52 protein-coding genes and 1 pseudogene (1 of these 53 only partly in view) are annotated in these 54,579 nt (G+C 67.6%); 30 read left to right on the forward strand and 23 right to left on the reverse strand.

The annotated features are described in order from the left end of the window. Positions 1 to 116: 116 nt before the first annotated feature. The 5 genes from L0C60_RS07435 to L0C60_RS07455 form a co-directional block, all read right to left on the reverse strand. Complete coding sequence (locus L0C60_RS07435) at positions 117 to 476, reverse strand: prepilin-type N-terminal cleavage/methylation domain-containing protein (RefSeq protein WP_243092638.1); 360 nt, start codon at positions 474 to 476, stop codon at positions 117 to 119. Positions 477 to 708: 232 nt separating this feature from the next. After that, positions 709 to 2,196 (reverse strand): hypothetical protein, encoded by a 1,488-nt coding sequence (locus L0C60_RS07440; RefSeq protein WP_234505610.1) that lies wholly within the window; start codon positions 2,194 to 2,196, stop codon positions 709 to 711. An 11-nt stretch (positions 2,197 to 2,207) separates the two neighbouring features. Further along, positions 2,208 to 2,903 carry a prepilin-type N-terminal cleavage/methylation domain-containing protein gene (locus L0C60_RS07445; RefSeq protein WP_234505613.1) on the reverse strand — a complete coding sequence of 232 codons (696 nt, stop codon included), beginning with the start codon at positions 2,901 to 2,903 and terminating at the stop codon, positions 2,208 to 2,210. After that, the gene (locus tag L0C60_RS07450) at positions 2,900 to 3,280 is read right to left on the reverse strand and encodes a PilV family protein (RefSeq protein ID WP_234505616.1); all 381 of its coding nucleotides are present in this window, start codon (positions 3,278 to 3,280) and stop codon (positions 2,900 to 2,902) included. The genes L0C60_RS07445 and L0C60_RS07450 overlap by 4 nt, the downstream gene beginning before the upstream one ends. Before the next feature lie 446 nt (positions 3,281 to 3,726). Then, a complete protein-coding gene (locus L0C60_RS07455; RefSeq protein ID WP_234505619.1) occupies positions 3,727 to 4,191 on the reverse strand; it encodes a GspH/FimT family protein in 465 nt (154 codons plus the stop codon). A 48-nt stretch (positions 4,192 to 4,239) separates the two neighbouring features. Here L0C60_RS07455 and L0C60_RS07460 point away from each other — a divergent pair, with 48 nt between their 5' ends. Then, complete coding sequence (locus L0C60_RS07460) at positions 4,240 to 5,430, forward strand: thiolase family protein (RefSeq protein WP_234505622.1); 1,191 nt, start codon at positions 4,240 to 4,242, stop codon at positions 5,428 to 5,430. Here L0C60_RS07460 and L0C60_RS07465 read toward each other — a convergent pair. Further along, positions 5,427 to 5,735 (reverse strand): DUF503 domain-containing protein, encoded by a 309-nt coding sequence (locus L0C60_RS07465; RefSeq protein WP_234505625.1) that lies wholly within the window; start codon positions 5,733 to 5,735, stop codon positions 5,427 to 5,429. The two genes, L0C60_RS07460 and L0C60_RS07465, sit on opposite strands and share 4 nt — an antisense overlap. A 16-nt stretch (positions 5,736 to 5,751) precedes the next feature. Continuing rightward, positions 5,752 to 8,214 (reverse strand): BamA/OMP85 family outer membrane protein, encoded by a 2,463-nt coding sequence (locus tag L0C60_RS07470; protein ID WP_234505628.1) that lies wholly within the window; start codon positions 8,212 to 8,214, stop codon positions 5,752 to 5,754. Positions 8,215 to 8,259: 45 nt separating this feature from the next. Between L0C60_RS07470 and L0C60_RS07475 the strand changes: the two genes are divergently transcribed. The 3 genes from L0C60_RS07475 to L0C60_RS07485 are packed head-to-tail and all read left to right on the forward strand — an operon-like array spanning position 8,260 to position 10,181. Further along, on the forward strand, positions 8,260 to 9,087 hold the full coding sequence (locus L0C60_RS07475; RefSeq protein WP_234505631.1) for a purine-nucleoside phosphorylase: 828 nt from the start codon (positions 8,260 to 8,262) through the stop codon (positions 9,085 to 9,087). Next, complete coding sequence (locus L0C60_RS07480) at positions 9,087 to 9,722, forward strand: YggS family pyridoxal phosphate-dependent enzyme (RefSeq protein WP_234505633.1); 636 nt, start codon at positions 9,087 to 9,089, stop codon at positions 9,720 to 9,722. The genes L0C60_RS07475 and L0C60_RS07480 overlap by 1 nt, the downstream gene beginning before the upstream one ends. Before the next feature lie 6 nt (positions 9,723 to 9,728). Then, the gene (locus tag L0C60_RS07485; RefSeq protein WP_234505636.1) at positions 9,729 to 10,181 is read left to right on the forward strand and encodes a DivIVA domain-containing protein; all 453 of its coding nucleotides are present in this window, start codon (positions 9,729 to 9,731) and stop codon (positions 10,179 to 10,181) included. Here L0C60_RS07485 and L0C60_RS07490 read toward each other — a convergent pair. Next, a complete protein-coding gene (locus L0C60_RS07490; protein WP_234505639.1) occupies positions 10,123 to 10,692 on the reverse strand; it encodes a YdcF family protein in 570 nt (189 codons plus the stop codon). The two genes, L0C60_RS07485 and L0C60_RS07490, sit on opposite strands and share 59 nt — an antisense overlap. A gap of 50 nt (positions 10,693 to 10,742) precedes the next feature. On the opposite strand from L0C60_RS07490, the gene hflX reads away from it, so the two are divergent. After that, entirely contained in the window at positions 10,743 to 12,392 is a 1,650-nt protein-coding gene (gene hflX / locus L0C60_RS07495; RefSeq protein WP_234505642.1) for a GTPase HflX, read from the forward strand. On the opposite strand, the pseudogene L0C60_RS07500 reads toward hflX, so the two are convergent. Beyond that, positions 12,380 to 12,648 (reverse strand): annotated as a pseudogene (locus L0C60_RS07500) (acylphosphatase). The gene hflX and the pseudogene L0C60_RS07500 sit on opposite strands and share 13 nt — an antisense overlap. Positions 12,649 to 12,707: 59 nt before the next feature. Between L0C60_RS07500 and L0C60_RS07505 the strand changes: the two are divergent. The 6 genes from L0C60_RS07505 to L0C60_RS07530 are packed head-to-tail and all read left to right on the forward strand — an operon-like array spanning position 12,708 to position 24,905. Beyond that, entirely contained in the window at positions 12,708 to 20,714 is an 8,007-nt protein-coding gene (locus L0C60_RS07505) for a translocation/assembly module TamB domain-containing protein (RefSeq protein WP_243092639.1), read from the forward strand. A 12-nt stretch (positions 20,715 to 20,726) separates the two neighbouring features. After that, positions 20,727 to 21,758, forward strand: a complete 1,032-nt coding sequence (gene tdh, locus L0C60_RS07510; protein WP_243092640.1) for an L-threonine 3-dehydrogenase — start codon at positions 20,727 to 20,729, stop codon at positions 21,756 to 21,758. A 39-nt stretch (positions 21,759 to 21,797) separates the two neighbouring features. After that, the gene (locus L0C60_RS07515) at positions 21,798 to 22,856 is read left to right on the forward strand and encodes a PQQ-dependent sugar dehydrogenase (RefSeq protein WP_234505648.1); all 1,059 of its coding nucleotides are present in this window, start codon (positions 21,798 to 21,800) and stop codon (positions 22,854 to 22,856) included. 9 nt (positions 22,857 to 22,865) lie between these two features. Beyond that, positions 22,866 to 23,858: an S-methyl-5-thioribose-1-phosphate isomerase gene (mtnA, locus tag L0C60_RS07520; RefSeq protein ID WP_243092641.1), complete on the forward strand. Its 993-nt coding sequence runs from the start codon at positions 22,866 to 22,868 to the stop codon at positions 23,856 to 23,858. Further along, the gene (locus tag L0C60_RS07525; protein ID WP_234505653.1) at positions 23,839 to 24,453 is read left to right on the forward strand and encodes a ComF family protein; all 615 of its coding nucleotides are present in this window, start codon (positions 23,839 to 23,841) and stop codon (positions 24,451 to 24,453) included. The genes mtnA and L0C60_RS07525 overlap by 20 nt, the downstream gene beginning before the upstream one ends. 53 nt (positions 24,454 to 24,506) lie before the next feature. Further along, positions 24,507 to 24,905: a DUF4258 domain-containing protein gene (locus tag L0C60_RS07530; RefSeq protein ID WP_039456264.1), complete on the forward strand. Its 399-nt coding sequence runs from the start codon at positions 24,507 to 24,509 to the stop codon at positions 24,903 to 24,905. A gap of 27 nt (positions 24,906 to 24,932) precedes the next feature. On the opposite strand, the gene L0C60_RS07535 is transcribed toward L0C60_RS07530, so the two are convergent. Continuing rightward, positions 24,933 to 25,424: an OmpH family outer membrane protein gene (locus tag L0C60_RS07535; RefSeq protein WP_234505657.1), complete on the reverse strand. Its 492-nt coding sequence runs from the start codon at positions 25,422 to 25,424 to the stop codon at positions 24,933 to 24,935. Positions 25,425 to 25,523: 99 nt separating this feature from the next. Between L0C60_RS07535 and L0C60_RS07540 the strand changes: the two genes are divergently transcribed. Further along, the gene (locus tag L0C60_RS07540; protein ID WP_234505660.1) at positions 25,524 to 25,961 is read left to right on the forward strand and encodes a hypothetical protein; all 438 of its coding nucleotides are present in this window, start codon (positions 25,524 to 25,526) and stop codon (positions 25,959 to 25,961) included. 85 nt (positions 25,962 to 26,046) lie between these two features. After that, positions 26,047 to 26,679: a CBS and ACT domain-containing protein gene (locus tag L0C60_RS07545; RefSeq protein ID WP_234505663.1), complete on the forward strand. Its 633-nt coding sequence runs from the start codon at positions 26,047 to 26,049 to the stop codon at positions 26,677 to 26,679. Here the strand turns inward: L0C60_RS07545 and pheA are convergent. Then, a complete protein-coding gene (pheA, locus tag L0C60_RS07550) occupies positions 26,676 to 27,497 on the reverse strand; it encodes a prephenate dehydratase (RefSeq protein ID WP_234505665.1) in 822 nt (273 codons plus the stop codon). The two genes, L0C60_RS07545 and pheA, sit on opposite strands and share 4 nt — an antisense overlap. A 50-nt stretch (positions 27,498 to 27,547) precedes the next feature. Between pheA and L0C60_RS07555 the strand changes: the two genes are divergently transcribed. From L0C60_RS07555 to L0C60_RS07575, 5 genes are read left to right on the forward strand one after another with little or no spacing between them, the layout of a single operon-like run. Further along, the gene (locus tag L0C60_RS07555) at positions 27,548 to 28,297 is read left to right on the forward strand and encodes a response regulator (protein ID WP_234505668.1); all 750 of its coding nucleotides are present in this window, start codon (positions 27,548 to 27,550) and stop codon (positions 28,295 to 28,297) included. A gap of 3 nt (positions 28,298 to 28,300) precedes the next feature. Next, entirely contained in the window at positions 28,301 to 29,323 is a 1,023-nt protein-coding gene (locus L0C60_RS07560; protein ID WP_243092642.1) for a lipid II:glycine glycyltransferase FemX, read from the forward strand. Between the two features lie 46 nt (positions 29,324 to 29,369). Further along, positions 29,370 to 29,924 (forward strand): hypothetical protein, encoded by a 555-nt coding sequence (locus L0C60_RS07565; protein ID WP_234505675.1) that lies wholly within the window; start codon positions 29,370 to 29,372, stop codon positions 29,922 to 29,924. Then, positions 29,921 to 30,778, forward strand: coding sequence for an LptA/OstA family protein (locus L0C60_RS07570; protein WP_234505678.1), 858 nt, complete (start codon positions 29,921 to 29,923; stop codon positions 30,776 to 30,778). Before L0C60_RS07565 ends, L0C60_RS07570 begins: the two co-directional genes overlap by 4 nt. Then, complete coding sequence (locus tag L0C60_RS07575; protein ID WP_234505681.1) at positions 30,778 to 31,698, forward strand: hypothetical protein; 921 nt, start codon at positions 30,778 to 30,780, stop codon at positions 31,696 to 31,698. Before L0C60_RS07570 ends, L0C60_RS07575 begins: the two co-directional genes overlap by 1 nt. On the opposite strand, the gene L0C60_RS07580 is transcribed toward L0C60_RS07575, so the two are convergent. Beyond that, entirely contained in the window at positions 31,695 to 33,185 is a 1,491-nt protein-coding gene (locus tag L0C60_RS07580; RefSeq protein WP_234505683.1) for an ABC transporter ATP-binding protein, read from the reverse strand. The genes L0C60_RS07575 and L0C60_RS07580 overlap by 4 nt on opposite strands. A gap of 53 nt (positions 33,186 to 33,238) precedes the next feature. Continuing rightward, positions 33,239 to 34,363 carry a BMP family lipoprotein gene (locus L0C60_RS07585; protein WP_234505687.1) on the reverse strand — a complete coding sequence of 375 codons (1,125 nt, stop codon included), beginning with the start codon at positions 34,361 to 34,363 and terminating at the stop codon, positions 33,239 to 33,241. Positions 34,364 to 34,420: 57 nt separating this feature from the next. On the opposite strand from L0C60_RS07585, the gene ligA reads away from it, so the two are divergent. Then, positions 34,421 to 36,445: an NAD-dependent DNA ligase LigA gene (gene ligA / locus L0C60_RS07590; protein ID WP_234505689.1), complete on the forward strand. Its 2,025-nt coding sequence runs from the start codon at positions 34,421 to 34,423 to the stop codon at positions 36,443 to 36,445. Here ligA and thyX read toward each other — a convergent pair. Next, positions 36,442 to 37,245: an FAD-dependent thymidylate synthase gene (gene thyX / locus L0C60_RS07595; protein WP_234505693.1), complete on the reverse strand. Its 804-nt coding sequence runs from the start codon at positions 37,243 to 37,245 to the stop codon at positions 36,442 to 36,444. The genes ligA and thyX overlap by 4 nt on opposite strands. A gap of 180 nt (positions 37,246 to 37,425) precedes the next feature. Between thyX and trpB the strand changes: the two genes are divergently transcribed. The 4 genes from trpB (at position 37,426) to L0C60_RS07615 (ending at position 41,124) form a co-directional block, all read left to right on the forward strand. After that, entirely contained in the window at positions 37,426 to 38,643 is a 1,218-nt protein-coding gene (gene trpB / locus L0C60_RS07600; RefSeq protein ID WP_234505696.1) for a tryptophan synthase subunit beta, read from the forward strand. Continuing rightward, positions 38,640 to 39,419 carry a tryptophan synthase subunit alpha gene (gene trpA / locus L0C60_RS07605; protein ID WP_234505699.1) on the forward strand — a complete coding sequence of 260 codons (780 nt, stop codon included), beginning with the start codon at positions 38,640 to 38,642 and terminating at the stop codon, positions 39,417 to 39,419. The genes trpB and trpA overlap by 4 nt, the downstream gene beginning before the upstream one ends. Before the next feature lie 108 nt (positions 39,420 to 39,527). Beyond that, on the forward strand, positions 39,528 to 40,307 hold the full coding sequence (locus L0C60_RS07610) for an ABC transporter ATP-binding protein (protein ID WP_234505702.1): 780 nt from the start codon (positions 39,528 to 39,530) through the stop codon (positions 40,305 to 40,307). Beyond that, positions 40,297 to 41,124, forward strand: coding sequence for an ABC transporter permease (locus L0C60_RS07615; RefSeq protein ID WP_234505704.1), 828 nt, complete (start codon positions 40,297 to 40,299; stop codon positions 41,122 to 41,124). The genes L0C60_RS07610 and L0C60_RS07615 overlap by 11 nt, the downstream gene beginning before the upstream one ends. On the opposite strand, the gene mqnC is transcribed toward L0C60_RS07615, so the two are convergent. Then, on the reverse strand, positions 41,121 to 42,254 hold the full coding sequence (mqnC, locus tag L0C60_RS07620; protein ID WP_234505707.1) for a cyclic dehypoxanthinyl futalosine synthase: 1,134 nt from the start codon (positions 42,252 to 42,254) through the stop codon (positions 41,121 to 41,123). The genes L0C60_RS07615 and mqnC overlap by 4 nt on opposite strands. Before the next feature lie 64 nt (positions 42,255 to 42,318). On the opposite strand from mqnC, the gene L0C60_RS07625 reads away from it, so the two are divergent. From L0C60_RS07625 to metG, 4 genes are all read left to right on the forward strand, one after another. Further along, positions 42,319 to 42,804 carry an adenosine diphosphatase gene (locus tag L0C60_RS07625; protein ID WP_234505710.1) on the forward strand — a complete coding sequence of 162 codons (486 nt, stop codon included), beginning with the start codon at positions 42,319 to 42,321 and terminating at the stop codon, positions 42,802 to 42,804. Next, complete coding sequence (bcp, locus tag L0C60_RS07630) at positions 42,804 to 43,277, forward strand: thioredoxin-dependent thiol peroxidase (RefSeq protein ID WP_234505713.1); 474 nt, start codon at positions 42,804 to 42,806, stop codon at positions 43,275 to 43,277. Before L0C60_RS07625 ends, bcp begins: the two co-directional genes overlap by 1 nt. Then, positions 43,277 to 43,960, forward strand: coding sequence for a ribose-5-phosphate isomerase RpiA (gene rpiA / locus L0C60_RS07635; RefSeq protein WP_234505716.1), 684 nt, complete (start codon positions 43,277 to 43,279; stop codon positions 43,958 to 43,960). The genes bcp and rpiA overlap by 1 nt, the downstream gene beginning before the upstream one ends. Positions 43,961 to 44,037: 77 nt before the next feature. Next, entirely contained in the window at positions 44,038 to 45,891 is a 1,854-nt protein-coding gene (gene metG, locus L0C60_RS07640) for a methionine--tRNA ligase (protein WP_234505718.1), read from the forward strand. Positions 45,892 to 45,934: 43 nt separating this feature from the next. Here metG and L0C60_RS07645 read toward each other — a convergent pair whose 3' ends face one another. Beyond that, on the reverse strand, positions 45,935 to 47,254 hold the full coding sequence (locus L0C60_RS07645; RefSeq protein WP_234505721.1) for a S41 family peptidase: 1,320 nt from the start codon (positions 47,252 to 47,254) through the stop codon (positions 45,935 to 45,937). Between the two features lie 77 nt (positions 47,255 to 47,331). Here L0C60_RS07645 and ftsE point away from each other — a divergent pair, with 77 nt between their 5' ends. Together ftsE and hpf are read left to right on the forward strand one after the other, a co-directional pair. Beyond that, positions 47,332 to 48,060 carry a cell division ATP-binding protein FtsE gene (gene ftsE, locus L0C60_RS07650; protein ID WP_243092643.1) on the forward strand — a complete coding sequence of 243 codons (729 nt, stop codon included), beginning with the start codon at positions 47,332 to 47,334 and terminating at the stop codon, positions 48,058 to 48,060. Next, complete coding sequence (gene hpf, locus L0C60_RS07655) at positions 48,057 to 48,617, forward strand: ribosome hibernation-promoting factor, HPF/YfiA family (RefSeq protein WP_234505726.1); 561 nt, start codon at positions 48,057 to 48,059, stop codon at positions 48,615 to 48,617. The genes ftsE and hpf overlap by 4 nt, the downstream gene beginning before the upstream one ends. A 24-nt stretch (positions 48,618 to 48,641) precedes the next feature. Here the strand turns inward: hpf and L0C60_RS07660 are convergent, their stop codons facing one another. The 3 genes from L0C60_RS07660 to L0C60_RS07670 are packed head-to-tail and all read right to left on the reverse strand — an operon-like array spanning position 48,642 to position 51,293. Further along, positions 48,642 to 49,904, reverse strand: coding sequence for a murein hydrolase activator EnvC family protein (locus L0C60_RS07660; protein ID WP_234505728.1), 1,263 nt, complete (start codon positions 49,902 to 49,904; stop codon positions 48,642 to 48,644). Between the two features lies 1 nt (position 49,905). Next, on the reverse strand, positions 49,906 to 50,760 hold the full coding sequence (locus tag L0C60_RS07665; RefSeq protein ID WP_234505731.1) for a cell division protein FtsX: 855 nt from the start codon (positions 50,758 to 50,760) through the stop codon (positions 49,906 to 49,908). Between the two features lie 47 nt (positions 50,761 to 50,807). Continuing rightward, entirely contained in the window at positions 50,808 to 51,293 is a 486-nt protein-coding gene (locus tag L0C60_RS07670; RefSeq protein WP_234505736.1) for a peroxiredoxin, read from the reverse strand. Positions 51,294 to 51,396: 103 nt separating this feature from the next. Here L0C60_RS07670 and L0C60_RS07675 point away from each other — a divergent pair, with 103 nt between their 5' ends. Next, complete coding sequence (locus L0C60_RS07675) at positions 51,397 to 51,645, forward strand: hypothetical protein (protein WP_234505739.1); 249 nt, start codon at positions 51,397 to 51,399, stop codon at positions 51,643 to 51,645. Here the strand turns inward: L0C60_RS07675 and L0C60_RS07680 are convergent. The 4 genes in view from L0C60_RS07680 to L0C60_RS07695 are tightly spaced (each overlapping or abutting the next) and all read right to left on the reverse strand, a layout consistent with a single transcriptional unit that may run on beyond the window. Further along, entirely contained in the window at positions 51,642 to 52,574 is a 933-nt protein-coding gene (locus L0C60_RS07680; RefSeq protein WP_234505743.1) for a vWA domain-containing protein, read from the reverse strand. The genes L0C60_RS07675 and L0C60_RS07680 overlap by 4 nt on opposite strands. After that, complete coding sequence (locus tag L0C60_RS07685; protein ID WP_234505745.1) at positions 52,571 to 53,491, reverse strand: vWA domain-containing protein; 921 nt, start codon at positions 53,489 to 53,491, stop codon at positions 52,571 to 52,573. Before L0C60_RS07685 ends, L0C60_RS07680 begins: the two co-directional genes overlap by 4 nt. Next, on the reverse strand, positions 53,458 to 54,327 hold the full coding sequence (locus tag L0C60_RS07690; protein WP_234505748.1) for a DUF58 domain-containing protein: 870 nt from the start codon (positions 54,325 to 54,327) through the stop codon (positions 53,458 to 53,460). Before L0C60_RS07690 ends, L0C60_RS07685 begins: the two co-directional genes overlap by 34 nt. Beyond that, positions 54,287 to 54,579, reverse strand: the end of a protein-coding gene (locus tag L0C60_RS07695) for an AAA family ATPase (RefSeq protein ID WP_243092644.1). The gene runs 745 nt beyond the window's last position; only the last 293 of its 1,038 coding nucleotides appear in the window; its start codon lies off the right edge, out of view — the gene reads right to left on this strand; the stop codon is at positions 54,287 to 54,289. The genes L0C60_RS07690 and L0C60_RS07695 overlap by 41 nt, the downstream gene beginning before the upstream one ends.

Raw genomic sequence — 54,579 nt, forward strand, 5'->3', positions numbered from 1 at the left:
CATAACATCAGTCTCCTGACCCAGAAGATGGCTGGGTAGCAACTTGGGTTATTCTATGGCCTGCAAAAAGGAAAAAGCCTTGGGGCCCCTATGTAAGGGGCCCCAAGTTGGGACGATTACGGTACGTTGAACGTGGTGCCGTTGGAGCTTACTACAGTCACCGTAGGCTCGGTACCACTCCCGGCTACGGTGCAGCTTTGTACTGCGGCACCCGGGTCAGGCACGCTGTACTGGCCTGCTTGGAAGCCACCAGCCTTACAGTCGGTGTCGGTAATGTCGGCTACCGTGCGGCTAGAATCCTCGGCGATAAACGCGTACGCAGCCTTGTAGACGTTTTGCGCGTGGGCTTGGGCTGCCCGGTCGTTGGCCGCCCGCCGTGCCTGGAGCAGGTTGGGGATAAGCACCGCTGCCAGGATGCCGATGATAGCGATGACGATCAGGAGCTCAATCAAGGTGAAGCCTTTAGCGTTCCGCATACTTCTTTCTCCTCCAAGATTTCCGCGCTTTCATCTATCGCGCGGCCATGAGTGCCTGTTGCCGAAAAGCCTTCTTACCGGACCATCTCTCTAACCTTTTTCCTTGTACCTTTAACCCTCCTTTCACCTCCTTTCGCACCCCATTCTTAGGGAGCTTTCCTCCTTTTGTCAACTCCCCCTTTTGGGGGGGACACCTTTAGGGTGGCAGGGGGGTGTGAAAGGGGTGTGAAAGCTAGCGGCGGTAAAGGACCCGGGGCCTGGGGTTGCCGTGGGTTTCAACCTGGGGGAGGTCGGTGTTCTGGGCGCTGGAGCTTTGGATGTAGAACTGTCCTCCGCCGTTGCGGGTGGCACCACCCATGCTAACGGCACCCCCGATGAAGGCCCCTGTGCCGTTAAAGGTGATCTGGCCCCTTGCCCACATAAAAGCATGGGTATCGGCCCGTCCGTTGAAGGTGATGTCCCCCTCGCTCACGATAGCGAGGGCGTGGTCGTTTAGCAGATTAGCTCCGCCGTTAAAGGTGATGCTTTGGCGGGCTGCTAGGGTGCTGTTCCCACGGAAGAGGGCGTTTGCGTTTAGGTTGACGTAGCCTCCAGAGTAAAACTTGCTGTCCGTGGCTTGGACGTCCCCGAGATTTACCCCGCTTCCTGCTGCCACCTTGACCCCTTGCAGGGTGGCGCTTCCGTTCACCTGGAAGGTGCCTCCCACGTAGAAGGTGACCCCGCTTAACGAGGTGCCGCCTGGAAGGGCTACGTTGCCCTGCACGCACACGCGCAGATTAGAGCCGTTTAGGGCGTTCAGGACGAGGCCCAGGAGAGCGTTCACGTCCGTGGGAAGGTTGGTGTGGCCTCGGGCATCAAGGAAAGAGGTGAGTTCATCGCTCCTTCCGGGATCCAGGCTGGAGAAGGTCACGTCGCACCGTCCTCCTGCCACGGCGTCCGGGTAGGGACTCGAGGCCCTCACCCCTAGGGCGGTCTGGGCCAGGTTGTCCACGTCGGGAGGGCTGATGCGGTAAGCCTCCCGCCAACGCACCTGACGCCCCGTGACCGCATCCGTGCACACCAGGTCGGGGTCGCCGGGGGTTTGGTAGACGGGGCAGACCTGGTACTTGGGCGCGTTGCCCTGGCACACGCTCCGGTTGTTCCCCGAGGCGTTGCACTGCGGGTTCCCTACCCTGGCCCCGCCCGTGATGGGGGGAGGGCTGAGTTCGCTAACGTTACGGCAGTTCGCCCCGTTTTCGTCGCACACCCGGACTTGCCCCGTGAGGTTGGCGTACCCCAGGTCGGCGTGGAGCCGGGCGTTCCGGAGGTCCACCCCGCCGTTGATGGTGATGTGACCCCCGGTGATCCAGCCTTGGCCGAAGAGGGGGTGGGTCCTTTGGGCGGGCACCGCCTGGAGGCCCAAGAGGGCCACGGCCTGGTGCCGGGCCATGCCCTGGGTGCCCGTGCTTTCCACCCGGTACTGCCCGTTCCCTTCGGCGGTAAGGGTGGCGGTGTAGCCTGGGCCCCTGAGCTGGACCGTGCCCGTGGGTGCTCCTTGGGCTGCCAGGTGGGCCAAGGCGTGGTCAATCCCGGCTTCCGCCCGCTCCCGGGCCACGGCTTTTTGGGCCAGGTGGCTACCCGTCCGCAGGTTGGCCTCGGCCCACAGGCTCACGGCCAAGGAGAGGAGGAGGACCACGGTCATGGCGGAAAGGACACTGACCAGGGCAATCCCTTTGCGCATACGTACCTCCTTCAACGCACCAGGTTGGGCATGGCTACCACCACGAGCCGCTCCGCCCGGGGGTGGCCGTCCTGGGGAGGGCTATAGCCGGAGAGGAGTAGATCCCGGCCTAGGCCGGGAGCCTTCTCCCAGTCCACTTGGCTTCCCGGGGTGAAGGGCCTTGCCCCCGTGCGCCAGGGGGAGCGGGCGGCCAGGTAGAGAGCTAGGGCTTCCACCTTGGGGTTCGCTCCCCCTTGGGAAAGGGTGACGCTAAGGTTCCCGCTCGCCCAGCTTCCTCCCGAACGGTAGGCCAGCCGGAAGGCCTCCACCCCGTCCATCACGGGCTGGTTGAGGGTGGGGGCGCAGGCCTCGCCGGTGCAGGTTCCCCAGTAAAGGGTCCCATCCCGAAACGCGTACCCCACGGTGCGGACCTTGCCCATGCTCTCGCTGGAGCAATAGATCTCCATGCCGTCGTCGCAGAGGAAGCGGAGGAGGAGGCTACCGGAGAGGACGAGGGGTGTGCCCGTTTCCAGGCGGTAGCCCGCCAGGGAGGCTTCCCGGGCGAGGACCATAGCGGTGAGGGAAAGCTCCTCGCTCAGTAGGGCCAGGGCCCGCTGGGTGCGCTCAAGCCGCAGGGTGCTCTGGGTGGTGGCAAGCATCGCGCTGAGGAGGAGGCCCAGGATGGCAAGGCTTAGGAGGACTTCCAGGAGGGTAAAGGCGCGCCTCATGGCCGATAGACCACCGTTTCCAGGGTCAGGCGGGGGGAGTCCTTGGGGACCTCGAGGACCACCCGGAAAGCGTGGGCTGTTCCGGTGGCCGGGCATTCCAGGGTGCCGTCCGCCTTAGCGGCGCAGGGGGTGTAGGTGCACCGGGCGGTGGCCGTGGTCAGGGAGAGGGTATCCCGGCAGAGGGCCTCTATGTTTCCCGGGTTGGCCCGCATGCTTGCCAGGAGGTTTTCCGCCTCGCGCACCAGGGCCTGGGTCAGCCGACCGCTTTGGGAAGCCCTGAGGCTGGTGACCTGCAGGCCGAGGAAGGCGAGGCTTACCATGGACAACAGGACCACGGCCAAGAGGACCTCCAAAAGGGAGAGCCCTTTAACACCCACCGCCCATCACCTCCCAAACCCTTCCCCCTGGTCTTAGGCAGAGGGATGCTTGGCGCTGCCCCACGTAATGCCGGAGGTTTTGGACCTGTCCATCCATTGACCCTTCCAGGGCATTGACCTGGAGTTCGCCTAAGGCTTCCATGCCTTGGGGAAGAACCCATCTCCGCAGTATGATTTCACCTTGCTCAAGCTCCCAAGCCCCGTTTGACGCCTTGAAGCTTAGGGTCTCCCCGCGGCAGATCGCCTCCGTGCGGCCTTGCTGGATGGCGGTCCGGCCTTCAGCCAAAGTGGCACGAAGCCGGTAGGGAGCGTAAAGAACGGGGTAGACGAGCGATCCCAGGACGGTCAAAATTCCCATGACCGCAAGAAGTTTCAAAAGCGTGAGCCCCCGTATCGCCCTTAGTTTCTTCTGGTCTAGCCCTTTGGGGTATCCCCCAAAAGGGAGGTCAGCAACTGGCGTTTGGGGTTTCCCGCACCCTCCCCCCTATGGACACGCAGAGAAGGACACGTTGGGAACCCATCCACAGGGCTACCCGCACCCCAGTGTGGGGCCGGCCTAGGGCGTTGAAGCGGAGGCCGGGTTGGAAACCCGTGTGGAGCTCTACCCTTGCCCCCAAGCCTGGCCGGAAGCGGGCGAGAAGCGGGTTTCCTTGGCAGGTCCCGTTTCGGTCCAGGTCTAGGCAGGCAAGCAGCCCGTCTCCCTCCGCCACCACCGCCACCATCTCTCCCCGCCGGATGGCCTCCGTTCGCCCCCTTTCCAGGAAAGACCGCAGCTCGGCGAGCAGGAGGCCTTCCCTTTCCCGGAACCACCAAGCCCCTCCTAGGCCCAAGAGGAGGCCCAGAAGGGCCAAGACCACCAGGAGCTCCAGGAGGGTGAGCCCTCGGCATTTTATGGAGCTGAAATTTTTCATGGAACCAATATAGCCCAAGTGGTTCCATCGGGATGGTATGATGACCCCATGCAACCGGTCTACATCGTTTCCGCAGCCCGCACCCCCATCGGCAAGTTCGGGGGAGCGCTCAAGGACGTAAGCCCGGTGGAGCTCGGGGCCCACGCCATGCGGGCGGCCCTGGAGCGGGCCGGGGTGGAGGGGAAGGAGCTGGACCTCTACGTCTTCGGCAACGTGCTCAGGGCGGGGCACGGGCAGCTTCTCCCCAGGCAGGCGGCCCTGAGGGCGGGCATCCCCAAGGAGGTGGACGGCTACCAGGTGGACATGGTCTGCGCCTCGGGGATGATGGCCACCTTGAACGCCTTCCAGTTCCTGCGCACGGGGGAGGCCCGCCTGGCCCTGGCCGGGGGGATGGAGTCCATGAGCCAGGCGGGGTTTTACCTCTCCCACCGGGCGAGGTGGGGGTACAAGTTCCTCCTGGGTTCGCCGGAAAGCCTCCAGGACATCCTCCTCCGGGACGGGCTTTCCGACCCCTTCACCGGCGAGGCCATGGGAGAGCAGGCGGAAAGGCTCGCCCAGGACTACGGGGTGCGCCGGGAGGAGATAGACGAGGCCGCCTACCTCTCCCACAAGCGGGCCGCCGAGGCCACGGAGAAGGGCTTTTTCGCCTGGGAGATCGCCCCCATGGAGCTCCCCGGGAAAAAGGGGAAGGTGGTGGTGGACAAGGACGAGGGCATCCGGCCCGAAACCACCCTGGAGTCCCTGGCCGCCCTAAAGCCCGCCTTCAAGAAGGACGGGGTCCTCACCGCCGGGAATAGCAGCCAGATCTCCGACGGGGCGGCGGCCCTGCTCCTCGCCTCGGAGGAGGCGGTGAAGGCCCACGGCCTAAAGCCCCTGGCCCGCATCCTGGGGGGGGCCTGGGTCGCCGGGGAGCCTTGGCGCTTCCCCGAGGCCCCTGTCCCGGCGGCCAAGCGCCTTTTGGACCGGCTTGGGATGCGGGTGGAGGACTTCGGCCTCTTTGAGAACAACGAGGCCTTCGCCCTGAATAACGTCCTCTTTAGCCGCCTCCTTAAGGTGCCCTACGAGCGGCTCAACGTCTTTGGGGGGGCGGTGGCCCTGGGCCACCCCATCGGGGCGAGCGGGGCCAGGATCCTGGTCACCCTCCTGAACGCCCTGCGGGTGAAGGGGGAGGAGCGGGGGCTTGCCGCCATCTGCCACGGCACCGGGGGGTCCGTGGCCTTCGCCCTGGAGATGGTCTAGAGGAGGCCGTCCAGCTCAAAGGCCTCGAGGCGGTACTCCTCCAAGGCCACCTGGAAGCCCCCGTTTTGCGCCAGGAAGCGGGCGGCTTCCCTTAGGGTTTCCTCCACCCAGGCGGGGTCGTTGCCCAGGACGCTAAAGCCCACTACCTCAAACCCCCAGGCGTCCAGGCCATAAAGCCTGGCGGCGGAAACGGGGAAGCGGGCCTTGAGCCTTTCCAGGGCCGGCTTGATGAGGGCCCGCTTCTCCTTGAGGCTCCGGGCGGGGGTTTCCAGCCGCGCCGTGTATAGACCCAGGTACGCCTTCATGGGCCTCAAGAACAGGTTAGAACATGGGCCCGATGCGGAAGTGCAGGATGCCCGTGGGCTTCTCCGGGCTGAAGGCGTAGTCCAGCCGCAAGGAGGGGAGCAGAACGCCAAAAACATCCAAATCCAGTTGCAGGCCGATGCCCGCTCCCCACTTTAGGCCCTGGGTGTTGTCGGTGAGGCCCGCATCGGCAAAGACGATGCCGTAGAGGTTCGTTCCTCCTTGGGGCGCGAGGTTGAAGTCGTAGCGGTATTCCACCGAGCCTGTGGTGAAGGACAGGCCGCTATACTTGCGCTCGTCGTATCCCCTGAGGAGGAAGGCTTCAGCTCCAGCTCCGGAAAGGTAGAAGCGTTCGCTTTGGGGAGGAGAACCCAACAGCGTGCCCGCCGAGAGGCGGAGGGCCAGGGCGTGGCGCCGGTCTTCCGAAAGGGGGAAGTAGGTTTTCCCCGTGGCCACCAAGGGCACGTAGGCTTGCCGGCCTCCGGTATCCGGGAAAGAGAGGCCGACGCCTGTGGAGAGGTTTAGCTCGTACCCTTGGGTGCGGAAGCGGGGGTTATCCACCAGGATATAGGCAAGGCCTGTGTCCAGGCGGAGGTTCCAAGCGGGTGTGGGCAGGAGGCTTTGGGCGAGGTTGACGTTCTTGTATCCGGTGCCGTCGCAATAGGCAGGGTCGGAAGGGCCGGCAGATGGGTTACAGGGGGCCTTTCCATCGTAGACCTCCAAGGCGTACCTAAGCCTTTGGGCGGCAATACCTAAAGAAACCCGGAGGTTGGGTAGATCTTTGGAGAAGGGCCGAGCAACGCTTAACCCGAAGCCGCTTCGCCTTTCCGTGTACTGCCATCCCGTATCCGTACTGCCATCGTAGAGGATGTTGTTGCCTACGGGGACGGAGTAGGCACTTAGGGAGAGGGAGGTGCGCACCTCTTTGAGGTCCCCTGCGTCCAGGTAAAGCCAGGGGATGGTGTAGCTAGCCGAGAAGGATAGGTTATCCCTGGCATCGTTCTGGATCCAAGAGAGCTCCACCGCCGCCTGGTGGGCTAGGCCGAACAGGTTGATTTCCTTGAAGGTCAGGCTTCCCGACCAGCCCTCTAAGGAGCTCCAGCCGATGGCGGGCTGGAAAAGTCCGGTGCGGGCCTCCTTGAGGCCAAGGACCACGGTGATTTCATCCTCCTTCTCCCCAGGGGAGAGGCGTACGGTGGGAGGCTCGGCGAGGAGCCCCGTGGCCATGAGGCGGGCAATGCCTTGGCGGAGGGCTTGTACGGAGAAGAGGCTTCCCGGCTTGGGAAGCTCCCTCAGGATCACCTCCTCCTGGGTGCGGTGGCCCCCCTGCCACTCCAGGCGGTACCCCCCGATCTTGAGCTCCACCACCTCCAGCTGGAAGGTGCCCTCCTGGAAGCGGTAGCGCACGTCCGCCACCTCGTAGCCCTTTTCCTGGTAGAAGCTGGCGATGCGCCGGGCGTCCTCCTGGGCCAGGGCGGGGGTGTAGACCTCCCCGGGCTTGAGGCGGAGGAGGCCGAGGAGGGTTTCCGTGGGGAAGGCGGTGTTGCCGCTAAGCGCCACCCGCTGGATCACGCCCCCTTCGGGCCCCACCTGGAGCTTGACCACCACCCCTTCCCCTTCCGGCACCAGGCTGAAGTTCACCACCCGGGAAAGCCCCTTGGAGAGGGCCTGCACCCCTTCCAGGAGGGCGCTATAGTTCAGGTAGTCCCCGGGCTTTAGGGGAAAGCCGGAGAGGTCCAGGTCCTCCCCTTCCACCCGTACCACCTTCAGTTCCCGCACCCGCACGCTGAGGACGCCGTTTTCCAGGCGGCTTTCCTGAAGGTCGGGGCCGCTAAAGCGGTAGCCTGCCCGCTCGTAGCGCCCGGCGATACCCCTTAGGGCCTCCTGGTACTTGGCGAAGTCAAAGGGGCCCTTGAGGGGTTCCAGGAGCTTGAGGAGATCGGCCTCGGGCAGGAGGGAAACCCCTTCCAGGCGCACCTCCTTCACCTCGGGGGTTTCCTCCACCCGGAAGGTGAGGAGGATGCCGCTCCCTTGTTCCTTGGTTTCCACCGCCACCTTGGGGGTGAAGGGGAAGCCGTTTTGCCGGTAGGCCTCCGCCAGGGCCTGGGCCGCCTCCTGGGCCCGCAAGGGGTTGTAGATGGCTTCCTTGCCGATGGCGAAGTTCTCCTCCAGGAAGCGGAGGAGGGTTTCTTGGGGGAAGGCCTTTCCCTCCACCTTGACCTCGGCGATGGGGGGGTAGGGGGTGAGGACGACCTTGAGGACGTCCCCCTCGAGGCGCACCGACACGTCCCGGAAGTAGCCCGTGGCCAGGATGGCTTTTCTGGCCGCTTCCAGATCCCCCGGCTCGTCCCCCACGCCAAAGGGCAGGGCGGCCCGGGCCAGGGCCTGGAGGACGGGGTCTCCCCCTTCCACCACCACGTCCTTTAGGGGGGCAGCCAGGGCCAGAAGGCCTAAGAAGGCTAGGGTAAGGAGGCGCTTCATGGCGGAAAGCATACCGGAAAGCGGTGAAGGGGCGGTGAGAGTAAAATGGCGGGGATGGGCGTCTACGAGGAAATCCAGGAGGCGGTTCGCTACATCCGGTCCAAGACGGACTTCACCCCCGAGGTGGGGGTGGTGTTGGGCTCGGGGCTTGGGCCCTTGGCGGAGGAGGTGGAGAAGGTGGCGGAGATCCCCTACGGGGAGATCCCCCACTTCCCCCTTTCCACCGCCCCCGGCCACGCCGGGCGGCTTGTTCTGGGGCACCTCGAGGGCAAGCGGGTGCTGGTCTACCAGGGCCGGGTCCACTACTACGAGGGGTATGGCGCCAGCGAGGTGGTCTTCCCCGTGCGGGTGGGCTTTTTCCTCGGGGCCAAGACCTTCCTCCTCACCTCCGCCGCCGGGGGGCTTAACCCCCGCTTCCGCGCCGGGGGGATTATGCTCCACCTGGACTACATCAACTTCGCCGGGGCAAACCCGCTAAGGGGCCCGAACGACGAGCGCTTAGGCCCCCGTTTCCCGGTGATGTTTGAGGCCTACGACCCCGGGCTGATAGACCTCGCCCGCCGGGTGGCCCGCAAGCAGGACCTCCACCTCTACGAGGGGGTCTATGCCTGGTTCATGGGGCCGAGCTTCGCCAGCCGGGCGGAGCTTAGGATGCTCCGGGAGCTCGGGGCGGACGCCATCGGTATGTCCACGGTGCCCGAGGTGATCGCCCTGAGGCACCTGGGGGCCAGGGTCTTGGGGCTTTCCACCATCACGGACATGGCCGTGCCCGAGCGGGAGCACCACGCCACGGAGGAGGAGGTCTTAAGGGTGGCGGCGGAAACGGGGCCCGTTTTCCGCCGCTATGTGCGGGGCATTTTGGCGGCGCTTTAATGGGGCTTCCCGAGGTTTTGGAGCGCATCGCCGAAGCCTGCCAAAGGGCGGGGCGAAGCCCAGGGGAGGTGCGCCTGGTGGCGGTGACCAAGGGGCGCACCCCGGAGGAGATCCGGGACAAGGTCCTCCGCTACGGGGACTTCCCCTTGGGGGAAAGCCGGGTGCAGGAGGCCCTGAGGAAGATGGAGGTCCTCGAGGCGGAGTGGCACCTCATCGGCCACCTCCAGCGCAACAAGGCCAAGTTCGCCCCCCGGTTTGCCCTCGTCCACTCCCTGGACTCCTTGCGCCTGGCGGAGGCCCTGGAGGGGGTGGGGGCCAAGGAGGGGAAGCGGCTTAAGGTCCTGGTGGAGGTGAACCTGGGCCGGGAGCCGCAGAAACACGGGGTTTTGGAGGAGGAGCTTCCCGAGCTCCTCGCCCGGGTGCGGGAGATGGAGCACCTGGAGCCCCTGGGCCTCATGACCGTGCCCCCCATAGGCCCCGAAAGGGTGGTCCGCCCCATCTTCAAAAGGCTTTCCCAGCTCGCCGACCGCTTCGGCCTTCCCGAGCGCTCCATGGGCATGTCGGACGATTACGTCTGGGCGGTGGAGGAGGGGGCCACCCTGGTGCGGATCGGGCGGGCCCTTTTTGTAGACTAGGGACACATGGACCTAACCCCTTTGGACGTGCGCTACCAGGAGTTCCCCACGAGCCTTCGCGGCTACCAGAAGGAGGCGGTGCGGGGCTACCTGGCCCGGGTGGCGGAGGTGATGGAGGCCCTCATCCAGGAGAACGAGGCCCTCAAGGAGCGGGTGCGGGCCCTGGAGGAGGAAGCTGCCCGGCTCAAGGAGGCGGAAGGGGAGCTGAGGCGGGCGGTGGTGGCGGCGGAGAAGATCGCCCGCGAGCTCAAGGCCCAGGCGGAACGGGAGGCCGAGCTCATCAAGAAGGAGGCCCAGGCGGCCAAGGAGCAGGTCCTAAGGGAGGCGGCGGAGGAGCTTAGGCGCATCCGTGGAGAGATTGAGCAAGCTAGGCGGGAGAAGGCCCTTTTCCTCGCCCAGTTCAAGGGGCTTTTGGAAGGGTATCTGGAGTCCTTGCGGCGGCTGGAAGGGGAGGCTTAAGCCCGCCGGGAAGGGGCCTTAGGCCCAGGTAGAGCCAAAGGCGGTAGAGGGCTTCCCGTACCCAGTAGCCCAAGGGGTAGGGGCCGGGCACGGGGTGGCCCTGGGCCGGTATCCCCAGGAGCCGGGCCAGGAAGAGGGCCCGGGGGAGGTGGGGGGCGTCGGTGACCAGGAGGACGGGGCCCCTTAGGTAAGGCTTAAGGAAGAGGAGGTTCTCGTAGGTGTTTTGGCTTTGCGTTTCGCAGAGGAGGGCCTCCTCGGGCACCCCCCTGGCCTTTAGGTAGCGGCAGCCCACCTCCCCCTCGCTCCACCGGTCCCCCGGGGCTTTCCCCCCGGCCACGGCGATCCGGGGGGCAAGGCCCTTTTGGTAGAGGGAGAGGGCGGCCTGAAGGCGCCGCTCCAGGGCGGGGGAGGGTCTTCCCCCGTACTGGGCTGCCCCCAGGACCACGATCCAGGCGTAGTCCCCTTGGGCGAGGGCGGGGAGGAGGAGGAAGGCGAGCCAAAGCGGGCGCACGGGCCCTACTCTACGCCCAAACGGCCAGGTTTTGCTATACTAAAGGGGCATTGGAGAAGATCTTTGGTAGGACGGAAGGGCTCAAGAAGAGCGAGCTTAAGAAGCTTTCCAACCTGTACCGCCGCCGGGTGCCCCCGGAGCGGGTCATCACCCCCGAACTCGCCCAGGCCTTGGCCCTCCTCTCGGCGGAGGTGGGCCGCCCCCTAAGCCTCCTTCTGGACCGGGAGGGCCGGGTGGTGCGGGTGGGGGTGGGGGACGCCAAGGAGCTTCCCATCCCCGAGGGGGCGAGGGCGGAGCGCAGGCTTTCCGGCTTCCGCCTCCTCCACACCCACCTTTCCCCCGGGGGGCTTTCCCGGCCCGACCTTTCCGTGCTCTTCCTCAACCGGCTGGACAGCATGGCCGCCCTCGAGGTGGCGGAGGGGAGGCCCACCACGCTCCACCTGGCCTTCCTCTCCCCGCCCAAGGCCCTGGAGGAGGACTGGCGCATCCTGCCCCCTAAGCCCTACTTCCAATACCTGGAGTTGGACCACCGCAAGGAGGTGGAGGCCCTGGAGGAGGAGCTCGCCCGCCAGGCCCGGGTGCGGGAACTCCAGGACGGAAGCGGGGAGCGGGCCATCCTGGTGGGGGTGGACCTGGGGGAAGGCCCCGAGGCGGAGGCGGGCCTAAGGGAGCTCGCCGAACTCACCCGCACCGCTGGGGGCGTGCCGGTGAAGAAGGTCCTGGTCTACCGCAAGGCCCTGGACCCGCGCTACCTGGTGGGGCTTGGCAAGCTGGAGGAGCTCAAAAGCCTCGCCTACCACGAGAACGCCTCCACCCTGATCTTCGGCCTGGAGCTTTCCCCCGCCCAGGCCCGGGAGATAGAAAAGGCCACGGGCCTTAAGGTCCTGGACCGCACCCAGCTCATCCTGGACATCTTCGCCCTCCACGCCAAGACCCCCGAGGCCCAGGCCCAGGTGGAGCTGGCCCAGCTCAAGTACCTCCTCCCCCGCCTGGTGGGGAAGGGGAAGGAGCTGAGCCGCCTTGGCGGCGGGATCGGCACCCGGGGCCCCGGGGAGACCAAGCTGGAGGTGGACCGGAGGCGGCTCCAGGAAAGGATCGCCCACCTGAGCCGCAAGCTGGAGGAGTACGCCAAAAGGCGGGAGGAGGCGAGGCGGCAAAGGAAGCGCCGGGGCGTGCCCCTCATCGCCGTGGTGGGCTACACCAACGCCGGGAAGACCACCCTCCTCCAGGCCCTGGCCCGGGGCGGGGAGCCGGGGGAGGACAAGCTCTTCGCCACCCTAAGGCCCCTCACCCGGCGGGGCTTTCTGCCCGGGGTGGGGGAGGTGCTCTTCACGGACACCGTGGGCTTCATCCGGAAGATGCCGGAGGAGCTCCTCACGGCCTTCCGGGCCACCCTCGAGGAGGTGCGGGAGGCGGACCTCTTGGTCCACGTCCTGGACGCTTCCGAGGAAGGGGGCTTGGAGCGGTACCGGGTGGTGGAGGCCCTCCTCGAGGAGCTTGGGGTGGAGGCCCCGCGGGTCCTCGCCCTTTCCAAGGCGGACCGGGCGGCCCCGTACGACGTCTACTACCTCCAGGAGCGGCTTGGGGGGGTGCCGGTTTCCGCCCTGAAGGGCACGGGGCTTCCCGAGCTCAGGGCGGCCTTGGCCGAGGCGCTCCTTCGGGCCGGGGCCAGGCCCCAGGCCTGGGCTCAGTACACGTGAAAGCCCTTTAGCCCGGTCGCCTCGGCCCACTGCACCTCCACCTCGTCCACCCGGGCGAGGCGGGGGCCCTGCTTGAGGTGGTGGAGAAAGGCCCGAAGCTCCTCCTCCGGGCCTTCCGCCACCACCTCCACCCGGCCATCCGGCAGGTTTTCCGCATAGCCGGAAAGGCCTAGCTCCAAGGCCTTCTTCTGAGCGAAGGCCCTGTACCCCACCCCCCTTGCACCCTTCCCTTCACCAAGGCCACCAGGCGCGGCATGAGGGCATTTTACGGGGCCTGCCATGCCGCTTTCATCTCCCTTCCCTATGCTTAAGGAGATGCGGCGGGGGCTTCTCCTCCTTCTCCTGGGGTTTCTCTCCCTCTTGGCCCTCCTCGCCTGGCCCCCCCTCCTCAAGGGGGCGGTGGAGCGGGGCCTGGCCCTGGGGGGCTTCCAGGGGGAGGTGGGGGGGGTGCGGGGGCACCTCCTCCTGGGCCTCACCCTGTGGGGGGTGAGGCTTCAGGGGGAGGGGCTTTCTCTGGAGGCGGAGGAGGTGGGCCTCCGCTACGACCTCCTGGGGCTCTTGCGCCGGGAGCTTCCCCTAAGCCTCCGCCTCCAGGGGGCCCGCCTAAAGCCCACCTGGGAGACTCTCATCCCCGAGCAGCCGGGCCCGCCGCCGGCCCTCAAGGTGGTCCTCCGAAGCCTCGTCCTGGAGGACGCCGAGGTGGAGTTCCCCCAAGGAAAAAGGCTTTTCCTTCCCCCCTTGCGCCTCACCCTCACGGGGGAAAACCCCTACCGCTTCCTGGCGAGGCTTCCCGGGGGGAGCTTCCAGGGGGAGGCGAGGGCCCTTGCCCCGGACCTTTCCGCCTGGGAGGTGCGCTTTGGGGGCGAGGTTTCGGGGCTTTCCTTCTTCTACCCGGGGCTTAAGGGGGGGAGGCTTTCGGGGCTTTTCCGGCTTGGCCCTAGGGGCATGGCGGGGGAGGCCCAGGTGGAGGGCGGGGTGGTGGAGCTCGTGGGCTTCACCCTCACCCGGGTGGCAGGCCCCATCCATCTCCGGGAGGACCAGGTGGAGGCGCGCCTTAGGGGGGTGGGCCTCGAGGGGCCCTTGGAGGCGGAAGCGGAAGTGGACCTGAAGGGGGAGCGCTACCGCTTCCGGCTGGAGGGTAGGCCCAAGCTTCCTGCCTTGGCGCGGCACTTTGGTCTTTCCCTGCCCGTGGAAGGGGAGGGGCGCTTGCGCCTCGAGGGGGAGGGCTGGGCGGAGCTCAAGCTCACGGGCGGCTTCCAGGGGGAAGGGCGGTTCTTGGGGGAGCCCTTCCGCCACTGGGGGCGGCTTGGGTTTGACCGGCTTTTCTCCCTGGAGGTGGAGGCGGAGGGGCGGCTTTTTGACCGCACCTACCGCCTGGGCTTCGCCCTTGAGGGGAACAGGTACCGGGCCACCTACGCCGATGCCCTGGGGAGCCGGCTTGCCCTTGCGGGGGAGGGGGGGCGGCTGCGGGGGGGTGGGGTGGCGGCCTGGCCGAGGCCCCTAGAGGGAAGGGCGGAGGTGGCCTTCGCCCTGGAGGGGAGCCGCTACCGGGTGGGGGTGCGAAGCCCAGGGGTGGCGCTTCCCCTCTTCGCTCCCCTGGACCTCTCCGGGGAGGTGCGGGGGGAGGGGGCGAGGGTTTCCGGGCGGCTTGGGCCTTTGGCCCTTTCGGGAACCTGGGACGACCTTTTCCTGGCCCTCGCCCCTACCCCTTTGGCGGTGGGGGGCATCGAGGGGGAAGGCCGCCTCCAGCGGGGCCGGCTTTCCGCCACCCTCCGCTACGCCTCCCCCTACGCCGCCTTTCCCCTTGGGGTGGCGCAGGAGGCCTCGGGCTTCCGCTTCTTTAGCCCCTACGGGGAAGGGGCGTACCGGAAGGGGGTTTTCTCCTTGCGCCTATGGGGTCTTCCCGTGCGGGCCCTGGACGAGGTGCGGCTTTGGGGGGAGGCGGCGTACCGGGAGGGGGCCCTTTCCGGGAGGCTTCGGGCGGAGGGGCGCTACCTGGAGGCCGCCGCCACCCTTCGCCGTCTGGGGGCGGAGCTTTCGGGAAGGCTTAAGACGCCCCTCGGGGAGCTTCCCTTCGCCGGGGCTTACGACCCCGGGCCGGGCCTTAGGCTCAGGGCCGGGGGGCTCACCCTGGCCTACAAGGAGGCCCTGAGCCTCGAGGGGGAGGCCGCCTTGGGGCCCTTGGCCCTGCGGGCGGACCTGGCCTACCAGGGGGGCTTTAGGGGCTACGCCGAGGTACGGGCCTACGGGGTGGAGGGGAGGCTTCTTGGGGAGGGGAAGCGGCTTGCCCTGCGCCTTAGGGGGTACGTGGAGGGGGAAGGGGAGGTCTACCCTGGCCTTCACGTTGCGGGCAGGCTCCTTCCACCCTTGCCCGAGGGGCTTCGCCTTCCGCCCCTTCCCTTCACCCTGGACCGGGAGGCCTTCCGGGTGGCGGGGGTGGGGGAGGTGGGGCTTCGGGGCCGGTACCCCTTCCGCCTGGACCTCCCCTTCCTTTACCGGGGCGTGGAGGGGCGGCTTTGGGCCCAGGGGGACCTCGAGGGGGGCAGGGTGCGCCTCGTTACCCCCTACGGGGAGGTGGCGGGGGAAGGCCCCTGGAAAGGGCTCCGCCTCCAGGGCCAGGGGGAGGTGCCCTTCCTGGGGGAGGGGAGGCTTTCGGGGAGGGTGGACCTCCTGGCCCTCGCCTACCGGGGGGAGACCTTCTTCCCCAAGGGAGGGCTTACCTTAAGCCTCTCGGGGCGGGGGGCGGATTTCCGGCTTTGGGGGAGGGGCCCGGGGCTTAGGGTCCAGGGGGAGGGGCTTCGCCTCCTCCTCCAGGCGGAAGGCTTGGACCTTTCCCCTTGGGGCCTCCCCCTGAAGGCCACGGGGACCTGGGGAAGCCGGGGGGGAAGGCTTCGCCTGGAAAGCCCCTACGGGGAGGCCCTTCTCCAAGGGGAAGAGATGCTTCGGGCCCGGGTGCGCTTCCTCGGGCCCTACCTGGAGGGAGAGGGGGAGGTTTCCCCCGAAGGCTACCGCCTCGCCCTGGCGGCCCGCTACCGCCAGGGCGGGGTGGAGGTCTTGGGGAAGGCCTCGGGGGAGGGTCCTTGGGAGGCCTTGGCCCTGGAGGTTTCCGGGGAGGCCCGGCTCCCCTACCTGGACCCCTTGCCCTTCCGGGGGCGGGTGTGGCGGGAAGGGCTCTTGCGCTACGCCCTGGAGGGCCCCGTGCGCCTTGAGGGGGAGGGGCTTTCCTACCGGGGAAGCTTCGCTCTTCCCTTCCGGGCCCTGGGCCGGGAGGGGGAGGTGGCGGGGCAGTTCCAGGGGGAGGGGCTTTCCTTGGCCTGGGAGGGGGAGGGGCGGTTTGGGGGGCTTCCCTTCGCCTTCCAGGGCGGGTACGGGAAGGCCTTTGCCCTTGCCTTGCGCTACGCCGGGGGGGAGGTGGCCCTGGAGGGGGACGAGGTGCGCTTCCGCCTGGAGGAGGTGGCTCCCTTGGCGGGGGCCTTGGGGGTGGCCTTGAGCGGGCGGGCGGAAGGGGCGGTGGGCCTGGACGGGCGGGGCGAGGCGGAGGCGGCCCTTTCCTACGGGGGGGAGCCCCTGGCCCTGGCCTACCGGGGGGGGGAGGTTCGCCTTTGGCTTCCCAAGCGGGAGCTAGGCCTCGGTTGGCGGCCTAGGGAGGGAGAGCTGAGGGGCCTTGGGGCCTTGGCGGGCGGGGGGAGGCTGGACCTAAAAGGGGTGGAGGCGGCCTTCCGCTACCCGGGCCTCGTCCTAAGCCTCTCGGGGCCCTTTGGGGCCTTAAGGGTGCAGGGGGTTTACCGGGAGGAGGCCTTGGGGGAGACGGCCTTAGAGGCCACCCTGGACCTTTTGGGGCTTAAGGGGGAAGGGGTTTTGCGCCACGCCTCTCCCTACGCCCAAGGGGAGGTGGCCCTCACCTGGGAGGGCGCCCGCTACCGGGGGGAGGGGCGGCTTAAGAGCCTCCAGTACCTGGTCCAGGAGGGCCCTTTCTGGCTTTCGGGGGAAGGGGGGAGGGTGGAGGCCCTTTGGCAAGCCCCCTTGGCCCTGGAGGCGGCCTATGACGGGGGGCTTGCCTTCTCCTTGCGGGGAAAGGGCGAGGTCATGGGCTTTGCCTTGGAGGCGGATCTGGCCTATGGGGAGGCGGGGTACCAGGGGGCGCTCTTTGCAAGGGGCCAGGGGCTAAGGCTCACCGCCAAAGGGGAGGGCCCCTTGCGCTTCCTCGTGGAGGGGGAAGGGCTTCCGGGAAGCCTCCTGGCCCAGGGGGAGCTAAGGGGCCTAGCCCTTTCCGGGAAGGCCACGTACGCCCTCGAGGCGGGCAAGGCCAAGCTTCGGGCCGAGGCGGGCTTTTGGGGGGAGTTGCCCCGTTTCTCCCTGGAGGGGGAAGGGGCCTTGCAGGGGGAAGGGGCGAGCCTTCCCTTCCGCTTCGCCCAGGAGGGGTTTTCCCTGGCGGGACTTCGCCTGGTTTCGGAGGCGCCCGACTTACGGCTTCGCCTAGAAGAGGAGAGGCTTTCCCTCTGGGCCGACCTGGACCTCACCCCCTTTGGCCTTCCCGCCCGGCTCGAGGCCAAGGGGGAGGGCCCCTGGCAAGGGCCTTTGGCCTTCCGCCTGGAAAGGCCGGAGGGGGCGGTGGCGGGGCGGGCCTGGCTTTCCCCCTTGCGGGCGGAGTTCCAGGGGGAGGCTTACGGGGAGCGCTTTGAGGGGGCGTATGGAGCGGAGGGGCTTTCCCTCCGCTTCCAGGGGCCAAAGGTGGTGGGGGAGGCCCGGTACGGGAAGGCGCTTTCGGGGCTTCTCCAGGCCCGTTACCCCCTTTCCGACGGGGCCCTTTTGGCCGAGGTGGACCTAAAGGCGGGGCGGTTTGCCCTAAAGGGCGAGGGGGCTTTGGGGGGAGAAGGGGAGGGTACCTTCTGCCTGCCCAGGCCCTTGGGGGCGTGCCCGGGCCTCGAGGCCGCCCTCGCCCTGGACCTGGCCTACCGGGGGTTCGCCTTCCGGGGGGCCTACCGCTACCGGGCGGAGGAGGGCTACCTGGGGGCCTGGTCCGGGGAAGGGGTGGCGGAAAGCCCCTACGGCGGGGCGCGCTTCCTGGGGCGGGAAGGGGGCTTTGACCTGGTGGGGGAGGGGCTTCCCCTAAGGGGGAGGCTAGACCTCTTCCCCTTCCGCCTGGCCTACCGCTACGAGGGGCCCCTGCCCAGGGGGCTTGGGGAGCTTTGGGCCGAGGGGACCTACCCCGGGAAGTGGCTTGTGGGGCGGTACGCCTACGGGGAGGTGGGCCTAGGCCTGGAGGGGCTACCCGGCTTCAGGGTGGCCCTTTCCGGGAGGGGGGTGGAGGGGGAGGTGGGGCCAGAGGGGGTAGCCCTTGCCCTTTCCGGCTTCGCCTACGGGCCCTTGCGCCTTTCGGGGGAGGTGAAGGGCCCCTGGCGGCGGGTGGCCCTAAGCCTCCGCCTCGCCGCCTTTGGCCGGGAGGCGCGGGCGGAAGGGGAGTACGGGGAAGGGGCCTTGCGCCTCGCCCTGAAGGGGGACCTGGAGGGGGAGGTGGCTTGGGACGGGGCCTGGCGGGGGGAGGTGGCTTTCCGGGAAGGGCGGCTTTCCCTGGAAGGGGAAGGGCTTCCCCGGCTACGGGGGGTGGTCCTGGGGGAGGAGGTGGCCTTCGCCTGGCCCAGGCTCGCCCTTGGGGCCTTGCGCCTGGACCTCCTGGCCCGGGAGGCCTCGGGGGAGGCGCTTTTCTTAGAGGGCCTCCTCCCGGGAGGCCTCGAGGCCCGGGGGGAAGGGGAAGGGGTCCGGCTCGCCTACCGGGTGCCGGGGCTCGGCCTGCCCCTGGAGGGGCGGCTGGACCTGAGGGCCCTTTCCCTCGCCCTCACGAGCCCGGAAGGGGAAGGGGCTTTGGTCTACCAGGGGGGGCGGGTTGCGGGGAGCCTGGGCCTGAACCTCCGGGGCTTCGCCCTGCGGCTTGGGGGGGAGGGGGAGAAGGTGTCCGTGGCGGGGGAGCACCCCGCATGGGCCTGGTGGGCGGCGGGGGCGGGGCGCCTGGAGGGGGAGGTGGGCCTGGACGGGGCCTACCGCCTGGACTACCGAGCCGGGGAGGAGAGGGTGAGCCTGGAGGGGCGCCTCCTCACCGCCCGCCTCACCGCCCAGGGGCCCTACCTGGAGGGAAGCCTCGCCTACCCGCCGGAAGGGGAGCTCAGGGTGGACCTCCCCCTTCCCCCCTTGGAAAGCCGCTTCCAGGGCCGGGTGTACGGGGAGGGGTACGGGGTGGAGGGGGTGTTGGCGGGGGGCGTGGGCCGTGTGGAGGCCAAGGGGACCCTTCTCCCCTTGGCCTTGGACCTCACCCTGAAGGAGGCCGCCCTGGAGGACTTCGTGGGCCGGTACGCCCCTTACCTGAAGGGGCGGGTTTCGGGCGGCCTCGCCCTGAGGGGGGGCAAGGCGGAAGGGGCGGTGTCCGGCGAGGTGGCGGTGGCGGGGAAGCGGCTTTCCCTAAGCCTTAAGGGGCGCCTCCAAGGGACGGGCTTCGCCGGGGAAGGGCGCCTGGGGGAAACCCCCTTCCGGGTGGCCTTGGAGGGCGGGAGGCTGGACCTTAGGGCAAGCCCCCGGGGCTTCCCCCTCCACCTCCTCCTCGCTGCGGTGGCGGGGCCTTTGGAGGGGGAGGCCTACTGGACGGGGGCGGTGCGCCTGCGCCTTCCCCTCGCCGACCCCTGGCGGGGGGAGGGGGTCTTGGTGGGGGAAAGCCTGGTCTTCCGGGGCGGGGGGGATGAGCTTAAGGGCCAGGCGGCTTTCCGCCTCGAGGGGGGAAGGGTCTGGGTGGACGCCCTCCGCCTGGCGGGCCGGGGCGTCTGGGAGGGCGGGGGGTACTGGAGCCCAGAGGGAAGCGACCTTTACCTGAACCTGAAGGACACGGTCTTCACCCCGGTCCTGCAGGTGGTGCCCGCCTTGAAGCCCTACCGGCCCGAGGGCTCGGGAAGCCTCGCCTTGCGGCTCCAAGGGGATAGCTTCCAGGCGGGGTTCCAGGACTTCCGCTTCCGCCTTGGCCCGGTGGCGGGGTACCTGCCCCAAGGGCTCCTTTCCCTGAACGGGGGGGCTAAGGCGGAAGGGGAACTCACCCTAACGGCCCCCTTCCCCGGGCGGGCCAGGCTTGGCCTCGAGGGCCAGTTGGAGGACTTCCGGGTGAGCGCCAAGGGGGAGGTTTCCCTTCCGGGCCTCAAAGAGGCCACCCCGGCAGAGGTGGTCTTTCGCTACCCCACAGGCCTGGTGGAGGTTCGCCTAGGAGGGCTAGAGGCCCAGGGAACCCTCTTTCCCTTGCGGTTTGCGGGCTATGGCCGATTGAACTTGAGCTATCCTCGTCTCTACCTGCAGGAAGGGCTTTTGGACGTGAAGAGCTTTTTTCTATACCAAGAACGAGGAAACTACCACTTGACGGCCAACGCCGAAGTGGTGCGCGCTCGCTTGGCCTTTGCATCGGATGCCGAAAACGAGCCCAAAGAGCCCCAGAAAACGGTGCCTTCTGAGCCTCTACCCCTGGTGTTTGAGAATGTGCGTCTTTATGCCGAGAGGGGGGTTCTGATCCAAGAAAGCTTGGTCCAAGGTGAGGTGGGTGGGGAGCTGTACTTGGGCGGGTCTTACCAGGACCCATACCTTTCCGGGGAAGCCCACCCGCTAAGGGGAAGTTTTCGCCTGTGGGACGTTCTTTTCAACGTGGTGCCTGAGGGTAGCACGATCCGGTTTAGCCCTAGCCGCGGCATCCTACCCGAGTTCACCCTTCAGGCCACGGGCGAGGCGCGCGGCTATACCCTGCACCTCCAAGCGGAGGGCAGTTTTTTCCGCGAGAATGGCCGGGTCAAGCTCCGTTTGGACCCCAAGTTGACCACGGAACCGGAGTTGACCGAGTTAGAGGCGTACTCGCTCCTGATCCTGGGCACCAAGGATCTTGGCCAGGTTTTGGATGCCTTGCCCCAAGCCGTTTTAAGTGCTGCGTTGGAAAGTTTGTTGGTGGGCCAGTTGGAGCGGGAACTTGCACGGGTCTTGGGGGTAGACCAGTTTCAGATCCGTGCGCCCCTTTTCCAAGGAGGGGAGCTTGAGGACACCCGCTTTTCCGTGGGCAAATACGTGACGCCCAACCTGTTTTTGGGGTACGAGGTGGACCTCCGGGGAACGCAAAGCCTGTTTGCCCAATACCGGCAGGACAGGTTGACCTTTTCCTTGAGTTCGCAGTTCCCGGTGGGGGAGGGCACTTACCAAACCGTGGCCCTCCAGATAGGGTATGAGCTGACGCCTTCCTTGGGCCTTTCTCTGGGGATGGAAAGCGGGGAAAGCGTACGCTTTAGTGTGGGCGCCCTTTACCGGTGGTAGCATGGCCCCGGTATGCGCGCTTTGGCCAAGCTGACCCCCGAGGAGGGCCTAACCCTGGTGGAACGCCCCGTGCCCGAGCCGGGGCCTGGGGAGATCCTGGTGCGGGTGGAGGCGGCGAGCATCTGCGGCACCGACCTCCACATCTGGAAGTGGGACGCCTGGTCCCGGGGCAGGGTCCGCCCTCCCCTCATCACCGGGCACGAGTTCAGCGGGGTGGTGGAGCGGGTGGGTCCCGGGGTCAAGCGCCCCCAGGTGGGGGACCACGTGAGCGTGGAAAGCCACATCGTCTGCCACGCCTGCCCCGCCTGCCGCACGGGCAACTACCACGTCTGCCTGAACACAGAGATCCTGGGGGTGGACCGGGACGGGGGGTTCGCCGAGTACGTGGTGGTGCCGGCGGAAAACGCCTGGGTCAACCCCAAAGACCTCCCCTTTGCGGTGGGGGCCATCCTGGAGCCTTTCGGCAACGCCGTGCACACGGTGTACGCCGGGAGCGGGGTTTCGGGCAAGAGCGTCCTCATCACCGGGGCTGGCCCCATCGGCCTCATGGCGGCCATGGTGGCCCGGGCGAGCGGGGCGGGGCCCATTTTGGTCTCCGACCCCAACCCCTACCGCCTGGCCTTCGCCAAGCCCTACGCCGACCGGCTCATCAACCCCTTGGAGGAGGACCTCTTGGTGGTGGTCCGGCAGGTGACGGTAAGCGGGGTGGAGGTCCTCTTGGAGTTTTCCGGCAACGAAAGCGCCATCCACCAGGGCCTAAAGGCCCTCATCCCGGGGGGCGAGGCCCGGATCCTCGGCATCCCCTCCGACCCCATCCGCTTTGACCTGGCGGGGGAGCTCGTCATGCGGGGGATTACCGCCTACGGCATCGCCGGCAGGCGGCTTTGGCAGACCTGGATGCAGGGGACAGCCTTGGTCTACTCGGGCCGGGTGGACCTCACCCCCCTCATCACCCACCGCCTGCCCCTGAGCCGCTACCGGGAGGCCTTCCAGCTTTTGGCCTCGGGCCAAGGGGTGAAGGTAATCTTGGACCCGAAGGCGTAGTCCTTCCTAGGGTAGCCTCTTCCCGAAAGGGGGAAGAGGATGACGAGGAGGCGTTTCCTAGCGGCCCTTGCCGCCTTGGCCCTGGCCCGGGGGCAGGGTCTTCGGGTGGAGGTGGTGGCGGAGGGGTTGGAGGTCCCCTGGGCCCTCGCCTTTTTGCCCGGAGGGGGGTTCCTGGTCTCCGAGCGGCCGGGGCGAATCCGGCTGGTGCGGGGAGGGAGGGTGGGCCTGTACGCCGAGCTTCCCGTGTACCACCGGGGGGAGTCGGGGCTTTTGGGCCTCGCCCTCCACCCCCGCTTTCCCCAGGCGCCCTACGTCTACGCCTACCGCACGGTGGAGGAGGGAGGGCTTCGCAACCAGGTGGTGCGCCTCCGGCACGAGGGGGATAGGGGGGTTTTGGATCGGGTCATCTTGGACGGCATCCCCGCCCGTTCCCACGGCCTCCACTCGGGCGGGCGCATCGCCTTCGGCCCCGATGGGATGCTCTACGTGACCACCGGGGAGGTGTACGAGCGGGAGATGGCCCAGGACCTGGCCTCCTTGGGGGGCAAGATCCTGCGGATCACCCCGGAGGGCGAGCCCGCCCCGGGGAACCCCTTTTGGGGGAGGCGGGGGGCCCGGCCCGAGATCTATAGCCTGGGCCACCGCAATCCCCAGGGCCTCGCCTGGCACCCGGAAACGGGGGAGCTCTTCTCCAGCGAGCACGGCCCGAGCGGGGAGCAAGGCTTCGGCCACGACGAGGTGAACCTCATCCTCCCCGGGGGCAACTACGGCTGGCCCAGGGGGGTGGGCCGCCTGGGAGACGCCCGCTACCAGGACCCCCTCCACTTCTTCCCCCAGGGCTTCCCCCCGGGAAACCTGGCCTTTTGGCGGGGGGCGCTCTATTTGGCGGGGCTTCGGGGGGAGGCCCTTTTGCGCCTCGCCCTTGCGGGGGGCAAGGGGGCTTGGCGGGTGGCGGGGGTGGAAACGGCCCTTTCCGGCTTCGGCCGCCTGCGGGAGGTGCAGGTGGGGCCCGATGGGGCCCTTTACGTCACCACCTCCAACCGGGACGGCCGGGGCCGGGTGCGCCCGGGGGACGACAAGGTCCTCCGCCTCCTTTAGGCTTAGGGCGTGGAGCGTCTTTTGCCTTTCCGTTTTGACGAGGGGGAAGGGGTCTTCTGGCTTTTGGACCAGAGGCGGCTTCCCCTCGAGGAGGTCTGGGTGCCCGTGCGCACCGCAAGGGAGATGGCGGAGGCCATCCGGGCCATGGTGGTGCGGGGAGCCCCCGCCATCGGGGTTTCGGCGGCCTTCGGCATGGTCCTCGCCCACCTTCGGGGGGAAGACCCAAAGGAGGCGGACGCCCTCCTCCGCCAAAGCCGCCCCACGGCGGTGAACCTCTTCCACGCCCTGGACCGCCTGCGGCCCCACTGGGGGGACCTGGAGGGGAGCCTAAGGGAGGCCAAGGCCCTCTGGCGGGAGGTGGAGGAGACGGAGAGGGCCATTGGCCAGCACGGGGCCAAGGTCCTAAGGGGCCAGGTCCTCACCCACTGCAACACGGGGCCCCTGGCCACCGGGGGGTACGGCACGGCCCTGGGGGCGATCCTCGAGGCCCACCGCCAGGGGCGGGTCAGCCACGTGTGGGTGGACGAAACCAGGCCCTACCTGCAAGGGGCCCGGCTCACCGCCTTTGAGCTCATGAAGGCCGGGGTTCCCGCCACCCTCATCGCCGACAACATGGCGGGCTTCCTCATGCAACGGGGCTTGGTGGACGCTGTCATCGTGGGGGTGGACCGCATGGCCTTAAACGGGGACTTCGCCAACAAGATCGGCACCTACACCCTGGCGGTGCTGGCCCACCACCACGGGATCCCCTTCTACGCCGCCCTGCCCCTTTCCTCCGTGGACCCCACCCTGGCGAGCGGGGAGGGCATCCCCATTGAGGAGCGCTCCCCGGAGGAGGTGTTGGCGCTCAAGGGGGTGCGCCTCGCCCCCGAGGGCTTTCCCGCCTACCACCCCGCCTTTGACATCACCCCCCACCGCTACCTCACGGGGATCGTCACGGAAAAGGGCGTGCTCTACCCGCCCTTTGACGAGGCCCTTCGCCATGCCCTGGGCCTTTCTTGAAGCCCTTTTGGGCCACACCTGCCCGGGTTGCGGCGGCAGGCTGGACGAGCCTCTCCTCTGCGCCGCCTGCCGGGAGGGGCTTCGGGCCTGGGTCCAGGGGGAGAGCGTCTACCTGGGGCTCTACGGCCGGGTGGGGGGGCTCGCCCGAGCCCTGAAGTACGGGGGCCGGTCTGGCCTAGCCCCCCTCCTTGCCCGCCCCTTGGCGGAAGGCATCCTGGCCCAGGGCTGGGCGCTTTCGGGGGTGACGGCGGTGCCCACCCTCCTGACCCGGCTTCTCCGGAAGGGGTATAACCCGCCCGAGCTTTTGGCCAGGGAACTCGCCCGCCTCCTCCGCCTTCCCTACCGGCGGGTCCTCGCGCGGGTGCGCTACGCCCCGGGCCAGCCCACCCGGGGGCGGGGAAGGACCCAGCTGCCCCCAGGCCTCTTCGCGCCCAGGGTTCGGGTGGAGGGGGCCTGGCTTTTGGTGGACGACGTCCTCACGAGCGGGGCCACTTTCCTCCGGGCCAAGGAGGCCCTTTTCCAGGCGGGGGCGGAGAGGGTCTACGGGGCCTTCCTGGCGGTGCGGGACCCAGCGGCCTTGGGGCCCTACCGGTAAGGGCCACACTTTTTTGGACCGAAAGCCCTAGACTGGGGAGAAAGGGGGTGGACGTGAAGAAGCTTCGCCGCCTTCCGGACCTCCTCCCCCACCTTAGGGAAGGGCGCTACCGCTTGGGTCCCCACGTGGCCAAGCACATGCTCCAGGAGGGGTTCACCGAGCTGGACATCCTCAGGGCCCTGGAATGGGGCAGGGAGCTTTGCATCTACCCCGAGGACCAGCGGATGCTGGTTTTGGGCTACATGGTCTTCCCGCCCCGCCTGCGCCTTCCCTTGCACGTGGTTCTGGAGTACGCCAAGCCGCGGCACGTGGACATCGTCACCGCCTTTATCCCGAAGGAGCCCTACCGGGTGTACTCCAGGAAACGCCTCGCCGCCATCCTCCGCTTTGATGGGGCCTTGGAGGAGGTGCGCTGGAGCCTGCCCAAAGAGGCTTACCCCGCCTGGGAGTAGGCCCAGGCGGGGCAAGGGGCCTAGGCTTTAGCGCTTGAGTTCCCGGATCACCGCCTGGGTGAGGTCCGTGTCCTCGTCGGCGTAGACCACCAGGCCAGACTGGGCCGCCACCTGCCGGCTCATGACCACGGCGAAGCCCTGGGCCTTGGCCACCTTGGCGATGGCGGCGTCCACGTCCTCGAGGATGGGCTTCAGGACCTGGTTCTGCCGGTCCTGCCACTTCTTAAGGGTGTCCTGGTAGGTCTTGAGGAGGGCGTCGTAGTCCTGGCGCTCCTTGGCCGAGGCCTGCCCGGAGCGCACCTTCTGGTCCAGGGGCTTGAGCTTCTCCTCGAGGGGGGAAAGCTCCTTCTTGGCCTGGGACTGCACGTCCTGGACCTTCTTGTAGTCGGGATGGGCCTGGACCAGGGCGTCTGCGTCCACGAAGCCGATGCGGGTGGCCACGTTCTTGTTCTGGGCCAGCATGGGGGTAAGGAGGGCGCCGAGGGCCAGGAAAAGGGCCGTTAGGGGAAGCCGTTTCATGGGGTAAAGCCTATCTCCTTCCGGTTAGGCCAAGGTGAGAGAAGGCTCCCTTTCCCCTTGAGGGGGTGGGGGGTAGGATACTCCTTGGAGGTGAGAGGTATGCGCAAAGCTTTAGGGTTGGTGCTATTGCTGGTGTTGGGTTCCTTGGCCTTTGCCCAGCGGGCGGTTTCCTTCCGGCTCTCCTTGCCCCCTGCGGGGCTCGGGTTCGGCCTCGAGGCCCCCTTGGAGCGGAACCTGGCCTTCCGGGGCTTCGTGGACCTCTTTCCTGGCGGGCCGACTTTCCTGGTGGGCGGCGAGCTCCTTTTTAAGCCGGATCTGGGCGAGTTGGACCGGGACCTCCGGGGGATTAGGCCCTACTTTGGTGGGGGCCTTGCCGGGCGGTTCGCCCAGAATAGCGACCTTGGCCTTCACCTTTCCTTGGGGGTTGAGTTGCTGCTAGACCCCAGGACAGGCATTTTCCTGGACGGGGAGTACTTTTACCCCTTCGGAGGTGGCAGCAGCCATAGCCGTGCGGTGCTTGGGGCGACCCTGAGGTAAAGCCACACGCTATTCTCCCCGCCTAATGGGCGGGGACATTTTTCCTTTGACCCTAGGCTAATCTGGAGATGAAAGGAGGTTAAAGATGCTGGTCCGGGACTGGATGACCAAGGACCCCCTCACGGTAAGCCCCGACACCCCCGTATTGGAGGCCATCAACCTGCTGAAGCAAAAGGGCTTCCGGCGCCTGCCCGTGGTGAAGGACGGGAAGCTCGTGGGCTTGGTGACGGACAAGGACCTCAAGGACGCCATGCCCTCCAAGGCCACCACCCTCTCGGTGTGGGAGATGAACTACCTCCTCTCCAAGCTCACCGTGGAGGAGGTGATGGCCAAGCCCGTGGTCACCGTGGGGGCGGACGAGCCTTTGGAGAAGGCGGCCCTCCTCATGGAGGAGCGGAAGATCGGGGGCCTGCCGGTGATGGAGGGAGATGGGCTCGTGGGCATCATCACCGTGACCGACGTGCTCCGGGCCTTCATTGAGGTCTTGGGCCTGAAGCTTGGGGGCCTCCGCATCACCGTGGACATCCCCGATGTTCCCGGGGCGCTTGCCCAGATGGCCCAGGCGGTGCCCCCGGCCAACATCGTTTCCATCGCCACCGCTGCCCACCTCCAGGGCTACCAGCGCCTGGTGATGCGGGTGGTGGGGGAGGACGTGGAAGGGGTGCCCAAGCGGCTCCAGGCCGCCGGGGAAAAGGTGGTGGACGTCCGCCCGGGCTAGGCGCCGTTCCTGTAGGCGGGGTAGGAGCCCAGGACCTTTAGGAAGGCCGCCCGGCGGAGGAGACCCAAAAGGGCCTGGGCGGGCCCAGGGTCTTCCAGGTGGCCTTCCAGGTCCAGGTAGAAGAGGTAGCTAAAGGGCTTGTCCCGCCGGGGCCGGGACTCCAGCTTGGTGAGGTTCACCCCGGCCTCAGCGAAGACCTGCAAGGCCTCCAAAAGCCCCCCGGGGCGGTGGCGCACGGCGAAGACGATGCTCGTCTTGTGGGGGCCTTCCCCCTTTTGCGCCTCCTCGCGGCCGATGACGAAGAAGCGGGTGTAGTTGTGGGAGTAGTCCTCAATGTTTTCCGCCAGGACGGTGAGGCCATAGAGCTCCGCCGCCCGCCTCGAGGCGATGGCCCCCACCCCGGGCTCGGGGCTTTCCGCCAGGGCCCTGGCCGCCCCTGCGGTGTCGTAGACGGGGATGGGGGTGAGGCGGAGCCGGGCCAGGAAGCCGTCGCACTGGGCCAGGGCCTGGGGGTGGCTTTTCACCGCTTTAAGGTCTTTCAGCTCGGTGCCCTTAGGGGCGAGAAGGCAGTGCTCCACCCGGTGGACGATCTCCCCCACCACGTGGAGGTCGCTTTCCAGGAGGAGGTCGTAGGTCTGGTTGATGCTGCCGGCGGTGGTGTTTTCCACGGGCACCACGCCGAGCTCCACTTCCCCCGCCTCCACCGCCTCAAAGACCTGGTGAAAGGTGGGGAAGCCCACGGGGGTGGCGCCGGGGAAGGTCTTGAGGAGGGCTTCCTCGCTGTACGCCCCTTCGGTGCCCTGGAAGGCGATCCTCATGCCCTCCATGGTACAGGCACCCTGGACAGGGGAAAAAGGGCTGGCGTAGCATGGCCTTCGTGGCGCGGCTTCTCGTGGTGGACGATGACCCCCGCATCCGTCACCTCCTCGAGGTGGTCCTTTCCGGCTCGGGCCACGAGGTAGTCTTGGCCGCCTCAGCCAAGGACGCCTTGGAGTTCCTGCGGAAGGAAACCCCTGACCTCATCCTCCTGGACATCATGATGCCGGACATGGACGGCCTTACCCTGTTGGGCCGCATCCGGGCCGTGCGCCGCCTGAGCCGGGTGCCCGTCATCATGTTCACCGGAGGGGGAGGGGAGCTGGAGGGGCCAAGCCGGGCTTTGGGGGCCGACCTTTTCCTGGAAAAGCCCATCAGCGGGCGCCGGCTCAAGCAGGCGGTGGAAAGCCTCCTCTCCCGGGAGGGTTACCTCCTCCCCGGGGGCGAGCGGGTAGGCACCTTGGAGGAGGTGGGGGAGAGGCTTCGGCAGGCCCTGCCCGAGGAGGAGCGCTTCCGCCTCCTTTGGCGCAAGGCGCAAAGCCGCCGCGCCCTCCTCGCCAACCTGGTGGCCAAGGGCTGGACCGAGGCCCTTTTGCGCCGCCTGGTGCCGGGGGAGTACGACCTTTACGATATCCTGGGCCACCTGGCCTACGGCTGGCCCCTCCTTTCCCTGAAGGAGCGGGCCGCCCGGGCGGGGGACCCTCGTTTCGCCCCGCTTCTCCAGGAGTACCTGAGGGCGGGGCGCCTCCCCCTGGAGGGGGATGGCCTCCTGGAGGAACTGGCGGAAACCCTTTACGCTTAGGGGATGGCCGAGCTAGCGGAGGTTCACGAACCCGAGGCCTGGAACCGGTTGGTTTCCGGCTTCCCCATCACGAGCGCCCTCCAGTCCTTTGGCTGGGGGGAGGTGAAGCGGTTTTCCGGCTGGGAGCCCAAGCGCTTCGCCGTGTACGAGGGGGATAGGCTTTTGGGGGCGGCCCAGGTCCTCCTGAAACGCCTTCCCGGGGGGCTTCGCCTGGCCTACGCCCCCCGGGGCCCGGCCCTGTGGCGCCTCGCCGACCTCCCCCAGGTGGCCCGGGCCCTGGCCCAAGGGGTGAGGGGCACCCACCTGGTCCTGGAGCCGGAGGCGGGCCTTTTGGCGGAGGAGACGCCTCCCGCCTTTTCTGGTCTCTTGCCGGAAGAGCCCATCCAGCCCGGGTACTCCCTTTGGCTGGACCTCACCCAGGGGGAAGAGGCCTTGCTCAAGGGCATGAAGGAGATGCACCGCCGCAACGCCCGCCTGGCGCAGAAGCGCACCGAGCTTTTCGTGGCGGGGGAGGAGGCTTTCCCCGAGTTCTTCCGCCTTTTTGAGGAAACGAACCGGCGGGCGAAGCTTCTGCAACATTCGGAAGCGTACTACCGGGCGGTACTAAGGGAGATGAACCAGCCCTTGGGGGAGGCCTTCCTCGCCCTGGCCGCCAAGGAGGGCGAGCCCTTGGCGGCGGGGCTTTTCGTGGGGTTTGCGGGGAAGGTGGACTACCTCTATGGGGGGAGTAGCCGCCACCATCCCGAGGCCAAAGCCCCCATGGGGATGCACCTGATGGCCATCCGCCACGGCATCGCCCGGGGCTACCGCATCTACGACCTTTGGGGCGTCCCCCGGACCCCTGAAGGGAGCCACGCCGAGGGGATCTGGCGCTTCAAGGAAGGCTTTGGCGGGAAGAGGGTGCAGTTTCCCGCCTACACCCTGCCCCTCTCCCCCCTCTACCGCCCCTTGAAGGCCCTCCTCCGCCTGCGCAAGACCTGGGTGAACCTCAAGGTGCGGGGGAACCCGCGGGATGTCCTGGGGTAAAGGGCCTTGTCATCCTTCTCAAAGGCTTTTCGTTAGGGTGAGGGGCGTGGTGCGGTACCTCCTCCCCCTCGCCCTGGTCCTCTTCCTCCTCTTCCTTTGGGTTCGCCCCGGGCCTTCCGGGCCTTCCCCGGCCCCAGGGGTGCGCCTTCAGGGGGTGGAGCTCTGGCTCTTCCCCGAGGAGGAAGGGGTGAAGTGGCGCTTCCAGGCGGAGGAGATGGTGGAGGAGGGCGGGGTGTTCCGCATCCGGGGGGGGCTTTTTGGGGAGCGGTACGTGGGGGGGCGTCTGGACCTCAGGCTGAAAGCGCCCGAGGTGGTGGTGGAGCCTGGGGACAACCTGCGCGCCCCCTACGCCGAGGTGGAGATCCTAAGGGGTTGCTACCGCCTGGCCCTTTCCGCCCCGGGCAAGGGGGAGGTCCTCATCCGGCAGAAGGAAGGCTTCTTCGCCCCCTGGGTGCGGATAGAGGCCCCGAACCTCAGGGGCGAGGCGGAGGCCTTCCGCTCGGACTTCGCCTTGGAGCGCCTCGAGGCGCAAAACCCAAGGTTTTCCTTCCCCGCAGGGGGAAGCTTTGGTCCCTGCACCGTAAAAGGAGGTAGCTCATGAGAAAAATGGCGGCGTTGGCCCTTCTCGGTTTGGCCCTAGCGGCTTCGGGCGTGCGGGTCATTCAGGTGGAAGGCGGCAGGCTCTCCGGGGACCTGCGCTATGGCCCCTGGACCTTTGAGGGGGAGGTGAAAGGGCGGGTCAAGGACCTCCAGATCCAGGCCCCCAAGGCCACCCTCACCGCTCCCAAGGGCAAGACCATGCAGGAGGCGGAAGGGGAAAGGGAGGCCCGGTTTGAAGGGGGCGTGGTGGTGCGCCGGGGCCGGGTGGAGGCCCGGGGGCCCGTATTGGTCTACCGGGAGAAGACGGGGGAGGGGGAGCTCTTGGGGCCCGCCCGCATGCGCCAGGAGCCCAAGCCCGGGGAGGACCCCGTGGAGGTGGAGGCGAGCCGCATGACCTTCCAGGTGGACACGGACACCTCCACCAGCGAAAACGCCCTCCTCAGAAGCGGCAACCAGGAAGGGCGGGCCGGCTTCGTCTACTATGAGGAGGAAAAGGGCCTCGCCGTCTTCACGGACCCCAAGGAGGTGGTCCTCGTCCGCAAGCGCAAGGACGGGGACCTGGTCATCCGGGCCAAGGAGGTGCGGAGCCTCACCGGCTCCAAGCGCCTCATCGCCACGGGGGGGGTGCGCCTGGTGGACGGGGACCTGGTCACGGTGGGGGATAGCCTCTACTACGACGACACCACCGGGGAGGCCATCGTCTTGGGGAAGCCGGCTTTGAGCGAGAACAAGAAGGAAGGCTTCAAGCTTTCCGGAAGCACCCTCCTCCACAACGTGAACCGCCACCAGGTGCGGGTCTATGGCCGGACCTTCCGCCTGCCCACCGAGGAGTTTAAAAAGCTCGGGGAGAAGTGATGCGCCCTTTCCTCCTGGGCCTCGCCCTCTTCCTCCTTCTCGCCCTGGCCCAGGAGGCCTTCCGCCCCGAGGTGGAGCTCGTCCGCAAGGACAAGAAGGTGGTGGCCTGGGTGAGCGGGGAGGAGGATAGCCTCTTCTACGCCGACTACGGGGACCTAATGGTGGGGGTGTTGGAGGCCTTGGGCGAGGCCCAGGTGGCGGTGGCGGGGCGGGCCTTCTTCCGCGACGGGGGAAGCGCCGTGGACGAGGGGCTTAAGGTAGGGGACCGGGTGGAGGCCGCCTACAACCCCGATTACACGAAGGAGGGGCTTCCCCACCTCCTGCGCCTGCGCCGGGCGGGGGAGGGAAAAGGGGAAAGGTACCTCCGCCTCGTCCTCTTTGACCCCAGGGGGGTGGAGGTGCGCCTGGGGGAAGCGGTGCGGGCCACGGGGCCTTTGGCCGTGGTGGAGCGGGGGAGCGAGGAAACCCTTTTCCTCTCCGGGGGGGGCGCCCGGTACCTGGAGGAGGAGGGGCGCCTCGAGGTGAACCCCGCCCCCGGGGAGGTCTACGTGGAGGAAGGCGCCACCCGGGTGAAGGGGAGAAGGCTTCGCTACAAGAACGACACCGGAGAGGCCCTTTTGGAAGGCCCCCTGGAGATCAAGCGGGAAGGGGAAAAGCCCCTTTCGGGCAAGGCGGAAAGCCTCCGCTACCTCCTGGACGAGGAGGCGCTTTGGCTTTATGGGGTGGAGTTCGCCCAAGGCGGGCGCACCACCAAGGCGGACAGGGCCTTGGTGCGGGAGAAGGAGGGCTTCGCCTACCTCTTCGGGAACGTGGAAAGCCGGGACGAGAAGGGCTTTGTACGGGGGGAGAGGGTGCGCTACGCCCTGGAGAAGGGCGAGGTGGTGGTCTTGGGGAGGGTGGCGGGGGAGTTTAAGGACTAGGCGGGAACGCCCGCCATGAGGAGGCCAAGCCGCTCCTCCGTGGCCTCCTCCGGGGAGAGCTCCCCCACAATCCTCCCCTCGTACATGACGAGGATCCGGTCGGCGAGGTTTAGCACCTCGGAGAGGTCGGCGGAAACGAGGAGCACCGCCATCCCCTGGTCCCGGGCCTCTATGAGGCGCTGGTGGATGAACTCAATGGCCCCCACGTCCACCCCCCGGGTGGGCTGGGCGGCGACGAGGAGGCGGGGCTTCCTTAGCAGCTCCCTCCCCACCACGATCTTCTGCTGGTTCCCCCCGGAGAAGCGCCTGGCGGAAAGCTCCGTGGACCGGGGCCGCACGTCAAACCCCTCCACCAGGGCCTTGGCGTGGGCCTCCACCGCCTCGCCGTCCAGAAAGCCCAGGAAGCCCCGGAAGGGGGGCCTGTGCTGGTCGCCTAGGATGGCGTTTTCCCGCACGGAGAAGTCCAACACCAGGCCCCGGGCGTGCCGGTCCTCGGGGACGTGGCTCACCCCGAGCTCCCGCACCGCCCGGGCTAGGGAAGGAAGGGGCTTCCCCAGGTAGCGGGCCACCCCCTGGTGGCGGCGGAGGCCGGTGAGGGCTTCCACGAGTTCGGTCTGGCCGTTCCCCTCCACCCCGGCGATGCCCACGATCTCCCCCGCCCGCACCTGGAAGCTCACCCCCTTGAGCCGGGGCGGGGCGGCGAAGTTATCCAGCTCCAAGACCACCTCGCCGGGTCTGGCCGGGCCCTTTTGCACCCTCAAGACCACCTCCCTCCCCACCATCATCCGGGCGAGGGCCTCCAGGGAGGTTTCCGCGGTGTGCACCGTGCCCACCACCTTCCCGTCCCGGATCACCGTGACCCGGTCGGAAACGGCCAGCACCTCCTTGAGCTTGTGGCTGATGAAGATGGCGGCGTTGCCCTGGGCCACGTAGGCCCTGAGGAAGCGGAAAAGCTCCTCCGCCTCCTGGGGGGTAAGGACGGCGGTGGGCTCGTCCAGGATGAGGATTTTGGCCTCGCGGTAAAGGGCCTTGAGGATCTCCACCCGTTGCTGCAGGCCCACGGGGAGGTTTTCAATGCGCTCGTCCAAGGGAACCTGGAAGCCGAGCTCCTCCATGAGGCCTTGGGCGCGCTTCCTTGCCGCCTCGAGGTCCAGGTAAAGGGGGCTTCCGGGCTCCAGGCCCAGGACCAGGTTCTCCAGCACCGTAAACGGCTCCACCAGCATGAAGTGCTGGTGCACCATGCCGATGCCGGCGGCGATGGCGTCCAGGGGGCTTCTCGGCCGGTAGGGCTTGCCGTCCACCCACATCTCCCCCTCGTCCGGGAGCTGGAGGCCGTAGACGATCTTCATGAGGGTGGACTTTCCCGCCCCGTTTTCCCCCACCAGGGCCAAAACCTCGCCCCACTCCAGGTCCAAGGAGATGTGGTCGTTGGCGAGGACCAGGGGGAAGCGCTTGGTGATGTCCTTAAGGACCAGGGCCTTCTTCACGGGAGGAGTATACAAAAAGCCGGGGCAAGCCCCGGCTTTTCGCACGGCCCGCCTTAGCGGGTTTCCGGCACCTTGAGCTGGCCCTTGATGATCTGCTGCTTGAGCACCTCCAGCTTGCTCACCACGCTCGCCGGGATCAGGGCCTTGTTGTACTCGTCCAGGGCGTAGCCCACCCCGTTGTTGCTCAGGCCGAACTCCCGCACCCCGCCCTTGAAGGTCTTCTGCACCACGCTCTTGATGACCTCGTAGGTGGCCACGTCCACCCGCTTCATCATGGAGGTGAGGCCGTGGTTGAGGGTGGCGGGGTTGTTGTCCGTGTCGCCCAGGTAGTTCTGGTTGGCGTCCACGCCGATGAAGAAGAGGGGCGTGGCCTTGGTGCCGTCGGTGCCGCAGGCCTTGGTGTAGTCGGCGTACTTGGCCACCTTGGCGTAGGGGTCCGCCTTGCGCACGAAGCGGATGTTGCCGCCCTCCTTGAGGCACTTGGTCTGCTTCACGTAGTCAATGAGCCCGAGGCCCGAACCACCCGCGGCGGCGTAGATGATGTCGGCGCCCTGGCGCACCTGGGCGGCGGCGATCTCCTTGGCCTTGGCGGGGTCGTTCCAGGCGGCGGGGGTGTTCCCCACGTAGCCCACCAGGACCTTGCCCTGGATCTTGTCCTCCTTGAAGGCGTACTCCGCCCCGGCGCGGAAGCCCGCCTCAAACTTGTGGATGAGGGGGATGTCCATGCCGCCGATGAAGCCCACCACCCCGGTGCGGCTCATCTTGCCGGCGATGTAGCCCACCAGGAAGCTGCCCTCGTGCTCGCGGAACACGAGCCCCACGGCGTTGGCGAGCTTCCCTTCCCCGGGCACGGCGTCAATCACGGCGAACTTCACCTTGGGGAACTCCTTGGCCGTGGCGGTGATGGCGGGCTCGTTGGCGAAGCCCACGCCGATCACCAGGTCAAAGCCCTCCTCGGCGAAGGTGCGGATGCCCTGCCCCACCTGGGAGGGGTCGGCGGGCTCAAAGTCAAAGAGCTTTACCCCGAAGTCCTTGGCCGCCTTCTGCGCCCCTTCCCAGGCGGACTGGTTGAAGGAGCGGTCAAACTTGCCGCCGGCGTCAAAGGCGATGCCCACCCGCACCTGGGCCAGGCTTAGGCCCAGGGCTAGAACCCCAATAAGCGCCAGTACACGTTTCATGCTCACCTCCTGCGGCTATTCGCCAGGGGCTATTATACCCGGCGGTAAACTCAAGGCATGACCCTGGAGGAGGCGAGAAGGCGGATCAACGAGCTTAGGGACCTCATCCGCTACCACAACTACCGGTACTACGTCCTCAACGACCCGGAGATCTCCGACGCCGAGTACGACCGGCTTCTTCGGGAACTTAAAGACCTGGAGGAGCGCTTCCCCGAGCTCAAAAGCCCCGACTCCCCCACGGAGCAGGTGGGGGCGAGGCCCCTCGAGGCCACCTTCCGCCCCGTCCGCCACCCAAGCCGCATGTACTCCCTGGACAACGCCTTCAACCATGAAGAGCTGAAAGCCTTTGAGGAGCGGATAGAGCGCGCCTTAGGCCGTAAGGGGCCTTTTGTTTACACCGTGGAGCACAAGGTGGACGGGCTTTCCGTGAACCTCTACTACGAGGAAGGGGTCCTGGTCTGGGGGGCCACCCGGGGGGATGGGGAGGTGGGGGAGGAGGTGACGCAGAACCTCCTCACCATCCCCACCATTCCCCGCAGGCTCCAGGGGGTGCCGGAGCGCCTGGAGGTGCGGGGGGAGGTCTACATGCCCATAGAGGCCTTCCTCCGCCTCAACGAGGAGCTGGAGGAGGCGGGGGAGAAGGTGTTCAAGAACCCGAGAAACGCCGCCGCCGGCTCCTTAAGGCAAAAAGACCCCCGCATCACCGCCAAGCGGGGCCTGAGGGCCACCTTTTACGCCCTGGGGCTTGGCCTGGAGGAAAGCGGCGTGAAGACCCAGTACGACCTCCTCCTTTGGCTTAAGGAGAAGGGCTTTCCGGTGGAGCACGGCTTCGCCCGGGCCACTGGGGCCGAGGGGGTGGAGCAGGTCTACCAGGACTGGCTCAAAAAGAGGCGCACCCTCCCCTTTGAGGCGGACGGGGTGGTGGTGAAGCTGGACGAGCTTGCCCTTTGGCGGGAGCTGGGCTACACCGCCCGCGCCCCCCGTTACGCCATCGCCTACAAGTTCCCGGCGGAGGAGAAGGAAACCCGGCTCTTGGACGTGGTCTTCCAGGTGGGGCGCACGGGACGGGTGACCCCGGTGGGCCTCCTCGAGCCCGTCTTTCTGGAGGGGAGCGAGGTGTCCCGCGTCACCCTGCACAACGAAAGCTACATAGAGGAGTTGGACATCCGCATCGGGGACTGGGTCCTGGTCCACAAGGCGGGGGGGGTGATCCCCGAGGTCCTAAGGGTCCTAAAGGAGAAGCGCACCGGGGCGGAAAGGCCCATTGTCTGGCCGGAACGCTGCCCGGAGTGCGGCCACCGCTTGGTGAAGGAGGGCAAGGTCCACCGCTGTCCCAACCCCTTGTGCCCCGCCAAGCGCTTTGAGGCCATCCGCCACTACGCCTCCCGCAAGGCCATGGACATCCAGGGCCTGGGGGAGAAGCTCATTGAAAAGCTTTTGGAAAAGGGGCTTATCCGGGACGTGGCCGACCTTTACCGCCTGAGGAAGGAGGACCTCTTGGGCCTGGAGCGCATGGGGGAGAAAAGCGCCCATAACCTCCTCCGCCAGATAGAGGAGAGCAAGCACCGGGGCCTAGAGCGCCTCCTCTATGCCCTAGGGCTTCCCGGGGTGGGGGAGGTCCTGGCCCGCAACCTGGCGGCCCGCTTCGGCACCATGGACCGCCTCCTCGAGGCCTCCCTGGAGGAGCTTTTGGAGGTGGAGGAGGTGGGGGAGCTCACCGCCCGGGGGATTTGGGAAACCCTTCGGGACCCCGCCTTCCGTGACCTGGTGCGCCGCCTGAAGGAGGCGGGGGTGGAGATGGAGGCCAAGGAACGGGGGGGAGAGGCGCTAAAAGGGCTTACCTTTGTCCTCACCGGGGAGCTTTCCCGCCCCCGGGAGGAGGTGAAGGCCCTCTTGCGGCGCCTTGGCGCCAAGGTCACGGACTCGGTGAGCCGGAAGACGAGCTACCTGGTGGTGGGGGAAAACCCCGGGAGCAAGCTGGAGAAAGCCCGCGCCTTGGGCGTGCCCATCCTCACCGAGGAGGCCTTGTGGGGCCTCATCGCCGAGAAGACGGGGAAGGCGCCCGAGGCCCTTTTGGCCTAGCTGGGGCCAAAGAGCTTCTCCAGGGCCTCCTTGAGCCGGGAGCCGGAAAGCCCTAGGGCGCTGAGGGCCTTCTCGTAAAGCTCCGGGGTGAGAAGCCCCCGTAGGGCGGCAAGCTCGGTGCGGGAAAGGTTGGCCCCGTATAGGACGTGCTCCTCAAAGGAGGCCCACGCCAGGGGCACCCGGGCCTTGACGATCTCGGCGATGGCCTTGGCGTACTCCCTGATCTCCCACTGGGCCTCGGGGGCCAGGCGGAGCTTGAGGAAGTGGAAGAGGTTGTGGAGGTCCTGCTTCCAGTAGAACTCCGTGTAGAGGTTTAGGGGGAGGACCATGCGGGCCATCTCCCGGGCCACCCCCTTTTCCAAGAGCTTCTCGTAGGCCCGGTAGGCCTCCCTTTCCGACTCCAGGAGGAGGGACAAAGCTTCCTCGTCGGCGAGCTCGCCTTCCGAGCCCTGCTTGTTCCGCTTGGCCTGGCGGCGGAAGGCCCTAGGCTCGTAAAACTCGTCTTTAAGGACGGAGTAGCGCCCGGAAACCTCGTTCACGCTCGCCGTGCGGTGGCGGAACCATTGGCGCGCCACGAAGAGGGGGGCCTTGACGTGGAACTTGAACTCCACCATCTCAAAGGGGCTCGTGTGGCGGTGGCGCATGAGGTAGTCAATGAGGGCGGCGTCCTCCCGCACCGTCTTGGTCCCCTCCCCGTAGGAAACCCGGGCCGCCTGGACGATGGCGGCGTCATCCCCCATCACGTCCACCAGGCGCACGAAGCCCTTGTCCAGGACGGGAATCGCGTGTCCTAGCTCCATGCCCTAAAGTCTACTTGCCCCGTGGGCCTTTCCGGTCTACCCTGAGCCTATGCGGGCAAGGACCCCTTTCGCCTTCAATAAGGAAGCACGGGCGCTACCGAGGCCCTGGCCTTTTCCCTGTCGGCGGAGGGCGATAGGATAAATAGGCTTTGGGCGCTTGGCGCCTTTTGGAGAGTGAAGATGCTACGCTTGCCGGATTTTCCTTTGCCTGACCCCCGGGGGCGGTTTGGCCCCTACGGGGGGCGGTACGTTCCCGAAACCCTCATCCCTGCCTTGGAAGAGGTGGAGGCCGCCTACCTCGAGGCCAAAAAGGACCCCGCTTTCCTGGAGGAACTGGAGCACTACCTGAGGACCTTCGCCGGCCGGCCCACGCCCCTTTTCCACGCCAAACGGCTTTCGGAGTACTGGGGCGGGGCCCAGGTCTACCTGAAGCGGGAGGACCTCCTGCACACGGGGGCCCACAAGATCAACAACACCCTGGGCCAGGCCCTCCTCGCCCGGCGCATGGGGAAAAAGCGGGTCATCGCCGAAACGGGGGCGGGACAGCACGGGGTTTCCGTGGCCACGGTGGCCGCCCTCTTCGGCATGGAGTGCGTGGTCTACATGGGGGAGGAGGACGTGCGGCGCCAAGCCCTAAACGTCTTCCGCATGAAGCTCCTGGGGGCCGAGGTGCGGCCGGTGGCGGCGGGGAGCCGCACCCTCAAGGACGCCACCAACGAGGCCATCCGGGACTGGATCACCCACGTGCGCACCACCTTCTACATCCTGGGCTCCGTGGTGGGCCCCCACCCCTACCCCATGATGGTGCGGGACTTCCAGAGCGTCATCGGGGAGGAGGTGAAGCGGCAAAGCCTGGAAACCTTTGGCCGTTACCCCGACGCCCTGATCGCCGCCGTGGGGGGAGGGTCCAACGCCATCGGGCTTTTCGCCCCCTTCGCCTACCTGCCCGAGGGGGAAAGGCCCAGGCTCATCGGGGTGGAGGCCGCAGGGGAAGGCCTTGCCAGCGGGCGGCACGCCGCCAGCATCGGGGCGGGGAAGCGGGGGGTCTTGCACGGGAGCTACATGTACCTCCTCTACGACCACGACGGGCAGATCACTCCGGCCCACTCCGTTTCCGCCGGCCTGGACTACCCGGGGGTGGGGCCGGAGCACAGCTACTACGCCGATATGGGCATCGCCGAGTACGCCAGCGTCACCGACGAGGAGGCCTTGGAGGGCTTTAAGCTTTTGGCCCGCCTCGAGGGCATCATCCCCGCCCTGGAGTCCGCCCACGCCATCGCCCACGCCGCCAAGGTGGTGCCGGAGATGGGGAAGGACCAGGTGGTGGTCATCAACCTCTCGGGCCGGGGGGACAAGGACGTGACCGAGGCCATGCGCCTCCTTGGAGGGGAGCTATGACCACGAAGGAAGCCTTCGCCCAGGCCAAGGGGGAGGGGCGGGCCGCCCTCATCCCCTACCTCACCGCCGGCTTCCCCAGCCGGGAGGGCTTTTTGGAGGCGGTGAAGGAGGTACTTCCCTTCGCCGACCTCCTGGAGATCGGCCTGCCCTACTCCGATCCCCTGGGGGACGGCCCCGTGATCCAGCGGGCGAGCGAGGTGGCCCTGAGGAAGGGGATGAGCGTGCAAGGGGTCTTGGAGCTGGTGAAGGAGGTGCGGGCCCTCACGGACAAGCCCCTCTTCCTCATGACCTACCTGAACCCCGTCCTGGCCTGGGGGCCGGAGCGCTTCTTTAGCCTCTTCCACGGGGCGGGGGCCACGGGGCTCATCCTGCCCGACCTCCCCCCCGACGAGGACCCCGCCCTGGTGCGCCTCGCGCAGGAAATCGGCTTGGAAACGGTTTTCCTTCTCGCCCCCACCTCCACGGAAAAAAGGATAGAGACCGTGGTCCGCCACGCCACGGGCTTCGTCTACGCCGTGTCCGTCACCGGGGTCACCGGGGAGCGGGAGCGCCTGCCCGAGGAGGTAAAGGACCTGGTGCGCCGCATCCGGGCCAAGACGTCCTTGCCCGTGGCCGTGGGCTTTGGGGTTTCCGGCAAGGCCACGGCCGCCCAGGCGGCGGTGGCGGACGGGGTGGTGGTGGGGAGCGCCCTAATCCGGGCCTTGGAAAGGGGGGAGCCCCTAAGCCCTCTCCTGGCCGAGATCCGGGAAGGGCTTTACCTGAAAGAGCCGGTCTGAGACTTGCGCCAAAGAGCCTGCCCGGGTACCCTAGAGGGTACCCGGATCCCCCGCTAGCCTCCTCTGCTGGTGCGCTGGTTTCCAGGGTTATGCCTGAAGGAGGCGCGCGTGTGGGCCATTGAAGTAGAAAACCTTTCCAAGGTATTCCGCAAGACCACCTTCGGCCGCAGGCAGGAGGAGTGGGCGCTGAAAGGGGTTTCCTTCCGGGTGGCGGAAGGGGAAACCTACGCCCTCTTGGGGCCTAACGGCTCCGGCAAGTCCACCTTGATCCGCATCCTCTCCACCTTGCTCGTGCCCGATGCCGGTCGGGTGCGCATCCTGGGCTACTCCTTACCCCAGGAGGAACGGCGGGTGCGGGAAAGGATTGGCCGGGTGAGCGTGGACGCCGCCTTTTACAAGAAGCTTTCCCCCCGCGAAAACCTCCTCTTCGCCGCCCAGCTTTACGGCATCCCCCCCAAGGAGGCGGAAGGGAGGGCCATGGCCATCTTGGAGCGGCTTGGCTTGGAAACCCGGCGGTTTGACGACCCCTTGGAGGAGATGAGCCGGGGCATGCAGCAGAAGGTAGCCATCGCCCGCGCCCTCCTCATCCGCCCGCCTCTCCTCCTCCTGGACGAGCCCACCACGGGGCTAGACCCGCGAAGCCGCCGGGACGTGCAGGGCTTTTTGGAGGAGCTCAGACGGGAGGAGGGCACCACCCTCCTCCTCACCACCCACGACATGGCCGAGGCGGAGCGCCTGGCCCACCGGGTGGGCTTCCTGGTGCGGGGAAGGCTGGTGGCGGAGGGGACGGTGGAGGAGCTCAAGGCCGTGGCCGGGGCCGGGAACCTGGAGGAGGCCTTCTTGCGCATGACGGGGGAGGGCCTCGAGGAGGAAACCGATGCTTCGTAAGTACCTCTTGCCCATGTGGGCTTTTGTCTTCCGCGACTTCCACCTGACGCGGCGCTACTTCTCCTGGGTGGTGGTCTTCACCTTTTACGCCATCGTCAACGCCGCCACCATCGCCCTCATCGGGGTGGCCCAGGGGGATTTCCGCCTCACCCTCACCTTGGTCCTGGGGGCGCTCCTTTGGAGCTACCTTTCCGCCATGTACCAGGAGATCGCCAACTCCATCGCCTACGAGCGCTGGGAGGGCACCCTGGAGTACACCTTTATGGCCCCCGTGTCCCGCCTGGTCCACCTTTTGGGGGTGAGCCTCTTCGCCACCTTCTACAGCGTGGTGCGCACCGCGGTCATTCTTTTGGGTCTGGCCCTTTTCGTGGACCTGGACCTCGCCGGGGCCAACCTTTGGGGGGTGTTGGTGGTGCTTCTGGTGGGGAGCCTGGCCTTCATGGGCCTGGGGCTCATGGCCGCCATCCTGCCGGTGATGAGCCCGGAAAACGGGGCCCAGGCCACCAACATCCTCCAGGGGGTCTTGCTCTTGGTTTCCGGCATCTACTACCCGGTTTCCGTCCTGCCTGCCTGGCTCCAGCCCTTGGCCTACATCTCCCCCGCCACCTACGCCCTCGAGGCCAGCCGCAAGCTCCTGGGCATCCCGCACCCGGACTCCGCCCCCGGCCACCTGGTGGGGGCCCCCTTGGGGGCGGTGCTCCCGGAGCTCGGGGTCCTCCTCCTCATGGGGGTTGCCTTCATCCCCTTGGGCCTTTGGGTGTTCGGCCTGGCGGAGCGCTGGGCCAAGCGCACCGGGAAGCTCAAACGCACGGGCTAGGCCAGGGGTAGCTCCAGGGGCTCGGGCTCTTTTAGGATGGCCTCGGGGTCGGGGTAGCGGAGGATGCGGTAAAGGGGGTCCCGCTCCGCCGGCCTAAAGCCCGCGTCCACGATGTGGCGCACGATCTGGCGCACCGTGGCGTGGGTGCGGTTGTGCCCCCCGGCGGCCGACACCACGTTCTCCTCCAGCATGGTGCTGCCGAAGTCGTCCGCCCCGTAGTACAGGGCGGCCTGGGCCACCTTGAAGCCCAGGGTGGGCCAAGAGGCTTGGAAGTGGGCGAAGTTGTCCAGGGCAAGCCGGGCGATGCTTAAGGTCTTCAGGTACTCGTGGGCCGTGGCCCCCGGGGCCTTGCCCTTGAGGCGGGTGTGCTCCACCTGGAGGGTCCAAAGGGCGAAGGCGGCGAAGCCGTTTTGGTGGCGCTCCAGGGCCCTATCCTGCTGGGCGCGGAGGCCCAGGAGGTGGGCGGTGCGCTCCTTGGGGCCTTCCCCAAATCCGATGACCATGCTGGCCAGGGTGTAGAGGCCCAGGGCCTGGGCGGCGTCCACGATGCGGTACCAGTCCGCCGTCCGGATGCGGGCAGGGGCCGCTTTTTGCCGCACCTCGTCCACCAGGATCTCCGCCCCCGCCCCCGGCATCCCGTCCAGGCCCGCCTCCTTGAGCCTTTCCAAGATTTCCTCGGCCCTAAGGCCCGTGAGGCGCTCTAGGCCCAGGATCTCCTCGGGGCTAAAGGCGTCAATCCGGAGGTCGGGGAAGCGCCCCTTGAGGTAGCGGAGGAGGTCCAGGTACCAGTCCAAGGGGAGGTCGGGGTTCACCCCGCCCTGCATGAGGATGCGCTTTCCCCCCACCTGGTAGAGCTCCTCCACCTTCCTGGCGATCTCCTCGTAGCTTAGGGTGTAGGCGTCCTTCTGACGCTTGGTGCGGTAGAAGGCGCAGAAGGCGCAGGCCACGGTGCAGACGTTGGTGTAGTTGATGTTGCGGTCTATGAGGAAGGTGACCACCTCGGGGTCCGTCTTCTTGAGCCGCACCTCGTGGGCGGCGGCGGCCAGTTCGGGGAGGGGGAGGTCAAAGAGGGCCAGGACCTCCCTTTCCGAAAGCCTCTCCCCGGCCACGGCCTTCTCCAGGACGTCCATGCCCCCTATGCTACACCGGAGAGTCCCCCGGCATGGGGGCCTGGGCCACGGGTAAAATGGCCCCATGGAGCTCAAGCTCATCCCCATTGAGAAGCCGGAGAACCTGAACGTGATCCTGGGCCAGGCCCACTTCATCAAGACCGTGGAGGACCTGCACGAGGCCTTGGTGACCGCCGTGCCCGGCATCAAGTTCGGCCTCGCCTTCTCCGAGGCGAGCGGCAAGCGCCTCATCCGCCGCTCGGGCACGGACGAGGGCTTGGTGGAGCTGGCGGTGAAAAACCTCCTGAACCTGGCGGCGGGGCACACCTTCCTCATCGTCCTGGGGGAGGGGTTTTACCCCATCAACGTCCTCCATGCGGTGAAGGCCTGCCCCGAGGTGGTGCGCATCTTTGCCGCCACCGCCAATCCCCTCAAGGTGGTGGTGGCGGAGGAAGGGGAGCAGCGGGCCATCCTGGGGGTGATGGACGGGTTTAAGCCCCTGGGGGTGGAGGACGAGGCCGAGGTGGCCTGGCGCAAGGACCTCCTCCGCCGCTTCGGCTACAAGCTATAATGCCCGGCATGGAAGGCACCCTAGCCCCCGATTTCGCCCTCCCCGACCAGGAGGGGCGCATCCACCGCCTTTCCGATTACCGCGGCCAGTGGGTGGTCCTCTACTTCTACCCCAAGGACGACACTCCAGGGTGCACCAAGGAGGCCTGCGGCTTCCGCGACCACATGGGAAGCCTTAAGGCCTTGGGGGCGGTGGTCCTCGGGGTTTCCGCCGACGACGTGGAGAGCCACAAGCGCTTCGCCGAGAAGTACGGCCTGAACTTCCCCCTCCTCGCCGACCCCGAGCGCCAGGCCATCGCCCTTTACGGGGCCTGGGGGAAGAAGAACCTCTACGGCAAGGAGGTGGAAGGGGTCTTGCGCCAGACCTTCCTCATTGACCCCGAGGGGAGGATCGCCAAGGTGTGGCGCAAGGTTTCCCCCGAGGGGCACGCCCTCGAGGTGGCGGAGGCCCTGAAGGCCCTAAGGGGAAGCTGATGGAACACCCTTTGGAGAGCTACAAGAAGGAGGCGGCCCACGCCGCCGTGGCCTACGTGCAGGACGGGATGGTGGTGGGCTTGGGCACCGGTTCCACCGCCCGCTACGCCGTTTTGGAGCTCGCCCGCCGCCTTAGGGAAGGGGAGCTTAAGGGGGTGGTGGGGGTGCCCACCTCCCGGGCCACGGAGGAGCTTGCCCGGAAAGAGGGCATCCCCCTGGTGGACCTCCCCCCGGAAGGGGTGGACCTGGCCATTGACGGGGCGGACGAGATCGCCCCTGGCCTCCTCCTCATCAAGGGCATGGGGGGGGCGCTCCTCCGGGAGAAGATCGTGGAGCGCACGGCCAAGGAGTTCATCGTCATCGCCGACCACACCAAGAGGGTGCCGGTGCTGGGCCGGGGGCCCGTCCCCGTGGAGATCGTCCCCTTCGGCTACCGGGCCACGCTAAGGGCCATCGCCGAGCTTGGGGGGGAGCCTGAAGTCCGCATGGACGGGGACGAGTTCTACTTCACCGACGGCGGCCACCTCATCGCCGACTGCCGCTTTGGGCCCATCGGCGACCCCTTTGGCCTCCACCGGGCCCTCCTGGAGATCCCCGGGGTGGTGGAAACGGGGCTTTTCCTGGGCCTCGCCACCCGCGCCCTGGTGGCCGGGCCCTTGGGGGTGGAAGAGCTTCTGCCCTAGGGTGTAAACTCCTTCCCATGAAGGGCATGCCCCGGCGCTAGGGGCGCATGCCCCGGTTTTTTCTTGGAGGAGGGCGCATGGAGAAGGTCTTTTACATCACCACCCCCATCTACTACGTGAACGCCGAGCCTCACCTGGGCCACGCTTACACCACGGTGGTGGCGGACTTCCTGGCCCGCTGGCACCGCCTGGACGGCTACCAGACCTTTTTCCTCACCGGCACGGACGAGCACGGGGAAACCGTCTTCCGGGCGGCGGAGCGGGCGGGGGAGGACCCCAAGGCCTTCGTGGACCGGGTTTCCGAGCGGTTCCGCAGGGCCTGGGAGCTTCTCGGCATCGCCTACGACGACTTCATCCGCACCACGGAGGAGCGGCACAAGCGGGTGGTGCAGTACGTCCTGAGGAAGGTCTACGAGGCCGGGGACATCTACTACGGGGAGTACGAGGGGCTTTACTGCGTTTCCTGCGAGCGCTTTTACACGGAGAAGGAGCTCGTGGAGGGGCTTTGCCCCATCCACGGCCGTCCCGTGGAGCGGAGGAAGGAAGGGAACTACTTCTTCCGCATGGAGAAGTACCGGGAGTGGCTTATCGGCTACCTCCAGGACCACCCCGACCTCATCCGCCCCGAGGGCTACCGCAACGAGGTCTTGGCCATGCTCTCCGAGCCCATCGGGGACCTTTCCATCTCCCGGCCCAAGGCCCGGGTCCCCTGGGGCATCCCCTTGCCTTGGGACGAGGACCACGTGACCTACGTGTGGTTTGACGCCCTCTTGAACTACGTTTCCGCCCTGGACTACCCCGAGGGGGAGCGCTTCCAGACCTTCTGGCCCCATGCCTGGCACCTCATCGGCAAGGACATCCTGAAGCCCCACGCCGTCTTCTGGCCCACCATGCTCAAGGCGGCGGGCATCCCCATGTACCGCCGCCTGAACGTGGGGGGGTATCTGCTCGGGCCCGATGGCCGCAAGATGAGCAAGACCCTGGGGAACGTGGTGGACCCCTTCTCCCTGGCGGAGCGCTACGGCAAGGACGCCCTGCGCTACTACCTCCTGCGGGAGATCCCCTACGGCCAGGACACCCCGGTGAGCGAGGAGGCCCTGAGGGCCCGGTACGAGGCGGACCTGGCGGACGACCTGGGCAACCTGGTGCAACGTACCCGGGCCATGCTCTTCCGCTTCGCCGAGGGGCGGATCCCAAAGCCCGCGGCCGGGGAAGAGCTCGCTTACGGCACGGAGCTTCCCAAGAGGCTTCGGGGCCTGGTGCGGGAGCTTAGGTTCCACGTGGCCCTCGAGGAGGCCATGGCCTACGTGAAGGCCTTGAACCGCTACATCAACGAGAAGAAGCCCTGGGAACTCCACAAGGAGGACAAGGAAGCGGCCCAGGCGGTGCTCTACCGGGTGGTGGAGGGCCTAAGGATCGCCTCCATCCTCCTCACCCCGGCCATGCCCGAGAAGATGGCGGAGCTTAGGCGGGCCCTGGGGCTTAAGGAGCCCGGAGGCCTCGAGGAGGCGGAAAGGTGGGGCCTGGCCGAGCCCCTCCCCATCCCCGAGGAGGCCCCGGTCCTCTTCCCCAAGGAGGTCAGGTCCCCCAAAAAGGAGGAAGGGATGGAAAGGATTGCCCTAGAAGACTTTGCCAAGGTGGAGCTCCGGGTGGCGGAGGTGGTGGCGGCGGAGAAGCACCCGAATGCGGACAAGCTCCTGGTCCTCCGGCTTTCCCTGGGGAAGGAAGAGCGCACCGTGGTTTCGGGCATCGCCCAGTGGTACCGGCCCGAGGAGCTCTTGGGCAAGAAGGTGGTGCTGGTGGCGAACCTCAAGCCCGCCAGGCTTCGGGGCATAGAGAGCCAGGGCATGATCCTGGCGGCCCAGGAAGGGGAGAAGCTCGCCTTGGTCACGGTGGAAGGGGATATCCCCCCGGGGGCGGTGGTGAGGTGAAAGGGGGGGCCGGGGCTTTAGCCCCGGCCCCACGCCCAAGGGGCTAGCGGTTTAGCTCTTCCAGGGCCCGCTTGAGGATGGCGTCGTTCTCTAGGTCCAGGACCGCCTGGCCCCTTTCCTCGGGGAGGGGCCGCTGGCGTTGGGGTTCGGCGTAGGTGAACTTGCCCTCGGCGTCCGCCTTCACCTTGATGGTCTTGCCGTTTAGGGTGACGCTCACCTCCGCCCCCGGCGGGGCCCCGGCCCCTTGGAAGGAGAAGGGGGTGGGGAAGCGGGTGTCCTTGACCTCAATGTCCGGCTTCAGGCCTTCCTTGTTGATGGCCCGGCGCTTGGGGGTGAGCCACTCAAAGGTGACCAGGGTGAGCTCCCCGCCGTTCGCCAGGGTGTAAGGGGTCTGGCCCACGCCCTTGCCGAAGGTCTTCTCCCCAATCACCTTGGCCCGGCCGTAGTCCTGGAGGGCTCCGGCCACGATCTCGCTGGCGCTGGCGGAGTTTCCGTTCACCAGGACCACCATGGGGCCATCCCAAAGGGGCCTTCCCGAGGCCTCGCACCAGACCCGGGTGAGGTTCTTGGTGCGGGTGTAGACGATGGGGCCCTCTTTCAGGAAGGCGCTCGCCACGGCGCATCCTTGGTCCAGGAGGCCACCCCCGTTGTCCCTAAGGTCAAAGATGAGCTTCTTGACGCCTTGGGCCCTCAGGTCCTCAATGGCCTTCTTGAGCTGGTCCTCCACCTTGAAGTTGGCGAAGGTTTCCAGGGCGATGTAGCCCACGTCGCCGATCTTGCCGGTGGAGACGGAGATGATCTCCACCTTCTCCCGGATGAGCTCAAAGACCAAGGGAGCCGGCACCCCTTCCCGGCGCACCTTGATGGTGACCTTGGTCCCCTCCCGGCCCCGGATGCGGGCCACCACCTCCTGGAGGGGCAGGGCGGTCACGTCCTCCCCGTCCACCTCGAGGATCACATCCCCCGCCCGCATCCCCGCCCGCTGGGCGGGGAGGCCCTTCATGACCCCCTCAATCTTGGCCCCGGTGCCGTCGGGGTTGGCGGGGGTTAGGGTGGCCCCGATGCCGAAGAACTCGCCCCTAAGGTCCTCCTGGCGCAGGCTGGCCCGCTGGGGCGGGGAGTAGCTGGTGAAGGGGTCCTTTAAGGCGGCCACCATGCCGCCGATGGCTCCTTCCAGGAGGGCGTTGAGCTTCTCCTTGGGCAAGGTTTCCAGGTAGTCCTGCTGGATCCGCTGGTAGACCTCCAGGAGGGCCTGGCCGTTGGGGTTTTGCAGGAGGCTTTCCGCCTGGGGCCTGGGAAGCTGGGCGTAGACCAGGGCAAGGAGCACCCCGATCCCGGCGATGAACCACGCGCGTTTTTTCATCCTCTCCCTCACCTAGCCTCCACTATAGCGCCCTTCCATGAGAAGCAACCGTGGCCCGCCTTGCGTATAGTGGGGGCATGATCGCCTTCCACCGGGTGGGCCTGGAGTACCCCCGCACGGGGACCAAGGCGCTTTACAACGTGAACCTCGAGGTGAAGAAGGGGGAGTTCGTCTACGTGGTGGGGCACTCGGGGGCGGGGAAGTCCACCCTCCTCTCCCTCATTCTGAGGCGGCTTCTCCCCACCCAGGGGGCGGTCTACTTCGCCGGCCAGAACCTGAAAAACCTAAGGGGCGACCAGGTGGCCCTCCACCGCCGGCGCATCGGCATGGTCTTCCAGGACCACCGCCTCCTTGCCGACCTCACCGTGGAGGAGAACCTGGCCTTCGTTCTGGAGGTGCAGGGGGTGCCCCGCAAGGAATGGGCTGAGCGCATCGCCACCGCCCTTCGCCGGGTGGGGCTTGCCCACAAGAAGCGGGCCTTTCCCGAGGAGCTTTCCGTGGGGGAGGCCCAGCGGGTGGCCATCGCCCGCGCCCTCCTCCTAGACCCCCCCGTGATCCTGGCGGACGAGCCCACGGGCAACCTGGACTTGGAAAACGCCCTCCAGGTCCTGGACATCCTCAAGGCCGCCCACAGCCGCGGGGCCACGGTGGTGGTGGCCACCCACAGCCGCGAGCTTCTGGAGGCCTACCCCGCCCGGGTGGTGGTCCTCAAGGCAGGGCAGGTGGTGCGGGACGAGCGTCCCGGGGAAGGTGGTAGCATAAGGGTAAGGGAAAGCCCTGACCGGGGCGGAAAGGAGGGCACATGAACGTCTACAAGCTCATCGGCCGCAACCTGGAGATTACCGACGCCATCCGGGAGTACGTGGAAAAGAAGCTTTCCCGCCTGGACCGCTACCAGAACGGGGAGCTCATGGCCAAGGTGGTCCTCTCCTTGGCGGCAAGCCCCCACGTGGAGCGGAAGGCCAAGGCCGAGGTGCAGGTGGACCTCCCCGGGGGGCTGGTGCGGGTGGAGGAGGAGGACCCGGACCTCTACGCCGCCATTGACCGGATGGTGGACCGCTTGGAAACCCAGCTCAAGCGCTTCAAGGAGCGGCGCTTCATCGGCAAGCGCCACTCCTACCAAGGCCCCCCGCCCCCGGAGGTGCGGGACCTCGAGGCCCTGCGCAAGCCCGAGGAGGAGGAAGGCCCCCGTATCGTGCGGGTGAAGCGCTTTGAGATGAAGCCCATGTCCCCGGAGGAGGCGGCCTTCCAGATGGAGGCCTTGGGGCACGACTTCTTCGTCTTCCGCAACGCCGAAACCGACGAGATCAACGTCATCTACCGCCGCAAGGACGGGAACTACGGGCTCATTGAGCCCGCCTGAAAGCCCACCTGCCCCGGGGCGGGGCTAGTAGTAGGCGGCGGGGTCCACGAAGCGGGTTTCGCTTCCCACCCGGACCGCCACGCGGAACTCCAGCTCCTCGGGGCGGATGAGGAGGCCGCCCCCCGTGTACCCGAGAAGCTGGCCCCGTTCCACCTTCTGCCCCTCCTGGACCAGGGGCTCTTGCAGGTTGGTGTAGACGGTGGAGAGGGTTTCCGTGTGCACCAGCATCACCGTGTAGCCCAGGTTGGGGAGGTAGAGGATGCCCGCCACGTACCCCTCGGCGGCGGCCTGGACCGGGCTTCCCGGGGCGGGCCCCTGGATGACCTGGAAGGGGCCCTCCTGGCCGTAGGGCACCAGGACCCGCCCCCCGGGCACGGGGAAGGCCAGGCGGCCCACCTGGGCGGGGAGGGGTGGGGGGGGCACCACCACCTGGGGACGCAGGGCGGCCTGGCGGCGGGCGGCCTCCTCCCTCCTTCGCGCCTCCTCTTGCCGCCTTCGCTCCTCTTCTTGCCGCTTAAGCTCCAAAAGCCTTGCCCTTTCCGCCAGGACCCGGGCCTGGAGGGCGGCGAGCTCCGCCTGGAGGCGTTGCCTTTCCTGGAGGGTGTCCCGCAGGAGGGCCCTTTTCCCCTCCTCTTCCCTGCGCAAGGCGGCTAAGGTGGCCTCGAGGCCCCGCCTCTCCCGCTCCAGGGCGGCTTGGGTTTCCGCCAGGGACCGCTCCTTCTGGGAAAGGTCGGCGAGGAGGAGGCTTAGCCGCTCCCTTTCCTCCCTTAGGGCCTTCAAGGTGGCCTGGAACGCGCGCACCAAGGCGGCGTCCTGCCGGGAGAGGTAGCCCACCCAGCGGGCCCTCACCGCCAGGTCGGCGAAGGACTGGGCCCTGAGGAGGGGCAGGTAGCGCCCGGCCCTTTCCCGGTGGAGGCTTCGCATGAGGGCTTGGAGCCTGGCCTTGAGGTTTTCCAGGTCCTTCTCCAGCTTGGCGATGCGCCCTTCGGTTTCCCGCACCGCCTCCTGGAGCCTCCCGATCTCCTGGCGTAGCCGGGCACGCTCGCCCTCCAGGCGGGCGATTTCCCCTTCCAGGCGGGCCTTTTCCTGGAGGAGGTCTTTCACCCGCTGGGAGAGGCGGCTAAGCTCCCGGTTGAGGGCCTGGATGCGTCTTGCCGCCTCCTCTTCCAGGGCCCGGGCCCGGGCGGTCTGGGCCTCGAGGCGGCGCACCGCCTCCTCCTGGGCCTTGAGGTCCTGGGCGAGCCCTAGGAGGGAGAGGGCCAGGAGAAGAAGGGGCCAAAGCCGCACTCTAGACCTCCTTCAGGTAAGCCCGGCTCGCCATGTAGGCTCCGCCCGCCCCCAAAACCCCGGCCAGGAGCAAAACCCCAAGCCCGGTGCGCAGGAGGTCCCCCGGGCTTAGGACCGGCACGAAGGGGAGAAGCCCCTGGACCGCCTGGGCCAGGCCCCGGTAGAGAAGCCCCCCCAACACCAGGGCCAAGGCCCCTGCCCCCAGGGTGAGGAGAAGCCCCTCCACCACGAAAGGCCCCTGGATGAAGCGCCGGGTGGCCCCCACCAGGAGCATGATGGAAAGGGCTTCCTTGCGGCTTTCCACCGAAAGCCGGATGGCCCCCATGACGCTGAAGAAGGTGTTGAGGAGGAGAAGCCCCACCAAAACCCCCATGGCGAGGCGGCTTCCCGCGAGCACCTGCACCAGGCGCTCCGTGAGCTCGCCCCCGTACTCCACCTCCTCCACGCCGGGGAGGTTCTTCAGGCGCTCCGCCACCTTGCGCACCTCCTCGGGGTCCTTGAGCCGCAGGCGCAGGGTGTCGGGGAGGGGGTTTTCCACCAGGTCCTTGGCCTCCGCCAGGTAGGGGTAGTCCAGGACCAGCTGGGCCAGGGCCTCCTCCTTGGTCTGCAGGCGGACTTCCCCCACCTCGGGCCAGACCTGGATTGCGCTAAGGATGGCTTCTAGGTTGGCCTCGGGTTTCAGGAAGGCCGCCACCTCTAAATCCCTTTCCAGGGTTTCCACCACCCGCTCCAGGTTCCAAAGGAGAAGCCCGAGAAAGTAGAGGAGGGCAAAGGACACGAGCGCCGTGAAGAAGGTGGCGAGGCTTGCCGTGGGGTGGCGGAGGATCTGCCTTAGGCCCTGGCGGAAGGCGTACACGCCCTACATCTTACGCAGGGCCTTGGGGCTTGCGGATGAGATGGCCTTTAACGCAGGTGCTCCCGCAGGTAGGCCAAGACGGTGTCCGCATCCTTAAAGGGGTTTACCCCCCGCCAGATCTTTTCCACGCGTCCTTCGGGGTTCAGGAGGAAAGTATCCCGGCTGTAGAAGCCGAAGAGGCTCCGCACCCCGTAGGCCCGGGCGAGCCGGCCTTGGGGGTCGGGGATCATGCCGCCTTTCAAGGAGAGTTTCTCTATAAAATCGCACTGCTCGTTGGCGGGATCGTGGCTTACGCCGTAGACCCGCACGCCGAGGTTTCGGAACTCCTCATAGAGCTCGCTATAACGCTTGGCCTGGGCGGTGCATCCGGGGCTTTTGGCCTTGGGGTAGAACCAGAGGACCACGTAGCTTCCCCGGAAGTCCACGGGGCGGCCGTAGCTGTCCTGGGCTTCTAGGATGGGGGCTTTATCCCCAGGGGCGAGGGCTTGCGCCCGGAGGAAGCCTAGAAGGAGGAGGAAGGCGAGGGCGCGCATACTCTTAGCGTAAGGGTGACGTTTGAAAGAAATGGTGGCCTGGCCTCCAAGGAAAGGGAGCCTCCGCCTTTTCTGCCAAGGCCAGGGCTGCTAGGCTTGGGCTATGAAACCCTTCCTTCTGGGCCTAGCCCTGGGAGGGCTTCTGGGGGCGGGGATGGCCTTCCTGGCCCGTCCTGGAGAGGCGGCGCCGGTGCAGTTCGCCTTGCCGCCTGCCCAAGGGGAGGGGGTTTGCGAGCCCCAGGTCTACCTCTTCCTAAACGGGCAGTTTTTCCGCATGCTTCCCGTCCCGGGTGGCGAGCCCCAGGAGCTTTTCCCGGTGGAGCCCGTGCCCAACCCCTTTGGCGGCTCCTAGGCGGGGGAGAGGTAGCGCCTTAGCCCCACCCCCAGAAGGGCGAACACCCCGCCCAGGAGGGCGAAGAGGCCTGTGGCCTCCTCCTTGGCCACCTCCAGGCGCATCCCTTGGGCCAGGCGGCGGTAGAGCTCAGCAAGCTCCCCTTCCGAGCGGATGAGGTGGTGCTCCCCGCCCGTCATCTCGGCGATGGCCCAAAGGAGCTCCTCGTCCACCTCGTAGGCCCCCGGGAAGAAGCCGAAGCCCATGACCGGGTCCTCGGGCCCCGGGGTCCAGCCCGGCACCCCCACGCCCACGGCGTGGACCTTCACGCCCATCCTGGCCGCTTCCGCGGCCGCCTCCAAGGGGTCCATGCCCGTGCGGTTCCGCCCGTCGGTGAGGAGGAGGATCTCCCCCTTCCCCCCCGCCTGGCGGATCTGGGCTAGGGCCTCCACGATCCCCTCCCCGATGGCGGTGGAGCGGCCGAACTCCAGGCTATTCAGGCTGTCCAGGAGCCTTTTGCGGTCCGGGGTGGGGGGGTGGACGGTCTGGGCGGAGCCGCTAAAGGCCACGAGGCCGATGCGGAGCCCTTTGGGGGCCTCCTCGAGGAAGGTGCGGGCCGCTTCCTTGGCGGCCTCGAGGCGGTTCGGCTTCAGGTCCGTGGCCATCATGCTCCGGCTCACGTCCACCACCAGGATCACCACGTTCTCGCTCGTCCGCCCTAGGAGGGGCAAGACGGGGCGGCTTGCGGCGAGGGCCAGGAGGAAAAGCCCCAGGGCGAAGAGGGCCGTGGGGAGCCAGGGCAGGGGCCCCTTGGCCTCCCGGGCCGCCTCCTGGAGGAGGGATGCCAGGGGGTGGGGCAGGGTGGCCTTGGGCCTTCCCCGCCAAAGCCCCAGGAGGAGGAAGGCGAGGAGGAGAAGGAGGCTTAAGGCCTCCGGGGCCAAGAGGCTCACGGCCACCTCCCTTCCCGGGCCAGGGCCAGGTAGGCCCCAAACCCGAGGAGCAGAAACCCCGCCACCGCTAGGGCCTGGGTGAGCTCCTGGGGGCGGTTTTTCCAGACGTAGTGGGGCTTAAGCGCCTGGTAGAGGGGGCGGAAGTCCTCCGCGAGCACCCCACCCCCCGTGGCCTGGGCCAGGCGGAGGAGGGTGCCTGGGTCCGTGGGCACGAAGTAAAGCCCCTCCCCGATGCGGCTCACCGCCCCCCGGGGGTCCCCCAGGGGCCGGACGAAGACGGGAACCTGGGCGCGGGCGAGCGCCGCCGCCACCTCCAAGGGGTCTTTGCCGGCGTTGGCCGCCCCGTCGGAAAGGAGGAGGATGGCGGCGGGGGGCCTCGCCTCCGGGAGGTCCCGTTCGGGGCCCTCTGGGCGGAGGACCCGCCTGGCCTGTTCCAGCCCCTGGCCCAAGGGGCTTACACCCCCCGGCTTCAGGCCCGAGAGGGCTTCCAGGAGGGCTTGGCGGTCGGTGGCGGGGGCGAGGACCAAGACCGCCTGGGGGCCAAAGCTCACGAGGCCCACCTTCACCGAGGGGTCCAGCCCCTTGAGGAAGGCTTGGGCCAGGGCCTTGGCCTTCTCCAGGCGGCTTGGGTTTTCGTCGTCGGCGGCCATGGAGTGGCTTGTGTCCACCACCACCACGGCCTGGGTGAGGTTTTCCCGCCAGGGAAGGGTGGCCTCGGGCCGGCCTGCGGCGAGGAGGAGGAAGAGGGGCGCAAGGAGGTAGGGGAGGGGGATGGGCTTGGGCCTGGGGGCGAAGGGGGGGTCCAGGGCGGTTTCTAGCCGCCTTTTCCCCCCTTCCGCCAGGAGGAAGAGGAGGAGGCCCGCCACCCCCAGGAGGAAGGCCCCTAGGAGAAGGGTTTCTGGGCTCTTGAAGGCCACCTGCGCCTCCTTTCCACGAAGCGGAGCAGGAGGGGGAGGAGGTCCATCTCCGTGGAGGCCAGGAGGAGGTCCGCCCCCGCCTTCCCGATCTCCCGGATCCGGTGCGCCCTTAGGGCCTCCGCCCGCTTCCGGTAGGCCTCCCGCACCCGGGGGTCAAAGGCGTTCACCTCCACCTCCAGGCCCCTTTCCGGGTCGCGGAAGCGCCAGACCCCGCCTTCGGGCAGGGCCCGCTCCAGGGGGTCCTCCACCAGGACCGCCACCGCATCGTGCCGGGCGGCGAGGCGGGCCAGGGCCTCGGCGAAGGGGTCCAGGAAGTCCGAGAGGACGAAGACCAGGCTCCGCCGCCGGGCCACCCGCCCGAGGAGGTCAAGCCCTTCAGCCAGGGGCCTGGCGGGGCCCTCCTTCTGCGCCTCCTGCGCCAGGAGGAGGGCCTGGGCCTTGCCACCCCTGGGGGGGAGGAGGCCAGAGGGGAGGACCGCCCCCACCCGGTTCCCGTGCCTTAGGGCGATGTAGGCCACGCTCAGGGCGAGCTCCAGGGCCAGGGCGTACTTCTCCCGCCTTCGGGAGCCAAAGCGCATGGAGGGGCTCCCGTCCAGGAGGAGCCAGAGGGTGAGCTCCTTCTCTTCCCGGAAGCGGCGCACGTGAAGCTCCCCCGTGCGGGCGGTGGCGGGCCAGTCTATGCGCTCCGCCTCGTCCCCAGGGTTATAGGGGGCGATCTCGGCGAGCTCCAGGCTCTTGCCGTAGAACACCCCCCGGTAGTCCCCGAAGAGGAGGCCATCCAGGGGACGCACCACCTTAAGCTCCAGGCGGGCTAGGAGCGCTTCGGGCGTCTCCATAAGGGTCATGCAGGGGCACGAAGGGGGCGGGGAGGCGCTCCAAGATGCCCCGGAGCACCGCCTCCGCCGTGATGCCTTCCGCCAGGGCCTGGTAGGAGAGGACGAGGCGGTGGCGGAGGGCGTCCAGGTAGAGGTCGCGCACGTCCTCGGGGAGGGCGTGGGCCCGGCCCCGCACCAGGGCCAAGGCCTTGGCCCCCTGGACCAGGGCCAAGGAGGCCCGGGGGCTTGCCCCAAAGGCCACGTAGGGCTTGA

The organism is Thermus hydrothermalis, from assembly GCF_022760925.1.
Classification (GTDB): domain Bacteria; phylum Deinococcota; class Deinococci; order Deinococcales; family Thermaceae; genus Thermus; species Thermus hydrothermalis.

Bases quoted from the DNA above. Each gene is read 5' to 3' on its own strand.
- L0C60_RS07485 (WP_234505636.1), top strand. From the start codon at position 9,729: ATGGACCTAACCCCTTTGGACGTGCGCTACCAGGAGTTCCCCACGAGC.
- hpf (WP_234505726.1), top strand. From the start codon at position 48,057: ATGAACGTCTACAAGCTCATCGGCCGCAACCTGGAGATTACCGACGCC.
- L0C60_RS07465 (WP_234505625.1), bottom strand. From the start codon at position 5,735: ATGAAGGCGTACCTGGGTCTATACACGGCGCGGCTGGAAACCCCCGCC.
- bcp (WP_234505713.1), top strand. From the start codon at position 42,804: ATGCCCGGCATGGAAGGCACCCTAGCCCCCGATTTCGCCCTCCCCGAC.
- L0C60_RS07525 (WP_234505653.1), top strand. From the start codon at position 23,839: ATGCCCTGGGCCTTTCTTGAAGCCCTTTTGGGCCACACCTGCCCGGGT.
- L0C60_RS07535 (WP_234505657.1), bottom strand. From the start codon at position 25,424: ATGAAACGGCTTCCCCTAACGGCCCTTTTCCTGGCCCTCGGCGCCCTC.
- L0C60_RS07435 (WP_243092638.1), bottom strand. From the start codon at position 476: ATGCGGAACGCTAAAGGCTTCACCTTGATTGAGCTCCTGATCGTCATC.
- L0C60_RS07555 (WP_234505668.1), top strand. From the start codon at position 27,548: ATGGCCTTCGTGGCGCGGCTTCTCGTGGTGGACGATGACCCCCGCATC.
- L0C60_RS07480 (WP_234505633.1), top strand. From the start codon at position 9,087: ATGGGGCTTCCCGAGGTTTTGGAGCGCATCGCCGAAGCCTGCCAAAGG.
- rpiA (WP_234505716.1), top strand. From the start codon at position 43,277: ATGGAACACCCTTTGGAGAGCTACAAGAAGGAGGCGGCCCACGCCGCC.
- L0C60_RS07560 (WP_243092642.1), top strand. From the start codon at position 28,301: ATGGCCGAGCTAGCGGAGGTTCACGAACCCGAGGCCTGGAACCGGTTG.
- L0C60_RS07645 (WP_234505721.1), bottom strand. From the start codon at position 47,254: ATGAAAAAACGCGCGTGGTTCATCGCCGGGATCGGGGTGCTCCTTGCC.
- ftsE (WP_243092643.1), top strand. From the start codon at position 47,332: ATGATCGCCTTCCACCGGGTGGGCCTGGAGTACCCCCGCACGGGGACC.
- L0C60_RS07475 (WP_234505631.1), top strand. From the start codon at position 8,260: ATGGCGGGGATGGGCGTCTACGAGGAAATCCAGGAGGCGGTTCGCTAC.
- L0C60_RS07545 (WP_234505663.1), top strand. From the start codon at position 26,047: ATGCTGGTCCGGGACTGGATGACCAAGGACCCCCTCACGGTAAGCCCC.
- tdh (WP_243092640.1), top strand. From the start codon at position 20,727: ATGCGCGCTTTGGCCAAGCTGACCCCCGAGGAGGGCCTAACCCTGGTG.
- L0C60_RS07570 (WP_234505678.1), top strand. From the start codon at position 29,921: ATGAGAAAAATGGCGGCGTTGGCCCTTCTCGGTTTGGCCCTAGCGGCT.
- L0C60_RS07575 (WP_234505681.1), top strand. From the start codon at position 30,778: ATGCGCCCTTTCCTCCTGGGCCTCGCCCTCTTCCTCCTTCTCGCCCTG.
- L0C60_RS07455 (WP_234505619.1), bottom strand. From the start codon at position 4,191: ATGAAAAATTTCAGCTCCATAAAATGCCGAGGGCTCACCCTCCTGGAG.
- L0C60_RS07675 (WP_234505739.1), top strand. From the start codon at position 51,397: ATGAAACCCTTCCTTCTGGGCCTAGCCCTGGGAGGGCTTCTGGGGGCG.
- L0C60_RS07625 (WP_234505710.1), top strand. From the start codon at position 42,319: ATGGAGCTCAAGCTCATCCCCATTGAGAAGCCGGAGAACCTGAACGTG.
- L0C60_RS07460 (WP_234505622.1), top strand. From the start codon at position 4,240: ATGCAACCGGTCTACATCGTTTCCGCAGCCCGCACCCCCATCGGCAAG.
- trpA (WP_234505699.1), top strand. From the start codon at position 38,640: ATGACCACGAAGGAAGCCTTCGCCCAGGCCAAGGGGGAGGGGCGGGCC.
- trpB (WP_234505696.1), top strand. From the start codon at position 37,426: ATGCTACGCTTGCCGGATTTTCCTTTGCCTGACCCCCGGGGGCGGTTT.
- L0C60_RS07505 (WP_243092639.1), top strand. From the start codon at position 12,708: ATGCGGCGGGGGCTTCTCCTCCTTCTCCTGGGGTTTCTCTCCCTCTTG.
- L0C60_RS07585 (WP_234505687.1), bottom strand. From the start codon at position 34,363: ATGAAACGTGTACTGGCGCTTATTGGGGTTCTAGCCCTGGGCCTAAGC.
- L0C60_RS07445 (WP_234505613.1), bottom strand. From the start codon at position 2,903: ATGAGGCGCGCCTTTACCCTCCTGGAAGTCCTCCTAAGCCTTGCCATC.
- L0C60_RS07440 (WP_234505610.1), bottom strand. From the start codon at position 2,196: ATGCGCAAAGGGATTGCCCTGGTCAGTGTCCTTTCCGCCATGACCGTG.
- thyX (WP_234505693.1), bottom strand. From the start codon at position 37,245: ATGGAGCTAGGACACGCGATTCCCGTCCTGGACAAGGGCTTCGTGCGC.
- pheA (WP_234505665.1), bottom strand. From the start codon at position 27,497: ATGAGGATCGCCTTCCAGGGCACCGAAGGGGCGTACAGCGAGGAAGCC.
- L0C60_RS07690 (WP_234505748.1), bottom strand. From the start codon at position 54,327: ATGGAGACGCCCGAAGCGCTCCTAGCCCGCCTGGAGCTTAAGGTGGTG.
- L0C60_RS07515 (WP_234505648.1), top strand. From the start codon at position 21,798: ATGACGAGGAGGCGTTTCCTAGCGGCCCTTGCCGCCTTGGCCCTGGCC.
- mqnC (WP_234505707.1), bottom strand. From the start codon at position 42,254: ATGGACGTCCTGGAGAAGGCCGTGGCCGGGGAGAGGCTTTCGGAAAGG.
- L0C60_RS07540 (WP_234505660.1), top strand. From the start codon at position 25,524: ATGCGCAAAGCTTTAGGGTTGGTGCTATTGCTGGTGTTGGGTTCCTTG.
- L0C60_RS07470 (WP_234505628.1), bottom strand. From the start codon at position 8,214: ATGAAGCGCCTCCTTACCCTAGCCTTCTTAGGCCTTCTGGCCCTGGCT.
- L0C60_RS07615 (WP_234505704.1), top strand. From the start codon at position 40,297: ATGCTTCGTAAGTACCTCTTGCCCATGTGGGCTTTTGTCTTCCGCGAC.
- ligA (WP_234505689.1), top strand. From the start codon at position 34,421: ATGACCCTGGAGGAGGCGAGAAGGCGGATCAACGAGCTTAGGGACCTC.
- L0C60_RS07670 (WP_234505736.1), bottom strand. From the start codon at position 51,293: ATGCGCGCCCTCGCCTTCCTCCTCCTTCTAGGCTTCCTCCGGGCGCAA.
- metG (WP_234505718.1), top strand. From the start codon at position 44,038: ATGGAGAAGGTCTTTTACATCACCACCCCCATCTACTACGTGAACGCC.